51 protein-coding genes and 1 pseudogene (2 of these 52 cut by a window edge) are annotated in these 57023 nt (G+C 73.5%); 16 read left to right on the forward strand and 36 right to left on the reverse strand.

The annotated features are described in order from the left end of the window. The 17 genes and pseudogenes from I8N68_RS20055 to I8N68_RS20135 form a co-directional block, all read right to left on the reverse strand. On the reverse strand, window positions 1-628 hold the 5' portion of the coding sequence (locus I8N68_RS20055; protein ID WP_200212287.1) for an LCP family protein. Its footprint begins 614 nt before the window's first position; the window shows 628 of its 1242 coding nt (coding positions 1-628); its start codon is at window positions 626-628; its stop codon lies off the left edge, out of view. Between the two features lie 75 nt (window positions 629-703). Continuing rightward, window positions 704-1684 (reverse strand): NAD-dependent epimerase/dehydratase family protein, encoded by a 981-nt coding sequence (locus I8N68_RS20060; RefSeq protein WP_200212288.1) that lies wholly within the window; start codon window positions 1682-1684, stop codon window positions 704-706. 98 nt (window positions 1685-1782) lie between these two features. Beyond that, the gene (locus tag I8N68_RS20065; RefSeq protein ID WP_200212289.1) at window positions 1783-3456 is read right to left on the reverse strand and encodes a monocarboxylic acid transporter; all 1674 of its coding nucleotides are present in this window, start codon (window positions 3454-3456) and stop codon (window positions 1783-1785) included. Next, the gene (locus I8N68_RS20070; protein ID WP_200212290.1) at window positions 3434-3802 is read right to left on the reverse strand and encodes a DUF485 domain-containing protein; all 369 of its coding nucleotides are present in this window, start codon (window positions 3800-3802) and stop codon (window positions 3434-3436) included. The genes I8N68_RS20065 and I8N68_RS20070 overlap by 23 nt, the downstream gene beginning before the upstream one ends. A gap of 158 nt (window positions 3803-3960) precedes the next feature. Beyond that, window positions 3961-4577 (reverse strand): annotated as a pseudogene (locus tag I8N68_RS20075) (flavin reductase family protein). Window positions 4578-4697: 120 nt separating this feature from the next. Next, window positions 4698-6389 carry an ABC transporter permease gene (locus I8N68_RS20080; protein WP_200212291.1) on the reverse strand — a complete coding sequence of 564 codons (1692 nt, stop codon included), beginning with the start codon at window positions 6387-6389 and terminating at the stop codon, window positions 4698-4700. Further along, window positions 6374-7138, reverse strand: a complete 765-nt coding sequence (locus I8N68_RS20085) for an ABC transporter ATP-binding protein (protein ID WP_200212292.1) — start codon at window positions 7136-7138, stop codon at window positions 6374-6376. Before I8N68_RS20085 ends, I8N68_RS20080 begins: the two co-directional genes overlap by 16 nt. A gap of 55 nt (window positions 7139-7193) precedes the next feature. Then, window positions 7194-8834 (reverse strand): sodium/solute symporter, encoded by a 1641-nt coding sequence (locus I8N68_RS20090; protein ID WP_200212294.1) that lies wholly within the window; start codon window positions 8832-8834, stop codon window positions 7194-7196. A gap of 1 nt (window position 8835) precedes the next feature. After that, window positions 8836-9282: a DUF485 domain-containing protein gene (locus tag I8N68_RS20095; protein WP_234040192.1), complete on the reverse strand. Its 447-nt coding sequence runs from the start codon at window positions 9280-9282 to the stop codon at window positions 8836-8838. A gap of 31 nt (window positions 9283-9313) precedes the next feature. Then, a complete protein-coding gene (locus I8N68_RS20100; RefSeq protein ID WP_200212296.1) occupies window positions 9314-10969 on the reverse strand; it encodes a DUF4153 domain-containing protein in 1656 nt (551 codons plus the stop codon). Then, window positions 10966-12039: a HAMP domain-containing sensor histidine kinase gene (locus I8N68_RS20105; protein WP_372433772.1), complete on the reverse strand. Its 1074-nt coding sequence runs from the start codon at window positions 12037-12039 to the stop codon at window positions 10966-10968. The genes I8N68_RS20100 and I8N68_RS20105 overlap by 4 nt, the downstream gene beginning before the upstream one ends. Next, on the reverse strand, window positions 12036-12713 hold the full coding sequence (locus tag I8N68_RS20110; RefSeq protein ID WP_200212298.1) for a response regulator transcription factor: 678 nt from the start codon (window positions 12711-12713) through the stop codon (window positions 12036-12038). Before I8N68_RS20110 ends, I8N68_RS20105 begins: the two co-directional genes overlap by 4 nt. A gap of 132 nt (window positions 12714-12845) precedes the next feature. Beyond that, window positions 12846-13544: a DUF5701 family protein gene (locus I8N68_RS20115; protein ID WP_200212300.1), complete on the reverse strand. Its 699-nt coding sequence runs from the start codon at window positions 13542-13544 to the stop codon at window positions 12846-12848. 66 nt (window positions 13545-13610) lie between these two features. After that, on the reverse strand, window positions 13611-14372 hold the full coding sequence (locus I8N68_RS20120; protein ID WP_200212301.1) for a LytR/AlgR family response regulator transcription factor: 762 nt from the start codon (window positions 14370-14372) through the stop codon (window positions 13611-13613). Next, window positions 14369-15592, reverse strand: coding sequence for a sensor histidine kinase (locus I8N68_RS20125; protein ID WP_200212302.1), 1224 nt, complete (start codon window positions 15590-15592; stop codon window positions 14369-14371). Before I8N68_RS20125 ends, I8N68_RS20120 begins: the two co-directional genes overlap by 4 nt. A gap of 32 nt (window positions 15593-15624) precedes the next feature. Further along, window positions 15625-17136 carry a sugar transferase gene (locus I8N68_RS20130; protein ID WP_200212303.1) on the reverse strand — a complete coding sequence of 504 codons (1512 nt, stop codon included), beginning with the start codon at window positions 17134-17136 and terminating at the stop codon, window positions 15625-15627. Between the two features lie 327 nt (window positions 17137-17463). Further along, window positions 17464-18324 carry an Fpg/Nei family DNA glycosylase gene (locus I8N68_RS20135; RefSeq protein ID WP_200212304.1) on the reverse strand — a complete coding sequence of 287 codons (861 nt, stop codon included), beginning with the start codon at window positions 18322-18324 and terminating at the stop codon, window positions 17464-17466. Between the two features lie 24 nt (window positions 18325-18348). Here I8N68_RS20135 and I8N68_RS20140 point away from each other — a divergent pair, with 24 nt between their 5' ends. After that, window positions 18349-19617 (forward strand): glycosyltransferase family 4 protein, encoded by a 1269-nt coding sequence (locus I8N68_RS20140; RefSeq protein ID WP_200212306.1) that lies wholly within the window; start codon window positions 18349-18351, stop codon window positions 19615-19617. A gap of 10 nt (window positions 19618-19627) precedes the next feature. Here the strand turns inward: I8N68_RS20140 and I8N68_RS20145 are convergent, their stop codons facing one another. The 5 genes from I8N68_RS20145 to I8N68_RS20165 form a co-directional block, all read right to left on the reverse strand. Continuing rightward, window positions 19628-20353, reverse strand: a complete 726-nt coding sequence (locus I8N68_RS20145) for a CDP-alcohol phosphatidyltransferase family protein (RefSeq protein ID WP_200212308.1) — start codon at window positions 20351-20353, stop codon at window positions 19628-19630. Further along, window positions 20328-21395 (reverse strand): iron-containing alcohol dehydrogenase family protein, encoded by a 1068-nt coding sequence (locus I8N68_RS20150; RefSeq protein ID WP_200212310.1) that lies wholly within the window; start codon window positions 21393-21395, stop codon window positions 20328-20330. Before I8N68_RS20150 ends, I8N68_RS20145 begins: the two co-directional genes overlap by 26 nt. Continuing rightward, complete coding sequence (locus I8N68_RS20155; protein WP_200212427.1) at window positions 21383-22114, reverse strand: phosphocholine cytidylyltransferase family protein; 732 nt, start codon at window positions 22112-22114, stop codon at window positions 21383-21385. Before I8N68_RS20155 ends, I8N68_RS20150 begins: the two co-directional genes overlap by 13 nt. 81 nt (window positions 22115-22195) lie before the next feature. Then, window positions 22196-22966, reverse strand: a complete 771-nt coding sequence (locus I8N68_RS20160) for a hypothetical protein (RefSeq protein ID WP_200212312.1) — start codon at window positions 22964-22966, stop codon at window positions 22196-22198. Further along, window positions 22963-23412 carry an NUDIX hydrolase gene (locus I8N68_RS20165; protein WP_307812891.1) on the reverse strand — a complete coding sequence of 150 codons (450 nt, stop codon included), beginning with the start codon at window positions 23410-23412 and terminating at the stop codon, window positions 22963-22965. The genes I8N68_RS20160 and I8N68_RS20165 overlap by 4 nt, the downstream gene beginning before the upstream one ends. A 113-nt stretch (window positions 23413-23525) precedes the next feature. On the opposite strand from I8N68_RS20165, the gene I8N68_RS20170 reads away from it, so the two are divergent. Further along, on the forward strand, window positions 23526-23918 hold the full coding sequence (locus tag I8N68_RS20170) for a CBS domain-containing protein (protein ID WP_200212322.1): 393 nt from the start codon (window positions 23526-23528) through the stop codon (window positions 23916-23918). 61 nt (window positions 23919-23979) lie between these two features. On the opposite strand, the gene I8N68_RS20175 is transcribed toward I8N68_RS20170, so the two are convergent. The 9 genes from I8N68_RS20175 to I8N68_RS20215 all read right to left on the reverse strand — a co-directional run bounded on the left by I8N68_RS20175 (window position 23980) and on the right by I8N68_RS20215 (window position 37387). Further along, complete coding sequence (locus I8N68_RS20175; protein ID WP_307812892.1) at window positions 23980-27021, reverse strand: malectin domain-containing carbohydrate-binding protein; 3042 nt, start codon at window positions 27019-27021, stop codon at window positions 23980-23982. A 243-nt stretch (window positions 27022-27264) separates the two neighbouring features. After that, entirely contained in the window at window positions 27265-28299 is a 1035-nt protein-coding gene (locus tag I8N68_RS20180) for a glycoside hydrolase family 26 protein (protein WP_200212326.1), read from the reverse strand. A gap of 131 nt (window positions 28300-28430) precedes the next feature. Then, window positions 28431-29363 (reverse strand): sulfotransferase family protein, encoded by a 933-nt coding sequence (locus I8N68_RS20185; protein ID WP_200212328.1) that lies wholly within the window; start codon window positions 29361-29363, stop codon window positions 28431-28433. A gap of 28 nt (window positions 29364-29391) precedes the next feature. Further along, the gene (locus I8N68_RS20190) at window positions 29392-30987 is read right to left on the reverse strand and encodes a lipopolysaccharide biosynthesis protein (RefSeq protein WP_307812893.1); all 1596 of its coding nucleotides are present in this window, start codon (window positions 30985-30987) and stop codon (window positions 29392-29394) included. Then, window positions 30984-31847, reverse strand: coding sequence for a sulfotransferase family protein (locus tag I8N68_RS20195; protein WP_200212330.1), 864 nt, complete (start codon window positions 31845-31847; stop codon window positions 30984-30986). The genes I8N68_RS20190 and I8N68_RS20195 overlap by 4 nt, the downstream gene beginning before the upstream one ends. Window positions 31848-31864: 17 nt before the next feature. Continuing rightward, the gene (locus I8N68_RS20200) at window positions 31865-33082 is read right to left on the reverse strand and encodes a hypothetical protein (RefSeq protein ID WP_200212332.1); all 1218 of its coding nucleotides are present in this window, start codon (window positions 33080-33082) and stop codon (window positions 31865-31867) included. Next, entirely contained in the window at window positions 33082-34569 is a 1488-nt protein-coding gene (locus I8N68_RS20205; protein WP_200212334.1) for an O-antigen ligase family protein, read from the reverse strand. Before I8N68_RS20205 ends, I8N68_RS20200 begins: the two co-directional genes overlap by 1 nt. Continuing rightward, window positions 34566-35570, reverse strand: coding sequence for a DUF3048 domain-containing protein (locus tag I8N68_RS20210; RefSeq protein ID WP_200212337.1), 1005 nt, complete (start codon window positions 35568-35570; stop codon window positions 34566-34568). Before I8N68_RS20210 ends, I8N68_RS20205 begins: the two co-directional genes overlap by 4 nt. Continuing rightward, window positions 35567-37387, reverse strand: a complete 1821-nt coding sequence (locus I8N68_RS20215) for a Wzz/FepE/Etk N-terminal domain-containing protein (protein WP_200212339.1) — start codon at window positions 37385-37387, stop codon at window positions 35567-35569. Before I8N68_RS20215 ends, I8N68_RS20210 begins: the two co-directional genes overlap by 4 nt. A 499-nt stretch (window positions 37388-37886) precedes the next feature. Here I8N68_RS20215 and I8N68_RS20220 point away from each other — a divergent pair, with 499 nt between their 5' ends. From I8N68_RS20220 to I8N68_RS20235, 4 genes are read left to right on the forward strand one after another with little or no spacing between them, the layout of a single operon-like run. Further along, complete coding sequence (locus tag I8N68_RS20220; RefSeq protein ID WP_200212341.1) at window positions 37887-38363, forward strand: glycosyltransferase family protein; 477 nt, start codon at window positions 37887-37889, stop codon at window positions 38361-38363. After that, a complete protein-coding gene (locus I8N68_RS20225) occupies window positions 38360-38944 on the forward strand; it encodes a glycosyltransferase (protein ID WP_307812894.1) in 585 nt (194 codons plus the stop codon). The genes I8N68_RS20220 and I8N68_RS20225 overlap by 4 nt, the downstream gene beginning before the upstream one ends. After that, window positions 38941-39966: a sulfotransferase family protein gene (locus I8N68_RS20230; RefSeq protein ID WP_307812895.1), complete on the forward strand. Its 1026-nt coding sequence runs from the start codon at window positions 38941-38943 to the stop codon at window positions 39964-39966. Before I8N68_RS20225 ends, I8N68_RS20230 begins: the two co-directional genes overlap by 4 nt. After that, window positions 39963-40877: a glycosyltransferase family 2 protein gene (locus tag I8N68_RS20235; protein WP_200212345.1), complete on the forward strand. Its 915-nt coding sequence runs from the start codon at window positions 39963-39965 to the stop codon at window positions 40875-40877. Before I8N68_RS20230 ends, I8N68_RS20235 begins: the two co-directional genes overlap by 4 nt. Window positions 40878-40935: 58 nt before the next feature. On the opposite strand, the gene I8N68_RS20240 is transcribed toward I8N68_RS20235, so the two are convergent. Together I8N68_RS20240 and I8N68_RS20245 are read right to left on the reverse strand one after the other, a co-directional pair. Next, complete coding sequence (locus I8N68_RS20240; protein ID WP_200212346.1) at window positions 40936-42492, reverse strand: glycoside hydrolase family 26 protein; 1557 nt, start codon at window positions 42490-42492, stop codon at window positions 40936-40938. A gap of 101 nt (window positions 42493-42593) precedes the next feature. Continuing rightward, window positions 42594-43478 carry a 3'(2'),5'-bisphosphate nucleotidase CysQ gene (locus tag I8N68_RS20245; protein WP_200212347.1) on the reverse strand — a complete coding sequence of 295 codons (885 nt, stop codon included), beginning with the start codon at window positions 43476-43478 and terminating at the stop codon, window positions 42594-42596. Window positions 43479-43676: 198 nt separating this feature from the next. Between I8N68_RS20245 and I8N68_RS20250 the strand changes: the two genes are divergently transcribed. Together I8N68_RS20250 and corA are read left to right on the forward strand one after the other, a co-directional pair. Further along, complete coding sequence (locus I8N68_RS20250) at window positions 43677-44771, forward strand: aminotransferase-like domain-containing protein (RefSeq protein ID WP_200212348.1); 1095 nt, start codon at window positions 43677-43679, stop codon at window positions 44769-44771. A gap of 573 nt (window positions 44772-45344) precedes the next feature. Beyond that, on the forward strand, window positions 45345-46403 hold the full coding sequence (gene corA, locus I8N68_RS20255) for a magnesium/cobalt transporter CorA (RefSeq protein WP_372433776.1): 1059 nt from the start codon (window positions 45345-45347) through the stop codon (window positions 46401-46403). Window positions 46404-46482: 79 nt separating this feature from the next. On the opposite strand, the gene I8N68_RS20260 is transcribed toward corA, so the two are convergent. Beyond that, window positions 46483-47322: a hypothetical protein gene (locus I8N68_RS20260; protein WP_200212350.1), complete on the reverse strand. Its 840-nt coding sequence runs from the start codon at window positions 47320-47322 to the stop codon at window positions 46483-46485. Between the two features lie 84 nt (window positions 47323-47406). Here I8N68_RS20260 and I8N68_RS20265 point away from each other — a divergent pair, with 84 nt between their 5' ends. Further along, a complete protein-coding gene (locus tag I8N68_RS20265) occupies window positions 47407-47937 on the forward strand; it encodes a peptidylprolyl isomerase (RefSeq protein WP_200212352.1) in 531 nt (176 codons plus the stop codon). A 25-nt stretch (window positions 47938-47962) separates the two neighbouring features. After that, window positions 47963-48913 carry a rhomboid family intramembrane serine protease gene (locus I8N68_RS20270; RefSeq protein WP_200212354.1) on the forward strand — a complete coding sequence of 317 codons (951 nt, stop codon included), beginning with the start codon at window positions 47963-47965 and terminating at the stop codon, window positions 48911-48913. 39 nt (window positions 48914-48952) lie between these two features. On the opposite strand, the gene I8N68_RS20275 is transcribed toward I8N68_RS20270, so the two are convergent. Continuing rightward, complete coding sequence (locus tag I8N68_RS20275; protein WP_200212356.1) at window positions 48953-49387, reverse strand: PH domain-containing protein; 435 nt, start codon at window positions 49385-49387, stop codon at window positions 48953-48955. Window positions 49388-49503: 116 nt separating this feature from the next. Between I8N68_RS20275 and I8N68_RS20280 the strand changes: the two genes are divergently transcribed. From I8N68_RS20280 to I8N68_RS20300, 5 genes are all read left to right on the forward strand, one after another. After that, window positions 49504-50676: a thiolase family protein gene (locus I8N68_RS20280; protein WP_200212358.1), complete on the forward strand. Its 1173-nt coding sequence runs from the start codon at window positions 49504-49506 to the stop codon at window positions 50674-50676. A 228-nt stretch (window positions 50677-50904) separates the two neighbouring features. Then, on the forward strand, window positions 50905-51417 hold the full coding sequence (locus I8N68_RS20285; protein ID WP_200212360.1) for a hypothetical protein: 513 nt from the start codon (window positions 50905-50907) through the stop codon (window positions 51415-51417). A 69-nt stretch (window positions 51418-51486) separates the two neighbouring features. Then, window positions 51487-52179 carry a response regulator transcription factor gene (locus tag I8N68_RS20290; protein WP_200212362.1) on the forward strand — a complete coding sequence of 231 codons (693 nt, stop codon included), beginning with the start codon at window positions 51487-51489 and terminating at the stop codon, window positions 52177-52179. Then, window positions 52172-53716: a sensor histidine kinase gene (locus I8N68_RS20295; protein ID WP_200212364.1), complete on the forward strand. Its 1545-nt coding sequence runs from the start codon at window positions 52172-52174 to the stop codon at window positions 53714-53716. The genes I8N68_RS20290 and I8N68_RS20295 overlap by 8 nt, the downstream gene beginning before the upstream one ends. A 55-nt stretch (window positions 53717-53771) precedes the next feature. Continuing rightward, a complete protein-coding gene (locus I8N68_RS20300) occupies window positions 53772-54383 on the forward strand; it encodes a hypothetical protein (protein ID WP_200212366.1) in 612 nt (203 codons plus the stop codon). A gap of 45 nt (window positions 54384-54428) precedes the next feature. On the opposite strand, the gene I8N68_RS20305 is transcribed toward I8N68_RS20300, so the two are convergent. Continuing rightward, entirely contained in the window at window positions 54429-56027 is a 1599-nt protein-coding gene (locus I8N68_RS20305) for a ricin-type beta-trefoil lectin domain protein (RefSeq protein WP_200212368.1), read from the reverse strand. A gap of 418 nt (window positions 56028-56445) precedes the next feature. Here I8N68_RS20305 and I8N68_RS20310 point away from each other — a divergent pair, with 418 nt between their 5' ends. Beyond that, window positions 56446-57023, forward strand: the 5' portion of a protein-coding gene (locus I8N68_RS20310) for a glycosyltransferase family 2 protein (protein WP_200212370.1). Its footprint extends 130 nt past the window's final position; only the first 578 of its 708 coding nucleotides appear in the window; the start codon lies at window positions 56446-56448; its stop codon lies beyond the right edge, outside the window.

Consider the following 57023-nt stretch of genomic DNA (forward strand, 5'->3'; position numbering starts at 1 on the left):
ACGCCGCGTTGACCTTCGCGCGCTGGCCGGAGTCGCAGTCCGCCCCCGCGCTCTCCGGGATCCGCACGTAGAGGTCACGCGGGATGGAGACCAGGTAGGCCTGCTTGTGGTCGGCCGGGATGTGCATCACGATCAGCGTGTCCGCCCGCCATTTGCCGGCGCTCTCCAGCGGGGCGTCCGGATCCCGGGAGTCGCTGCCGACCAGCAGGATGTTCAGCGACCCGTCGACCGTCTTGGTGGGCCGCCCTCCGGTGATCTCCGAGAAGGGGTCGGTCCGGGCCAGGTCGTTGTTGAGGTTGCGGGCGTAGAACCACGCGCCGACGCCGCCGAGCAGCGCGAGCACCAGCACCGCCACGCCGGCCACCAGGCCGATCCGCCCCCAGCGCGGGCGCGGCCCGCGCCGTCCGGGCCCGCCGGCGCCGCCACCGCCCGGGCCATCCGGGCCGAGGGGGCCGCCGGGGCCGCCGGGGCCGCCCGGGCGCGGCTGATCGTCGTACGACGGGTACCACTGGGCCTCGGTCGCGCGGGCGCGCCCGGCGGCGCCCCGGCCGGGGCCGGGGACCTGGGCGCGACCCGAGCTGCGGAGCAGGTACGGAAGCGGGACGCCGACAGCGGTGGTCGCGGACATGTAACCGAGGGTAGGTCGGTCGAGCCAGTACCGCCGTGAGGTGACCGCTGGTGTCAGCGTCCTGTCCAGCTGAGATCAGTACCCTGAGCGCTCGCGGAAGTGCGCGATCGTGCGTCGCAGGCCGTCTTCGGGCGCCACGGTCGGCTGGTATCCGAGCAGCTCCCGGGCCAGCGTCAGATCCGGCCGGCGCATCTCGGGGTCGTCCGCGCTACGGGTGATGTAGCTCACCTCCGACGGGCTTTCGGAGAGTGACACGATCAGCTCGGCGAGTTGCCGCATGGACATCTCGTGCTCGGTGCCGCAGTTGATCGGGCCCGTCTCGGTGGAGTCGAGCAGCAGCAGGATGCCGCGGACCAGGTCGTCGACGTAGCAGATCGAGCGCGTCTGGTTACCGGTGCCGTGCACGGTGATCGGCTCGCCGCGCAGCGCCTGTGAGATGAAGGTGGGGATCGCCCGGCCGTCGTCCGGGCGCATCCGCGGGCCGTACGTGTTGAAGATCCGGACGATCGCGGTGTCCGTACCCCGGCTGCGGTGGTAGGCCATGGTGGCCGCCTCCGCGAAGCGCTTCGCCTCGTCGTAGACGCTGCGTACGCCGATCGGGTTGACGTTGCCCCAGTACGTCTCGCGCTGCGGGTGCTCCTTCGGATCCCCGTACGCCTCGCTGGTGGAGGCCAGCAGGAACCGGGCACCGTCGGCGGTGGCCCGCTCCAGCAGGTGCAGGGTGGCCACCGAGCCGACCCGGAGGATCTCCACCGGGAGCTTCTCGAAGTCGGTGGGGCTGGCCGGGGAGGCCATGTGCAGGATGGCGTCGAACGGCTCGGCCAGCGCCGGGTGGTCGGTCGGCAGCCCCGCCGAGACGTCCCCCTCGACCAGGGTGAAGGTCGGCTTCCCGAACAGGTGGGCGACGTTGTCCCTGCTGCCGGTGACGAAGTTGTCCAGCACCACCACCGTGCAGCCGCGGTCGATCAGGGCGTCGACCAGGTGGGACGGCACGAAGCCGGCGCCGCCCGTGACGAGGATTCGGTGTCCGGCTTTGAAGCGGGGCGCTACCTTCATGCCGGCCAGCCTACTCAGCGGGAGGTTGGCGTCGGCGCGGCGCGGGATGCGGCGAGGGGCCCCGCCGGGTGCGGCGGGGCCCCTCGTCAGGTCGAGCGTCAGTGGGCGCCCGCGCCGGTCAGCGCGCGCACCTCCAGCTCGGCGTACTTCTCCTCGTCCTGCTCCTTGGAGAGCACGGTGCCCAGCCAGCCGCACAGGAACCCGAACGGGATGGAGATGAGGCCCGGGTTGGACAGCGGGAACCAGTGCCAGTCGTGCTTGGGGAACATGGCCGTCGGCGCCCCGGAGACCACCGGGGAGAAGAAGACCAGCACCACGGCGGCGAGCAGGCCGCCGTAGATCGCCCACACCGCGCCGGAGGTGTTGAACCGGCGCCAGAACAGGCTGTAGAGGATCGCCGGCAGGTTGCCCGAGGCGGCGACCGCGAAGGCCAGGGCCACCAGGAACGCCACGTTCAGGCTCTGCGCGTAGATCGACAGCGCGATGGCGATGGCGCCGATGACCAGGGCGGAGATCCGCGCGACCGACACCTCCTGGCGTTCCGACGCCTGCCCGTTCTTGATGACGTTGGCGTAGAAGTCGTGCGCCAGGCTGGACGAGGAGGCCAGGGTGAGTCCGGCGACCACGGCCAGGATGGTGGCGAAGGCGACCGCCGCGATGATCGCCAGCAGGGTCGCGCCGCCCAGGCTGCCACCGAAGAAGTCCCGGCCCAGCGCCTCGGCGAGCTGTGGCGCGGCGGTGTTGCCGGCCTTGTCCTGCGCGGTGATCGCCTGGCCGCCGACCAGCGCCGCCGCGCCGAAGCCGAGGGCCAGGGTCAGCAGGTAGAACGTGCCGATGATGCCGATCGCCCAGAGCACACTCTTCCGGGCCGCCCTGGCGGTCGGCACGGTGTAGAAGCGGATCAGGATGTGCGGCAGACCGGCGGTGCCGAGCACCAGCGCGATGCCGAGCGAGAGCAGGTCCATTTTGCTGTAGAAGGTCTTCAACGCGTCGCCGGGCGTCTCCACGCCGTACCGCAGGCCGGGTTCGAGGAAGGCGGCACCCTTGCCCGAGGCGGACGCCGCGTCACCGAGCAGCGAGGACAGGTTGAACCGGTACTTCGCCAGGACCAGCAGGGTCATCACGATCGCGCCGGTCATCAGCAGGAACGCCTTGACGATCTGGACGTACGTGGTGCCCTTCATGCCACCCACGGTGACGTAGATGATCATCAGGGCGCCGACCATGACGATGGTGGCGACCTTCGCGGTGCCGGCGTCCATGCCGAGGAAGGTGGTGCCCGGCTTGATGCCGAGCAGGAGCGCGACCAGCGCGCCCGCACCGACCATCTGGGCCAGCAGGTAGAAGATCGACACGGTGATCGTGGAGACCGCGGCGGCCGTCCGGACCGGGCGCTGCCGCATCCGGAACGCCAGCACGTCGGCCATCGTGTAGCGGCCGGAGTTGCGCAGCAGTTCCGCGACCAGCAGCAGCGCCACCAGCCAGGCGACCAGGAAGCCGATCGAGTACAGGAAGCCGTCGTAGCCGTAGAGGGCGATGATGCCGGCGATGCCCAGGAAGGACGCCGCCGACATGTAGTCGCCGCCTATGGCCATGCCGTTCTGGAAGCCGGAGAACGAGCGGCCGCCGGCGTAGAAGTCGGTGGCGGTCTTGGTCTGCCGGCTGGCCCAGATGGTGATGGCCAGCGTGACCGCCACGAAGATCAGGAAGAGCGTGATGGTGAGGTTCCGGGCGGTGGTGCCGCCCGCCTCAGCCGCGAGGACCGCGTTCATGGGTCACCTCCCCGATCTCGGCGCGGATCCGGTCGGCGACCGGATCGATCTTCCGGTCCGCGAACCGGGCGTAGAGCCATGCGATCACGAACGTCGAGACGAACTGGAGCAGGCCGAAGACGAGGGCGACGTTGATGTTGCCGAAGAGCTTCGTGCCCATGAAGCCCCGCGCGTAGGCGGAGAGGATGACGTAGAGCGCGTACCACAGGAAGAACGCGACGGTCATCGGGAAGACGAAGCCGCGCAGCGCGCGCCGCAACCCGGCGAACTCGTCCGACCGCTGTACGGCGAGGTACCGCTCAGCCGCCGACTCGGCAGGCGCGGACGCGGGTGTGTCCGTGGACATCTGTGGATCACCACCTTCACAGGCGTGGGGAGTTTCGCGCACGGTAAGGAGTGCGCTCCCCGCCGGGGAAGGGCGAGATCGGTGTCGGTCGCGGGTTGCGCCGAACGGTGGGCCGGCTGCGCCGAGTGACGCAGGTCACTTCGCTGAGCGGTCGCCGCTCAGTCCGTCAACTCGCGGTACCGGCCCCGGTAGTGCAGCAGCGGAGGGGTCTCCTCGGCCAGGTCGACCGCCTCGATGGTGGCCTCGACGAGCAGGCCCCAGCCGTACTCCCGGGCGGTGTCGAGCCGGCAGCCGGCCCACCCCCCGGCGTCGGTCGGCACCGGGCCGTAGGGGGAGTCGGTCCACCTGCCGGTGGCGAAGAGGCCGCCGGGCGACGGGAAGAGGCCAGCGAAGCGGTCGGCGAGCTGCCGGTGTGCGGGCCCCAGCGGGCAGACCGCGAAGCGCCCCGCCTCCTCGATCGCCGCCCACAGATCCGACTCCGGGTCGATCAGCCCGAGCAACCGGTCCGGCTCACCCTCGGCGACCAGGGTGGACGAGACGGTGAGTCCGGCCGGCCCCGGCGCGGTCCAGAGGGTCACCGGGGCGGCGAGCCGCCCGCGCAGCCGGCGTACCGGAGAACGCTGCCCGGCCGGCACGGCGAACGGGTCGGTGTGGTGGATCTCGGCACCCGGCTCATGATTCACGTGAAACATTGTGCCGCCCGGGCCCGCGCCCCACCGAGGAAGCGGTCGTGCGGATTTGCGGCGCAGTGGCCCGCGCCGATCGGTTTGCGCAGGCGACTGTGCCGGTGAGCGACATACCTGAGCGTCATATCTATGCCTCCCGCTCATATCCACCGGAGGGATGTCCACCGTCCGGCGGCTAGAGGTGAACTGGACGCGGAGGGGCGGGATCGTCAGCGACGCGGGGTGACGGCCGCCAGCAGCTCCGGCTGGCGGCGGTCCAGCACGTCACCGGCCAGGTAGGAGCCGAGCAGCGCCGCGCCCAGCCCGTACGCCAGGCCGACCGGCAGCGCCAGCCAGAGCCACAGGTCCCCCAGCAGCGCCGCGGCCACCACCATCGGTGTCGCCGCGACCGCCGAGGCGATCATGGACAGCAGGGTGAGGAAGCTCTTCGCCACCCCGGCGCCGGTGTTCATCGCGAACGGATTGCTCGTCTCCGGCAGGGCGTACCCGCCGAGCACCGAGACGAAGCCGGTGACCGCCAGCCCGCTGCCGTACGCGGCGAGCAGCGCGCCGGCCATCACACCCAACCAGCCGGGGTGCCCGAGCAGCGTGGCGAGGACGACCGCGACCACGCCCAGGATCGGCACGACGTACAGGGAGAACGCGGTCATCCGGGCCCGCAGCTCCAGCCGCCCGGGCACGCCGGCCACCACGTTCGCCGCGTAGCCGCTGCCGTCGAAGCCGAACTGGTTGGCCAGCGTGAGCGACGCGAGCACGCCGACGAAGAGCATGGAGAGGCTGACCAGGACCGGCGAGGAGTCGGTGCTGGCCTCCCCGAACGCCTGCCCGCCATCGGTGGCGAGTCGGGAGCCGCCCAGGTTGACCATCACCGGCACGAAGACGCCGACCACCGCGACGGTGATCAGGTTGGCCCGGCGCCGGGCGTCCCGCCACCAGTACCGGCACTCCCGGGCGACCAGCGCGCCGAACCGGTCCCGTCGGGCCCGGCCGACGGCGCGCGGGAAGAGCTGGTCGACGGCCCCGCCGGTCGGGCCGCGTCGGTCCCGGACCGGGCCGGCGCTCGCCGCCCCGACCATCGCCGACTCCAGCGACCGGGACCACCACAGCAGCAGCGCCCCGATGGTCAGCGCGGTGATCAGCAGCTTGACCGGGGCGGCCCACACCCGCCCCTCGGCCACGTCGATGCCGGCGGTCCACGGCGCCCCGAACGGGGTCCAGCCGACCACCCGGGCCACGCCGGTCAGCCGCTCCCAGTCGGCCTGGCGGACCGCCGCCAGCACCACGATCTGCAACGGCCCGAGCAGGGCGGCGACCACCGCCAGCAGGACGGCGGCCAGGTCGCGTACCCGACGGGAGCGGAGCATGGTGGCGAAGGCGCTGGTCAGCGCGCGGGCGGCCGCCACGCAGAGCAGCAGCCCGGCGACCAGTCCGACGACCGCGACCAGAGCGGCCGACCAGCCGCCCAGCGCGCCGGCGGTGACCACCAGCCCGGCGACCGCGACCAGCGTCGTCAGCACCGGCACGCTGATCAGGGCGGCCGCGTACAGGCCGGTGACCAGGGTGCGGCGGGTCAGCGGCAGCAGCGCGAACCGGGCCGGGTCGAGGGTCTCGTCGACGCCGAAGAAGACCAGCGGCAGCAGCAGCCAGCCGAGCACCAGCAGGCCGCCGCCGAAGGCGGCGGTGAGCAGCGCGTACCGGGGCTCGCCGGCCAGACCGGGCGCCGCCAGCGCGAAGAAGCCGCCGGTGGCGAACCAGAGCCCGACCAGCACGCCGACCACGAAGAGCGCGATCCGCCAGCCCTGACCGCGGAAGTTGTTGCCCATCACCCGCAGCTTCAGCCGGACGAAGTGTCGGACGGGGACCCGGGCCGATCCGACGGGCGCGCTCACCGCGACAGCCACGACAGCTCCTGACCCGTCGCGGTCCGCCCGCCGACCACCTCGACGAAGACGTCCTCCAGCGAGCGGTCGCCGCGTACCTGGTCGAGGGTGCCGACCCGCTTGATGGTCCCCTCGGCGAGGATCGCCACGTGCGAGCAGAGCCGCTCGACGACCTCCATCACGTGGCTGGAGAAGACGACGGTCCCACCGCCGCCGACGTACCGCTGGAGGATGTCCCGGATCAGCGCGGCCGAGACCGGGTCGACCGCCTCGAACGGCTCGTCCAGCACCAGCAGCCGGGGGCCGTGCAGCAGCGCGCAGGCCAGGCCGATCTTCTTCTTCATGCCGGCCGAGTAGTCCACCACCAGGGTCCGGCCGGCGTCGGTGAGCGCCAGCACGTCGAGTAACTCCGCCGCCCGCTGGTCCACCACCGCCGGGTCCATCCCGCGCAGCAGACCGTGGTACGCCAGCAGCTCCGCCCCGCTGAGCCGGTCGAAGAGCCGCACGCCGTCCGGCAGCACGCCGAGCAGACCCTTGGCGCGGACCGGGTCGGCCCACACGTCGTACCCGAGCACCCGGGCCTGGCCGGCGTCGGGCCGCAGCAGGCCGACGGCCATGGAGAGGGTGGTGGTCTTGCCGGCGCCGTTCGGACCGAGCAACCCGTAGAACGAGCCGGCCGGCACGTCCAGGTCCACCCCGGCCACGGCCACCTTGGTCCCGAACCGTTTGGCCAGGCCGCGCAACGCGAGCGCGGGGTGCTCTTCGGTCATGTCCCGACGTTAGTCCGTGGGCGCCAGGGATCTCTCCCGCCACGGAACGCCCCGATCACAGCCGCAACGTCTCCGGAGCGTGCAGCCGCAGCATGGTGGCGCCCACGTCGGCGGGCAGCCGGCGGCGGGTCGCCATCGACACCGCCACCATCACGGTGAACGCCAGCGGCACCGTCCACGCCGCCGGCTGGGTGGTCAGCGTGGCCGGCCAGCCGCTCAGCGGCGGACCGAGCACAGTCAGCAGCACCGCGGCGATCGCCGCGCCGCCGCCCACCAGCACCCCGGCCGCGGCGCCCAGGTCGGTCAGCCCGCGCCACCAGATGCCCAGCACCAGCAGCGGGCAGAAGCTCGACGCGGCCACCGCGAAGGCCAGCCCGACCACCTGCGAGACGTCCAGCCCGGAGACGTTCAGCGCGAGCACCGCCGGCACCCCGCCGGCGAGCACCGTGGCCAGGCGGAAGCCGCGTACCGAGCCGCGCCCGAGCACATCGGTGGAGATCACCCCGGCCACGCTGGTGAGCAGTCCGGACGAGGTGGAGAGGAAGGCCGCGAACGCCCCGGCCGCGACCAGCGCGGCGAGCAGCCGCCCGGTCAGCCCGTCGCCGAGCGCCGCCCCGGGCAGCAGCACCACCACCGCGTCGGTCTGGCCGGTGACCAGGAGCTGCGGCGTGTAGATCCGGCCCAGCACCCCGTAGATCGTGGGCAGCAGGTAGAAGGCGCCGACCAGGGCGAGCACCACCAGCGTGGTGCGCCGGGCCGCCGCGCCGTCCGGGTTGGTGTAGAAGCGCACCAGCACGTGCGGCAACCCCATGGTGCCGAGGAAGGTGGCCAGGATCAGCGAGTAGGTGGCGAACAGCCCCCGGTCGTCGTTGCCGGCGGTGTCCGGCAGCAGCCAGTCGGTCGCCCGGGTGGCGGTGCCGGAGACCTCCGGCACCGGGTCGCCGGCCGCGAAGTCGAGGCGGTCGCCGGGGCGTACCTCCCGGATGTCGCCGTCGGGCAGGGTGAGGGTCGCGCGGTGCTCGACCACGACGGTGGTCGCGGTCCGGAACGCCGGCCCGTCGGGCGGCGCGACCGCCGGGCGGGCGTCGGCCTGCCACTGCAAGGCCAGGAAGATCGCCGGTACGGCCAGCGCGGTCAGCTTCAGCCAGTACTGGAAGGCCTGGACGAAGGTGATCGCCCGCATTCCGCCCAGCGCCACGTTCGCCGTCACCACCACGGCGACCAGCAGCGCCCCCACCGGGTAGGGCGAGCCGGCCACCGTGGCCAGCGTCAGCCCGGCGCCCTGCAACTGCGGCACCAGGTAGAGCCAGCCGATGAAGATCACGAAGACGGTGGCGAGCTTGCGCAGCCGCCGTGACCCGAGCCGTACCTCGCAGAAGTCGGGCAGGGTGAACGCGCCCGAGCGGCGCAGCGGCGCGGCCACGAAGAGCAGCAGCGCCAGGTAGCCGGCGGCGAAGCCGACCGGGTACCAGAGCACGTCCACGCCGTACTTGAGGATCAGCCCGGCCACGCCGAGGAAGCTCGCCGCGGACAGGTACTCCCCGCCGATCGCGGCGGCGTTCCAGGTCGGGCTGATCGCCCGGGAGGCGACCAGGAAGTCGGAGGTGGTGCGGGCCAGCCGCAGCCCGTAGAAGCCGATCCCGACGGTGACCAGGGTGACCGCCACGATCGCCGGGACGACGAAGCCGTTGCCCACCTCACCGCTCCGGCCGCTGGACCAGGTCGGTGAAGTCCTGCTCGTTGCGCTCCGCCAGCCGCACGTACGCCCAGCCCACCGTGATCAGGAACGGGAAGGAGGCCACCCCGAGCAGCAGCCACGGCAGGTTGACCCCGAGCACGGTGACCCGCCCGACCGCGGGCGCGATGGCGAAGAGCCAGGGGAGTCCGCCCAGCCCGATCAGCACCACCAGGCTCAACCGGAGCGCCAGCGCGAGCTGAGCCCGGACCAGGCCCCGGACCAGCGCCTCACCCACCCGGGTCTGCTCCGCCAGCTCGGCCCGGGTCCGTGCCGACCGGTCGTCCCGGCGGGACACCTCGGCCAGCACGATCCGGGTGCGCCGGATCGGCTCGGCGGCGCGCGGGGCCGGCACCGGGACGGCCGCGGCGGGCCGCCCCGGGCCGTCGCGCTTCGCCGGGCCGGTCATCCCCGGCAGTCTTGCCTGCTCAGCGGGAATGTCAAGGGCACTCCGTCGCGCCGACCTCGGCCGGATCCGGGCCGAGCATCGCGCGGGCCTGGGTTCGGCCGACGTTCGCGGCCCGCCATCCGTCCTCGGAGAGCTGCGCGGCGATCTCCCGCAGCGCGCAGGAGCGCAGCGGCTCGGGCAGCCGGTCCAGCGCCGGTACGGCATCCGCCGAGAGCCCGGACAGGTAGTCCACGTCCAGCCGGTCGATGCGCTGCCACCGGTCGACGTTCCAGTCCGCGATCAGCCGGTCCGGGTTGACCACCGCGAGCCCGAGCAGGGCGACCACGACCGCGCCCAGCGCCAGCCGGGGCAGCCATCCGCTCCGGAGCCGGACCGTGGCCACCCCGACCAGCACGAAGAGCAGCCCGAGGCAGAGCTCCGCGGTCGCCACCACCAGGCGCAGCCGGGTCGCCCCGTACGCGTCGGTGTAGACCCGCATCCGGTACAGCGCCGACGCCACGACCACCAGGCTCAGCGCGGTCAGCCCGCCGACCAGCAGCCGGATCAGCAACCGGTCCGCCCGGGTACGCCGGGGCGCCCAGCGCATCGCGCCGGCGATCACCAGGAGGGTCAGCGCGGAGACCGCGAGCAGTTGCCAGAAGCCGCCCCGGGCGTACTCGGCGTAGGTCAGCCCGGCCGTACGCAGCACGTGGGCGGAGCCGCCGAACAGCACGGCGAGCTGCACCAGGACGAACACGGCGAAGAGCGCGTCGAGCAGGGCCAGCGGCAACACCCACTCCAGCGGGCGGACCGCCCGGGCCGGCCCGACCCGCAGCTCCAGGTCGGGCGGTGCGGCCAGCAGGTACGCCCCACCGAGCAGCACCGCGCCCACCAGCAGCACGCGGAACACCCAGCCGAACACCCCCGGGGTCGAGACCTCCGGCAGCGCCTCGGCCACCAGGTCGGCGAAGACCGCGTCGGCCGAGGAGAAGAGCAGCCCGAACAGCAGGAGCAGCGCGATGGTGATCCCGATGCTGGCCAGGCTCCGTCCGACGCCCGGGCCGCCCGTCCGGGCTCGGGGCAGCCCCCGGGCCGCCCAGGGCAATGCCCGCAGGGTGGCGATCGGCGGCAGTACCCCGGCGGTCAGCAGGCCCAGCGGCGTACGCCCGCCCGCCACGGCGAGCGAGGCGGTGCCGAGCGCGGCCAGCAGGCAGAGCGCGAAGAGCCAGCCGGCGGCGCGTACCGTGCCGACCCCGACCAGGGCGACGGTGGCGACCGCCCAGACCAGCCGGACCGCCCGGCCCGGCGCCCCCGTGGCGTCGGGACGGGCGGCCGCGCCGGCCACCGCGGCGGTGCTGCTCTCCTCGGCCTCGCGGACCCCCGGCGATCCGGCCGCGGGTGCCCGCCGGGGCCGGCTCACGGCGGCCGTGCCGAGGGCGGCGGCTCCGGCGACGGTGGCCACCAGCCAACCCAGGCCGGGCCGGTCCAGCGGTACCACGGATGCGCTCACCCCGGCGGCCACCGCCACCGCCCCGAGCACCACCGGCCGGGCCGCTCCGGTGGCTCCCGGCCAGCGCCGCTCCCACGCGGACGGCTGTGGCGGGCCGGGCGTCGCGGGCGGCGGGGCGAGCTGCGAGCGCGCGTCCGCCGGGCGGGGCAGCACCAGTCGGGGGTCCACGGGCGGTCGCGGCGGGGGTGCGGTGGTCATGCGGCCTCTTCTCGGACGGGCTCGGTACGTGGCAGGGTGACCTCGATCCGGCAGCCGGGGCGAGTGTCGGGCGCGGCGGTGGGCGGATCGGCCACCCGGATGGAGCCGCCGTGCAGTTCGACCACCCAGCGGGCGATGGCCAGGCCCAGCCCGGTGCCGCCGCCGGCGGCCCGCTCGCCCCGGGTGAACCGTTCGAACACCCGGGAGCGTTCCCCCGCCGGGATACCCTCGCCCTCGTCGCTGACCTCGACGTGCAGCTGCCCGGACCGCTCCTCGGCGGCGACGAGCACGGTCCCGCCGGGCGGGCTGTGCCGGGCGGCGTTGTCGAGCAGATTGGCGAAGACCTGGTGCAGCCGCCACGGGTCGGCGTGCACGGTCAGCGGGGCGGCCGGCGGCCGGAGTCGGAACTGGACGTCCTGCCCGGTGCCGGCGGCCGTCGCGGCGGCGTGCTCCACCGCCTCGTCGAGGAAGTCGGCGACATCCATCCGGACCCGGCGCAGTGGCACCACGCCGGCGTCGAGCCGGGACAGGTCGAGCAGGTCGGCGACGAGGTGCCCGAGCCGTTCGGTCTGGGTGAGCGCGGCGCGCAGCGCCGCCGGCTCCGGGGTGGCGACCCCGTCGACCAGGTTCTCCAACACGCCCTGCAGGGCGCTGATCGGCGTACGCAACTCGTGCGAGACGTTCGCGATCAGCTCGCGCCGGCGCTGGTCGGCGGCGGCCAGGTCGGCGGCCATCTTGTTGAACGCCTGGGCCAGCTCGCCCACCTCGTCGCGGGAGGTGGCCCGCACCCGGCGGGTGTAGTCGCCCCGGGCCATCGCCCCGGCGGCGGCGGTCATCTCGCGCAGCGGGGAGGTCATGCCGTGGGCGAGCACCTGGGCGGTCAGCAGGGCGATGCCGATGGCGGTCAGCGCCGTGCCCGGCGGGAGCCAGCCGACGCCGTACCAGAAGTAGCCGACGGCGACCGCCCAGGAGGCGACCAGCAGGACGCCGAGCTTCATCTTGATCGAGCGGACCGGATCGAGCGGTCGGGGCAGCACGCGGTTCAACCAGTCCACCAGGCGGCTGGTCACGCCGGCACCTCCAGCGCGTATCCGACGCCGTGCACCGTCCGGATGAGGTCCGCGCCGAGCTTGCGGCGCAGCGCCTTGACGTGGCTGTCGACCGTACGGGTGCCCGCACCGTCGGCCCAGCCCCACACGTCGGCGAGCAGCCGCTCCCGGGGCAGCACCGTGCGCGGCCGGCCGGCCAGGTGCACCAGCAGGTCGAACTCAGTGGGGGTCAGGTGCACCTCGGCGCCGTCCTTGACCACCCGCCGCTCCGCCGGGCTGATCTCGATGTCGCCTAGTCGCAAGGTGGTCGGCGGGGCGGTCGTCGCCCGCTCCACCCGGCGCAGCAGCACGTGCACCCGGGCCGCCAGCTCGCGCATGGAGAACGGCTTGGTCAGGTAGTCGTCCGCACCGACCGCCAACCCGACCAGCAGGTCGGTCTCGTCGTCCCGGGCGGTGAGCATCAGCACCGGCACCGGGCGGTCGGCCTGGATCCGCCGGCACACCTCCAGCCCGTCGAAGCCGGGCAGCATCACGTCGAGGACGACGAGATCGTGCTGCCCGGCCCGGAACCGGTCGACGGCGCTCGGGCCGTCCCCGGCGATGTCCACCGTGAAGCCCTCGGCATGCAGGCGGGCGGCGACCGACTCGGCGATGGTTCGTTCGTCCTCGACCACCAGTACCCGGCGTTCCTTCATGGCGTCCGACTGTAGGGACCCGCCGTGGAGATCGGTGGCTCGCCTTGTGAACAACCTGTGGAGAACGCCTCACGCCTGTGGATAACCCGGTGGATGAGCGGGAGCTAGTTGTGGACGACTACCAGGACGCGCTCAATCCAGGCCGAGCCGGACCGGGTGGGCCGTCGCGGAGCCGAGCCAGGTGTGCGGGTTGCCGTACCAGCACCAGCCGAGCTTCGGCGCGCCCTGGCTGATCCAGAGCGCCGGCACCCGCTTGTCGCCGCACCGGGACCCGACCAGCGAGAAGCACCGGTTCGACGCGAGCGCGGCCGGGTGCTGGGTGACGAAAGCGATCCCCTCGTCGATGGTGAGCGGCAGCCGGCCCTGGGCGCTCATTCCCTCCATCGCGGCGGCGGGCGCCAGGTTGCGGAACTCCTCGCCCCGTTCCACGTCGAAGACCAGGTACGCCGGGCCGGCCGGTACCTCCAGCTCCTTGATCGGGTCGAACCTCGGCAGGTCGCCCGCGGGGAAGTTGCGGTCGAGGAAGCCGGGCTTGCGCTTGCCGGCCAGTGTGGTGAGCCCGAGCCGCGGCTCGACGGGCACCAGGTCGCGGGTGACCACCAGCAGGAACGGCACCCGGGCCTCGGTCGGCGGCCGGTGCCCGGCACTCCCGGGCGGGCCGGCGACGGCCGCCGCGCGGAGCGGGGTGACCAGCGCGGTGAAGTCCTCCTCGGTGCGCCCGGCCAGCTTCGGGTAGCCGAGCCGGAGCAGCGTCTGGACCTGGCGGTCGAACTCGGCTCCGGCGTCGAACGGGTCGGTGGTGACGGCGGTGGTGGACGGGGATTCGGACACGGCGACCTCCACGGGTATCGTACGGCCTACCGTACAGCGTACGTTGCCCGCGCGGTTATTCCCGGTTCAGCGATTCCAGTCCTGCTTCGCCGCCCGGACCAGCTTGTCCTTCAACTCCCGGGTGTGCCGGCGGCTCACCGGCAGCTCGGTCCCGTCGATCACCACCACGTATCCGGAGTTGACCAGCCGCAGCTCCGCGATCAGCTTCAACTGCACGAGATAGGACCGGTGGATTCGCACGAAACCGGCGTCCGCCCAGCGCTCGGCCAGGGTCGCCAGCGACACCCGGACCAGGTGCGAGCCGTCCGCGGTGTGCAGCCGGGCGTAGTCGCCCTGCGCCTCCACCCAGCGCACCGCCGACCGGGGCAGCATCCGGGTCGTTCCGGCCAGCTCGATCGGGATGGTCGGATCCTCCTCCGCCCGCGCCAGGGCCGCCGGATGCGACGGCACCACCCGGGAACCCATCACCCGGCGCAACGACTCGGCCAGCCGATCGGCGCGCACCGGCTTGCGCACGTAGTCCGTCGCGCCGAGGTCGAAGGCGTCCACCGCGCCGTCGTCGTACGCGGTGACGAAGACGATCGCCGGCGGCCGGGCGAACCGGCGCAGCACCCGGGCCAGCTCCATCCCGTCCAGGCCGGGCATCCGGATGTCCAGGAAGACCACGTCCACGTCGCCGTCGCGGAGCACCCGCAGCGCCTCGGTGGCGTCGCCCGCCGTGTGCAGCCGGGCCACCCGCGGGTCGGCCCGCAGGTGGTACGCCAACTCGTCCAGCGCCGGCGGCTCGTCGTCCACCGCCAGCACCCGGAGAAATCCGGTCTGGTTCATGAGCTCGCCCGTACGCCGGGGTGGAACTTCGGCACCCGCATGCTCACCTTCGTACCGGAGCCGAGCCCCGTCTCCACGACCAGGCCGAACCGGTCCCCGAAGGCCGACCGGAGCCGCTCGTCGACGTTCGAGAGGCCGACGTGCTGGCCCGGGTCGTCGGCCGGGTCGCTGCCGGCGCCGGCCAGCTCGGCGATGCCGGCGGTCAGCGTCGTCGGATCCATCCCCACCCCGTCGTCCTCCACCGTGATGTGACACTCGGCACCCGCGTCCCGGGCCTCGATGCTCACCATGCCGGTGCCCGGCTTGCGGGACAACCCGTGCCGGACGGCGTTCTCCACCAGCGGCTGGAGGCAGAGGAACGGCAGGGTGACCGGCAGCACCTCCGGGGCGATCTGCAGGCGCACCTGGAGCCGGTCACCGAACCGGGCCCGCTCGATGGTCAGGTAGCGGTCGATCGAGCGCAGCTCCTCGGCGAGGGTGGTGAACTCCCCGTGCGCCCGGAACGAGTAGCGGGTGAACTCGGCGAACTCCAGGATCAGCTCCCGGGCCCGCTCCGGGTCGGTCCGGACGAAGGAGCCGATCGCGGTCAGCGCGTTGTAGATGAAGTGCGGGCTGATCTGGGCGCGCAGCGCGCGTACCTCGGCCCGGGCCAGCCGCTCCCGGGACGAGTCCAGCTCGGCCAGGGCGAGCTGGTCACCGGCCCAGTGCGCGGTCTCCAGGGTGGCCTGCACCAGCCCGGGCGCCGGCTGGTCGTCGGCGATCGCCACCAGCGCCCCGACCACCCGGCCGTCGGCGCTCAGCGGCGCCACCACCGCCCCGCGCACCGGGCAGTCCACCAGGTCGCAGCGCAGTTCCGATTCCCGCAGCACGGTCGACCGGCCGGCGGTGGCCGCCCGCCGGGCCGCCGCGAGCAGTTGGTCGCCGTGGTGCGCGCCGCGCCCGTCGAGGGCGAGCAGCGCCTCCCGGTCCGTCAGGGCCAGCCCGGCCGCCCCCACCAGGGTCCGCAGATGCCGTACGGCCTTCGCGGCGCCCGCCGCGCTCAGCCCGCCGCGCAGCGGCTCGGCCGCCAGCCCGGCGGTGTGCAGCACCTCGTAGGTGGCCCGCTGGGTGGCCGTGGCGATGCCCCGGCGGGCGCGCAGCCGCAGCACCGCCCAGAGCGCCGCGGCCAGCGCGGTGACCAGCGAGACGACGCCGAACACGGCGGAGAGGTTGCCACCCACGCAGGCATCCTGACGGGTGGCGACCGTCAGCGCTAGTACGCGCCCTTGCGGGCGAGCACCACGCCCACCGTGCGCCACAGGATGCTCAGGTCGTACGCCAGCGACCAGTTGTCGACGTAGTAGAGGTCCAGCCGGACCGCCTCGTCCCAGGACAGATCGGAGCGGCCGGAGACCTGCCACAGCCCGGTCATGCCCGGCCGGACCAGCAACCGGCGGCGCACGTCACCGAGGAAGTCACCGTCGTCGGCGGGGAGCGGACGGGGCCCGACCAGGGACATCTCGCCCCAGAGCACGTTGATCAGCTGGGGCAGCTCGTCCAGCGAGGAGGCGCGCAGGAAGCGGCCCACCGGGAAGACCCGCGGGTCCTCCTTCATCTTGAACAGCATGCCGTCGGTCTCGTTCTGGTCGACCAGGCCGGCCAGCCGCTCCTCGGCGTCGACGTACATGGTGCGGAACTTCCAGACCCGGAAGGTCCGCCCCTCGTGGCCGACCCGGGGCTGGCGGAAGAAGACCGGACCGGGGTCGGAGATCCGGATGGCGATGGCGACGGCCAGGAAGAGCGGGGTCAGCAGCAGCAGGCCCAGCCCGGCGGCGACCCGGTCCAGCAGGTTCTTCACCAGCAGCGCCGGGCCCGAGAGGGTCGGCTCCTCGACGTACAGCAGCGGCAGGCCCTCGATGGGGCGGATGTGCACTCGGGGGCCGGCGATGTCGGTGAGCTGCGGGGCGACCACCAGGTCGACCCCGGAGCCCTCCAGTTGCCAGGCCAGCCGGCGCAGTTCGCCGGGCTCGGCGCTGGCCGAGCCGCAGACGGCGATGGTGTCCCCGCCGACCTCCCGGACCAGGGCGAGCACGTCCCGGCCGGCGTAGACCGGCACCGGGGTCTCCATGCCGCGGGCCGCGGCGTACCCGTCGGTGATGTGGATGGCCACCGGCACCAGCCCGGCGTCCGGGTTGCGGGTGACCGCGGTGTAGACCTCCAGCGTCTCCGGCAGGGTGCCCACCAGCACCATCCGGTGCCCGGCCTGTCCGGCCAGGCGGCGGACCAGGTGTAGCACGAACCGGGCCATGAAACGGCCGAACAGGATCAGCAGCAGCGCCCCGAGCAGGGCGGTGCCGACCGTCCACCGGGACAGCTCGGTCTTCGTCGCGAAGGCGATGAAGGAGACTGTGGCGGCGACCGCCACCCCACCCCGGACCACCCGCTTGAACTCGTCCGGGCCGAGCCCCAGGTAACGCCGGTCGTACGCCCGGTTGCCCCACAGGATGATCAGCCAACCGAGGGGCAGCAGCAGGAACGAGACGGTGTGGAACCAGGTGGGATCCTCCTTGGTGCCGGAGAAACCCGAGGCGGCCTGGTCGAAGGTCCGGATGGCGATGAAGCTCGCCAGTGCCGCCGAGCCGTAGTCGAGCAGCAGCAGCATCGCGATGTAGGGGCGGTGCCAGCGGGAGACGCGGCGGCGGGCACGGGCCCACGCCGACCGGGGTACGCCGTTGTGCGACGGCGGAGTCGGCGGCTGGATCTCGAAGCTGTCGACGTGCCGCACGCTCTTGCTCCGGCCTGTGTTGGTTACCGGGCGCTGGAGGCTTGTCGTCACCTCAACCCATGTCCTCCCGCATGACTCGCGCCCTCACTCGCCGTGAGGGCCCGGGTCGCCCACCGTTCCAGTCTCCCACGCGGGTTCCGGGTCGGACGGCGACCCGAAGGACAACCCGCCCGGTGGTGCCTGCTTGGGATCCGGCCGGCTCCGCACCAGTTTCGAAGCCGGGGACCGAGCCACTATACCGATGGATGGCGGCACCGGTAGAGCCGCGGACCGGGAGGTTCGGCGCGCCCGGGCCGATTCCTCTCCGTAATCGGAAAGTGTCGTTACTCACCGTACGAGTCGGGACAACCGACGGTCAGCCAGCGGCTTGCCGCCGGTCTGGCAGGTGGGGCAGTACTGGAGGCTGGAGTCGGCGAAGGAGACCTCCCGCACGGTGTCCCCGCAAACCGGGCAGGGCAGCCCCGTCCGGGCGTGCACCTTCAGCCCGGAGCGCTTCTCGCCCTTCAGCTCCGCGGCCCGCTGACCCATCGACCGCTGCACCGCGTCGCCGAGCACCGCCCGGGTCGCCGCGTGCAGGGTGGCCAGCTGGTCGTCGGTCAACCGGTCGGTGATCGCGAACGGCGACAGCTTCGCGGCATGCAGGATCTCGTCCGAGTACGCGTTGCCGACCCCGGCCAGCACCGACTGGTCGGTCAGCACCCCCTTGACCTGGCCGCGCCGGCTGCGCAGCCGTTCGGCGAAGGTGGGCAGGTCGGCCCGGAGCGCGTCCGGGCCCAGCTTCGCCACCCCGGGCACCTCGGCCGGATCCGTCACCAGGTAGGCGGCCAGCTTCTTCTGCGTGCCGGCCTCGGTCAGGTCGAAGCCGGAGCCGTCGTCGAGGCGTACCCGCAGGGCGACCGGGCCCTTGCCGGGGCGCAGCGGCGCCGTGGACGGGAACGCCTCCCGGTAGTGCAGCCAGCCGGCCCGGGCCAGGTGCACCACCAGGTGCAGGCCGCCGTCGAAGAGCACGTCGAGGAACTTGCCGTGCCGGCCGGCGTCCACCACCGGCCGGCCGGCCACCGCGCTCGGCGCCGGGTCGTACGTCTTCAGGGCGCTGATCGCGGCGACCTCGATCCGGTCGACCCGCCGGCCCACCGCGCGCTCACGCAGGTATCCGGCGAGCGCTTCCACCTCCGGAAGTTCGGGCATCACACAACGGTAGCCTTCTTTCTCGTGAGAATCGTGGTGGCACACAACCGGTACCGGGAAGCCCAACCCTCCGGCGAGAACACCATCGTCGACGCGGAGATCGCCCAGCTGACCGCGGCCGGGGTGGAGGTGCTGCCCTTCATCCGCAGCTCCGACGAGATCCCGACGATGCCGAAGACGGCGAAGGCGTTGCTGCCGATCTCGCCGATCTACGCGCCCCGCGCCCAGCAGGAGCTGAGCCGGCTGCTCACCGAGCACCGGCCGGACGTGCTGCACCTGCACAACCCGTACCCGCTGCTCTCGCCCTGGGTGGTGCGGACTGCGCACAAGCACGGCGTACCGGTGGTGCAGACGGTGCACAACTACCGGCAGGTCTGCTCCTCCGGGCTGTACTTCCGCGACGGCGTGATCTGCCAGGACTGCCGGGGCCGGGCGCTGGGCGTGCCGGCGATCGTGCACCGCTGCTACCGGGGCTCGCGGGCGCAGAGCGCGCTGATGGCCACCACCCTCGCCGTGCACCGGCCGACCTGGAAGTCGGTCGACCGGTTCATCGCGCTCACCACGGCGGTCGCCGACCACCTGCGCGACTACGGCATCCCGGACGAGCGCATCGTGGTCAAGCCGAATGCCATCCCCGACCCCGGGCAGCCCGCCCCGGTCGGCGAGGGTTTCCTCTTCCTCGGTCGGCTCTCCCCGGAGAAGGGCCTCGATCTGTTGCTGGACGCGTGGCGCCGGCACCCGGAGGGGGCGCTCGGCCAGCTGCGGATCGCCGGCGACGGGGAACTGCGCCCCCTGGTCGAGGCGGCGGCCGCCGAACGCGCCGACGTCACCTTCCTGGGCCCGCTGGACCGGGCCGGGGTGCGGGCCGCGCTGGACGACAGCGCCGTGGTGCTGGCGACCTCCACCTGGCACGACGTGCTGCCCACTGTGATCATCGAGGCGCTGGCCAGCGGGCGGCCGGTGCTCGGCACCGCGCTCGGCGGCATCCCGTACCTGGTCGGCGCGGACACCCCCCGCGAGCCCGCCGGCACCGGCCCGGCCGCCGTCGCCTCCGCCGTCCCCGGGGACGGCCGGGTCGCCCCGCCGGCCGGGATCGAGGCGGGCGAGGCCGGCTGGGTCGTGGCCCCGGAGCCGGCCGCGCTGGCCGCCGCCCTGCCCGTGGCCCGGGCCGGGGCCGCCGCGCTGGCGCCGGCCGCCCGGGCCCGCTACGAGCGCACCTTCCACCCCGACGTGGTCACCAAGCAGCTCATCGACATCTACGCGGGGGTGGCCCGCACTGCGCGCCCCACCTGACCCGTCCGGGTCAGCGGAGGGAGGCGCGGGCGGAGAAGGCGATGCTGGCGAGCAGGAAGCCGCCGTTGACGATCGTGAACGCGACGATCACCCATACCGTGAGCGCCGGGGCGACGGTCAGCACCAGGCCGGCCAGGAAGATCACCGCGCCGTAGTCGCGAACCAGCTTCACCAGGCGTACGGGCAGCGAGGTCGAGGTGACCATGCTGGCCGCGTTCGGGCCGGCCTGCATCACCGAGGTGACCAGGTTGACCATCCAGGTGCCGGCGAAGACCGCCACCAGCCAGGTCGGCGTCCCCGGGCGCTGCGCCACGGCGGTCGCGCCGAGGGCGGTGACCAGGGCGATCTGGGCCGCCACGTCGCAGAGCACGTCCACCCGGGCGCCCGCCGCGCTGCGCTGGTTGGTGACCCGGGCGAGCTGCCCGTCGGCGCAGTCCAGGGCGTACGCGACCTGCCAGCCGACCAGCGCGACCAGCCCGACCACCCAGGCCGGGACGGAACCCGCGGCGACCCGGTCGGCGAGCGCGACCACGGTGACCGAGGCGGCCAGGCCGAGCAGCAGGTTCGCGATGGTCAGCGCGGTGGGACGCAGCCCCAGCCGCTGGGCGACCAGCGCGAAGAATGCGCCGATCCACTGGCTGATCGACTCGCTGAACAGGCCGCCGCCCCGGTTGACCCGGTGGAAGTCGGCGACGGAGGGGCGGGACGGCTCAGCCAAGGTGGTCGCGGAGTGCATCGGCGTAGTCTGCCAGCCGCTCCCGCGTCTCGGTAGGCGACATCGCCAGGTGTTCGAGGATGGTGTAGCGGTCCGGTCGGGTGGCCGGCGCGAACTGCACCGCCTCGACGAACTGGTCGTCGGTCAAACCCACGTCGGCGGGGAGCCGGGGCAGCCCGTGTCGGCCCAGGCAGGCGGACATCTCCGCGAAGCGCCGCCGGTCCCCGCGCAGGAACGTGCAGAAGAGCGCCCCGAGGCCGGCCAGCTCGCCGTGCGAGGAGGTGCCCGGGAAGAGCGAGTCGACGGCGTGCATGATCTCGTGGCAGCCTCCGCTGGCCGGCCGGCTGCTGCCGCAGACCGCCATCGCCAGGCCGCTGGAGATCAACGCCTCCGCGAGCACCGTGACGAATGCGTCGTCAGTCATGTCGCCGAGGTGGGCGAGCACCGCCTCGGCGCCCATCCGGGCCAGCGAGGCGGCCAGTCCGTCCACCGGCTCGCCGCGGACCTGCCGGGCCAGCTCCCAGTCGGCCAGCGCGCTGATGTTGCTCACCACGTCGCCGATGCCCGCCCGGTTGTGCCGGTCCGGACCGGCCTCCACGAAGTCCAGGTCGACGATCACCGCGATCGGGATGTGCACCCCGTAGGAGCCCTTGATCCCGTCGGTGATCAGGCTCGCCACCGGGGAGGCGATCCCGTCGTTGGCCAGGCTGGTCGCCACGGTCACCATGGGCAGGCCGCGCCGGGTGGCCGCGTACTTCGCCACGTCGATGGTCTTGCCGCCGCCGATCCCCACCACCGCGTCGTACGACCGAGCCCGCAGCTTCGCCCCCAGGTCGTCGGCGGCGTCCAGGGTGCCCCCGGCCACGGTGAACACGTCCGCGGTACGCAGCGACGGCCGGATCAGCTCAGCAATCTGCTCGCCCTGCCCCGGCCCGACCACCACCGCCACGTCGCCGCCGGCCGAGATCCGCCCGTCGGCGAGGATCGCGGCCAGGTCGGCCACCGCGCCGCGGCGCACGTCGATGTGTAGCGGGGTGAGGATCGTCCGGGCTAGTAGCGGCATGCGATCTCCCGCGCCCGGGCCAGGTCGGCGTGGTTGTCGACCTCGACCCAGGAGACGTCGCCGATCGGCGCCGCCCGCACCTCACCGCCCCGGTCGGCGAACTCCTGGTAGCCGTCCTCGTAGTAGAGGTTCGGGTCGCGCCGCCAGGTCGCCTCCAGCGCGTCGGCGAGCGCGTCGGCCACCTGCGGCTCGATCAGCGTCGCGCCGATGTACTCCCCGTACGCCTCGAGCGGGTCCATGATCTTGGTGATCCGGGTGAGCTGGCCGGCCGCGTCGAAGGTGGTCTTCATCTCCTCCTCGGCCAGCGCCTTGATGTTGTCGATCGCCAGCAGGATGCCCGGGCCGCGCTCGGCCAGCAGGGTCTTCTCCACGCTCACCGGGTGCACGGTGTCGCCGTTGACCAGCAGTACGCCCCGGGCGAAGTGCTCCCGGGCCAGCCAGAGCGAGTAGGCGTTGTTCCACTCCTCGGCCTTGTCGTTGTGCACCAGCGTGATCGTCACGCCGTACTTCTGCTCCAGGGCCGCCTGCCGTTGGACGACCGCGTCCGCCGCGTAGCCGACCACGATCACCACCTCGGTCAGCCCGACCTCGGCGAGGTTGCGCAGCGCGATGTCCAGGATGGTGGTCTCACCGTCCACCGGCACCAACGCCTTGGGCAGGGTGTCGGTGTACGGGCGCAGTCGGCGCCCCGCACCGGCCGCGAGCACCATCCCGATCATGCCGGCATCCTCCTCCGTACGACTCCGGGTCACCGGTGGAGGATAGCCCCGGGTGACTTTGCCGCTGCCGCCAACCGTGGGTCAACCCGGCAGGGCCGCCAGGTCGGCGAGCATCGCCAGCCGCTCCTCCGCGGTCAGCACCAGGTACGGCCCGGCGGCCCGGCGGTCCGTCTCCAGCTCGATCGCCAGCCGCTCCGCCCCGGACGGCAGCTCCGCGATGCTCGCCGCGGTGTGCCCCGCCGCGGTCCACGCCGCCGCGTGCGCGTCCGCGCGGTGGTACCGCAGCGTGCCGAGCCGGTTGAGCAGCAGCACGCCCGGCGGTATGCCCTCCGGTTCGTACGGCGGGGCCATCGCGCCGAAGGCCGAGCCCGTCCCCGCCGGGTCGGCGTCGGCCAGCACCAGCGCGTACCCGAGCAGCCGGCCGAGCGCCTCCACCAGCCGGATCACCCGGTCGTCGTGGCCGGCCCAGAGCTCCTCGGTCACCTCGGCGTGCACCTGGTAGATCTCGGCGAGGAAGGCGAGCCCGCGTTCCGTGGCGCAGAAGCCGCCGTCCGGTGCCCGCTGGATCATCCCGTGGGCGACCTGCTTGTCCAGTGCCCGCCGGCAGGCGGCCGGATCCCGGTAGCGGGTCACCGCCGCGAAGCCCGGCCCGTCCACCGTCCCGCCCGGCGCGGCCAGGCGGGTGCGGAACTCGACCAGGAAGCCGGTCGCGGCCGGCCCGCCGTACCGTGAGCTGAGCTCCGCGCCGCCGCCGTCGCGGCCGGCGAGCATGCCGGCGACGAAGGCCCGGTCGACCGCCGGGGCGACCAGCCCGGCGAACCGGTGCGGCGCCAGCTCGACGCCGTCGCTCACAGACCGATCGACCGCAGCGCGGCGAAGCCGTTCTCGGCGACCCGCCGGATCAGCCCGTCGTTGACGTCGCGGTGCTCGTCCAGCAGCGCCACGTCCGCCTCGCCCAGCCAGCGGAACTCGGTGTGCTTGCCGGCCTCCAGCCGGGGCCGGGCCAGGTCGCCGTCGACCCGGACCAGGAAGTCGGTTTCCAGCCGCTCCCGGCCGTCGTCGCCGGTCCAGTGGTACTCACCGACCAGCCCGAGGACGTGCGAGACGCTCCAGCCGGTCTCCTCGGTGACCTCCCGGCGCAGCGCCTCCTCGACGCTCTCGCCCGGCTCGACGTGGCCGCCGACGATGTCCCAGCAGTTGGGCAGGAGGGCCCGGTCCGGAGACCGGCGCTGGATGAAGATGCGGCCGTCGTCGTCCACGATCAGCGCGCCGGCGCAACGGAGAGGCTCGGTGGGCACGTGAAGACAGTAGCGAGCCGGAGCCGTTTCCGGCGATGTCCGGCCTTGTCCCGAACGCATCGAGGGCCCACCATGTCCCTACCGGTGCCGCCGTCCCACAGGGGTGATGCGTGATGCAGGTTCGGGAAGCGATGTCCAGTGAGGTTCTCGTGGTCGGCCCGGAGCACACGCTCCGGCAGGCGGCCCGGATGATGTCGGCCCGCAGGGTGGGCTCGGCGGTGGTGATCGATCCCGACTCCGAGGGGATCGGGATCATGACGGAACGTGATGTGCTCAACGCGATCGGCGCGGGGTTGGACTGCGACGTCGAACGCACCGCGGCCCACCTGACCTGGGACGTGGTCTACGCCGGCCCGGACTGGACGGTGGAGGAGGCGGCGGCGGCGATGGCCCGTGGCGGCTTCCGGCACCTGGTGGTGCTCGACGGCCGGGAGGTGGCCGGGGTGATCTCGGTCCGCGACCTGATGCGGGTCTGGGCCCGGCAGCACGCGCCCACCGGGGTCTGATCCCGCAGACGACGATGGCCCGGCCGATACCGGCCGGGCCATCGCGGTGTCACGCCTCAGTTCACGGACCGACGAAGACCGCCGCGCCACGCCAGTCGGCACCGTCCAGGCCGGGGCCGCTGACCGTGGTGGAGAACTGCGGTTCCGACGGGTCGGTCGGCCAGATCATCTTCTCCAGGTTGCCGTTGCTCTGCCGGACCACGTACAGCGAGTTGTCGGCGGTGAAGACGCCGCCCGCCCCGGCGAAGAACGCCGAGGTCATGTACGTGAACCGGTCGGCGCCGACGGTGCCGCTGTCCGGGGTGAACCAGCGCCAGTAGAGGCTGCTCTGCCCGGCGAGCGTGTAGTACAGCCGGCCGTCCTTGAAGAACATGCCGGTCACGCTCGGGATCTCGGCGTAGAAGTTCGTCGTCGAGCCGGCGTACGTCTGCGACTCACCCTCCTTGGCGGAACCGGTCTCCACGGTGTCCCACGTGGCGTCGTGGTACGGGTCGACCTTGCTCGGCGTACCGAAGGCCGCGCCGTCGAAGGACCGCTTCCAGAGCGAGCCGTTCATCCCGTAGAACAACGTGCCGCCGACCCAGAAGCCGCCCTTGGCGGACGACCAGGCGGTGCCGTCGGGGTTGTTGACCGGGGTGGCCGAGCCGGCCGCCGAAACGCCGTCGTACGACCGCTTCGAGACGCTGTTCAGCTCGGCCGCGGTCGGCAGCGGCGCCACCTTGACCAGCTCGATGGCCTGCACCAGCGGGTTCTCCACGACCCGACCGAAGTCGATGTCGACGTTGCCGTCACTGGTGATGGTGACGGCGCGCATCGTGCCCCGGTCGGTGCCACCGGCCTCGACCACCGGGTCGAAGTCGTTCAGCCGGACCAGGCCGTCGATGCTGACGTCGAAGATCCGCTTGCCCGGGGTGGCGGTGCCGGAGTACCGGTTGGCCAGGTAGATCCGCACCTGCACCTGCTGACCGGCCGGCACCGGGAAGTCCCACTGCATGTCCGGCGCGGTGCTCGGGTCCCACCGCTCGTCGCTGTAGATGGCGGCCGGGGTGCCGGCCGGAACCGTGGCGTCGAGGGTGGCCAGGGTGGTGTAGCCCTTGGTGGTGCTGCCCACGTTGTGGTACTGGCTGGGGGCGTCGATGGTGTCGGTCGCCCAGGCCGGGCCGCTGGCCGCGGTGACCGCGGGACCGCCCGCGTTGATCCGGTACAGCACGTCGTTCGCGGTGGGCGCCGGCGCCGACTGCACGATCTCGATCGCCTGGACCAGCGGGTTCTCCAGGACGTGACCGAAGTCGATGTCCACGTTGCCGTCACTGATCATCGGGAACGACCGCATGGTGCCCCGGTCCGTGCCGCCGGCGGCGGCGACCGGGTCGAAGCGGTCCAGCTTCAGCGTGCCGTCGATGCTCACGTTGAAGATGCGCTTACCGACCGTGCCGGTCGTCGGGTACCGGTTGGCCAGGTAGAGCCGCACCTGGATCTGGGCGCCGGCCGGCACCGGGAAGTCCCACTGCATCTCCGGCGCGGTGGCCGGGTCCCAGCGCTCGCTGCTGAACACGTCCACCGGGGTGCTGGACGGCACCGTGGAGTCCAGGGTGGCCGGGGTGGTGTACGTGTTGACGTTGCTGCCGGTGTTGTGGTTCTTGCTCGGGGTCGCCACCGTGTCGGCCGCCCACGCCGGGCCACCGTCGACCGCGGCGATCTGCGGCCCGCCGGCGTTGACCCGGTAGAGCACCTGGGTCGGCGTGGCCTTGCCCGCCTGGTAGACGTCGCCGGGCAGGTCCTTGACCGCGGTGGAGTGCGGGGCGTCGCCGCCGGTCAGCGGGAAGAAGGCGATCTTCTGGCGCTTGTACTGGAAGTTGCCGATCCAGTCCTGGTCGCTGCCGAGCCAGAGGCCCCCGGGGGTCACCAGCATCTCGGTGACGCCGTACCCGCGCGGGTGCCGGCCCGGGTTCCAGGCCAGCGGCAGGCCGCTCGCCGGGTCGAGCGCGGCGATGCTGGGCCGGCCGACGGCACCCGGCGCGGCCTTGTCCGTGCCCGAGGAGTTGTTGGACCAGCGGAAGTGGCCGCCGACGTAGACGGCCTGCTCGCTGATGCCGACGGAGAGGAAGGTGTCACCGCCGCTGTAGTTGACCCAGGTCGGCTGCTGTCCGCCGCCGGTCGCCGCGGTTTCCCACCGCGCCGCCGAGTCACAGAGCCCCGGGTACGCCCCGCCGGTGGTGGCCACCACGAAGTACTTGCCGTCCGGCGAGAACTGCACGTCGCGGACGTACGAGTCGAAGGAGAGGGCCCGGCAGGTCGGGGTGTAGCGGTCGGTGTTCCAGTCCATCACGGTGGCCGAGGTGTCACCGAGGCTGATCCGCACGATCTGGTCGTGCAGCACCCCGTCGGCCTTCTTGAAGTTGCCGATGACGACGAGCTGGTTGCCGTCCGGCGAGAGGGCGAGCTTCTCCGGCCCGACGCCGGCCTTCGCGCCCGTGCTGCCCTCGGTCCAGTTGTGGTTCTCAGTCAGGGGAATGTTCAGGTAGCTGTCCAGCGCGCCGGTGGCGGCGTCCAACGAGGCGAGACCGTTGCGGGTGCTCGCGTCGGCGGTGGTGAAGATGCCGCCGACCAGCAGCCGGTCACCCACCTTGGCGATGTCGTTGATGGTGCCGTTGAACGCCGGCCCCTTGAAGGTGGTGACCAGCGAGCCGTCGGCGATGTTGACCAACGCCAGCTTGCGCCGGTTGACGCCGTTGGCAATGGTGAACTCACCGGCGAGGTAGACCGTGCCGGCGGTCGGCCCGGGGAGCACCGCGTTCACCGGACGGTCGAGCACGGGCTTGAAGGCGGGGTCGATGTCACCGGTGGCCTTGTCGAAGGCCAGCACGTACTTCTGGGTGACGGTGGTGGCCGAGCCGCGGTCCTGCGCCTGGGTGAACGACCCGGCGGCGATCACCTTCGTGCCGGCGTCGTAGATGGCCACCACGCTGCCGTCGAGGATGTTCGGCGTCTGGGCGGACGGCACGTCCGCGACCACGGTGTCGTGGTTCGGCGCGGCGGCGAGGGCAGGGCTGGCCGTGAATAGGCTGGCGACGCCGAGGACGGCGGCACCGAACAGGGACACCGTGCGGTGTCTCAGTAACGAGGAAGGCACAGGCAACTCCGGAGGCGCGTCGGAGAGCTGTGATCGGGGCCGGGGATCGGAGCGGTGTGAGGCGTCCGACCGGCGCGATCGACCACAGACGTGAAAGCAACACCTTCTCGCATCGAGGTGCGCCGCGTCCACCCGGGATCGTGATATTGGCCGAGCAATCCGTCGGGCCGACCCGCCGAGCCAGTGCGGATCACACGAAAAGACGAGCCCCGATCACCGGGCCGGGGTCGCGGTGGCGGTCAGGTCGGGTGGCGGCGGCGAGAAGTACGGGTCGGTGGCCATCTCCCGGAACACGGCCTCGCTCTCCGGATCGTTGCCGAACGTGCTGTCGTACAACGGCTTGGTGGTCTGCCTCGCGGCGAAGTAGAGCGCGCCCTTGATCTGCGGGTGCTTCTTCAGGTACGGGCCCACCTCACGCAGCCAGTCGGCGCGCTGCCCGGGCCGGCCCTCCTGGGTCAGGCCGAACTCGCCGATCACCACCGGCCGGGGGTGCTGCTGGGCGAAGGCCATGAAGTGGTCCATCCGGTTGCTGAAGCTGGCCCACTCCGGGCCCGGGTAGACGTCGGCGCAGAGCCAGTCCACCTGGTCGTCACCCGGGTAGTACGCCGCCGCGGCCCGCTCGTCCTCGGCGAACCCGTCCGCGTGCGGACACCACACCCAGCCCGCGTTGGTGACCCCGACCTCGGTGAAGATGGCCCGGATGTGCTTCCAGGCGGCGACGTAGTCCTCCGGCGAGTGGATGCTGGCGGCCAGGTTGGGCCGGTCCATCTCCCAGCGGTACCGCAGCAGCACCGGCAGCCCGAACGCCTTCACGTCCTCGGCCCGCTGCCGGATCAGCGAGTCGTAGGTGCCGCTGACCGTCGACCGGGTGTCCGTGCCCTGCCAGGAGATCATCTGGAGCTTCCCCATGGCCTGGAACGCCTGCTCCGTGGCGCCCGGGAAGGACTCGTTCCACTGGTGGAACATGTGCGCCATGGTGAGCTTCCCGCCCGCGGCCCGGTTGAACTGGTCGAGCGCGGCGGCCCGCCCGGTGGCGTTGTGCCACTGTGGCTTGACCCAGGCACCGAGCCAGGCGCCCTCCTCCGGCGGCTCCGGGCCGAGCCCGGTGGTCCGCACCGGGCCGGTCCGCGGCTCCACCGTGGGCGGTGACGCCACCGTCGTCGCCGGCCCCGCCGGCCGTCCGGCGGGCCCCGACTCGCAGGCCGCCACCGCCGGTGCCAGGCAGGCCAGAGCGAGCACGGCCGCCATCGTCCGTCGTAGTCGTCGTACCACCGCAACCTCTCCCCAGGAAGGTCGCCGGCCCCCGTGACCCCGGGCTCCGCGTCAGCGGAGCCCGGGGTGGCCGGACGACCTGAAGCACTCTACCGGTGCGACGGCCCTCACCTGGGGTAGCCGAGTTCGGTCAGCAGCGGCTCCGCCTGGGCCAGGACGTCGGCGAGGTCGGTCTCGCTCAGCCGGGCCTGCCACCGGCCGACCGAGCCGGGGCGGGCCTGGCCGAACCGGGCGTGCAGGGCCTCCCGGCCCGCCGGGTCGCCGACCTCCAGGAAGTCGGCGACCACCTCGGCCGCCTCGGCGGGCCGGGTGACGATGTCCTCGTAGCGCAGGTGACGCACCCGCTCGGCGGGCAGCTCGGCGAGCTGGGCCAGGGCGCTGCTGGTGAACCGGCGCCACATCCAGGCCGACCGGGCCAGGTCGGAGACCCGGCTGAACTCCTCCCGCCGCTCCGGCTCGACCCAGAACCGCGGTGCCGCGCCCCACGGGGTGCCTCCCCGGCCGCTCTGCCCGCTGCCGGTCGACGCGGCGTTGAGCCACGGCTGCTCGGCGTGCGACACCGCAACGTCCCGGCCGTCCCGGTAGACGTGCAGGAACACCGCGTCGGGAAAGACCTCGGTCAGGAACGGCACGATGAAGCAGTTCTCCGGGTCCTTCTCGGCGAACCGCAGCCCGCCGTGGCCGGAGGCGGCGAGCAGCGCGCCGTAGTAGCCACGGAAGTAGCGGGCCGCCCGCTGCGGGGTCCAGCTGCCCTCGTACACGCAGCGGGCCACCGCCTTGGTCAGCCGCGGCTCGAAGTGGTACGACACCTCCGGCAGCGCCCCCACGCAACTGCCCAGGAAGGTGGTGCCGGAGCGCGGCGCGCCGAGGATGAAGATCGGCCGCTCGACCTTGAGGCTCAGCTTCCGGCCGGCGGCCGGCACCGGACGCTCCAACTCCCGGCGTTCCTTCCGGTCCGCCACCAGACCGACGGCGGCGAGTTTCGCGGCCTTCACGGCGGAGAGGCCGGTGTGCGGGGCGAGGGGCGTGCTGCTGGTCATCGGTGTCCCATCGGTGCGCAGGGGCAGGTCACGACTGTGCGGCGGGCGCCGGACCGGAGCGGTTCCGGCTCCGGCGCAGCGCGCGGAGCGCGTCGAGGTGCAGGGTGGCCCGCCAGTGCCAGGCGCCGGCCAGGTACGCGGCCGCGCCGACCGCCGTCACCAGGGCGAGCACCGGCGCCGCCGCGCCGAGCAGGCTGGCCAGCCCGAGCGGCAGTCCGAACGCGGCCGTGGCGAGGGCCATCGCGGCGCGGGTGCCCCGCCCGAACGGGTGCAGCCGCAGCGACCACCAGAGCTGGGCCAGCGGTATCAGGTTGGTGAGCAGGATGGACGCGGTCCAGGCCAGGGCGGCGCCGACGATGCCGTACACCGGGATGAGCGCGACGTTGGCGACCACGTTGACCGCGGTGCCGGCCATCGCGTTGTAGAAGGTCCAGGCGGTCCGGCCGGCCATGTTGAGCACCATGTCGACCATGCCGCAGCCGGTCGCCACCAGCATGGTCAGCGCGAGCAGCACCACCACCCGCCGGCCGGCGCCGTAGCCGGCGCCGAACAGCGCCAGCATCGGCCCCGCGAACGCGGCGAAGACCAGGTACGCCGGCCAGGACAGCAGCACCAGCCAGCCGGTCGCGGCCTGGTAGAGCTGCCGCGCCTCGGCCTTGTCGTCGCGGGCGAAGGCGGCGGCCATCCGGTGCTGCACCGAGCCGGCCAGCGCCACGCTGGAGAGCTGGCCCAGCGCGAGGAACCGCGTCGCCGCCGTGTAGACCGCCGCGTCGGCCGGCCCGCGCAGCGCGCTGAGCAGCACGATGTCGAGCCGCTGCACGATGATGGCGGCCAGGCTGCTCAGCGCCCGCGGCCCGGTGAACCGCCAGAACGGTCCGGCCAGCTCGCCCGCCGGCACCGGCCGGGCGACCTCGCGTTCGGCGCGGCGGACCAGCCGGCCGAGCCAGGCCAGCGCGACGGCGGCGGCCAGCAGGTAGGGAACCGCCCAGGCCAGCGGCAGCGCGCTGGTGGCGGAGAGGCCGAGCCAGGCGGCCACGGCGACCGCGACGAACTGGACCAGGGTGCGGCCGAGCCGTTCCACGGTGAGCAGCGGGCGCATCTGGCCGAAGCCCCGGCAGGCGGCGAGCGCGTAGTCGGTGAGCGCCGCCAGCGGCACGAAGGCCAGCAGGATGCGCAGCGCGGTGACCGCGCCCGGGCCCGCCTCCGGCATGGTCAGCCGGGCCAGTGCCGGCGCGGCCAGCCAGCCGACCAGGGCGAGCAGCGCCCCGACGGCCAGCACCGGGAGCAGCCCGGCCAGGATCGTGCCGCGGATCCGGTCACGCTGGTCGAGGGCCCGGTACCGGCTGACGAAGTAGACCGTGCCCACGTCGGTGCCGAGCCGGGCCGCCGACGACGCGATCATGAAGGCGCTGGCGGCGGCGAAGAACATGCCGGCCTCGCGGACCGACCAGCCCCGGGTGATGACGATGTTCAGGCCGAAGCCGGCCACCGCCGCGACGCCGACCCCGACCAGGTTGGCAAAGCCCTGCCGGGCCGCGCCCCCCAGGCCGGCGCCCGCCGCCGGGGCCGGGCCGACCGCGGGAACCGTCGCCGTCGCCCCGTCGCCCGGGTCCGTCCGGGTCACCGCCGCCACGACGGCACGCGTCCCCACCAGGAGGCCAGCCGTTCGTCGTACGGGGCGAAGTGCTCCTCCAGCCGGGCCCGCAGCTCCGCCGACATGGGCGAGCGGGAGCGCGAGTTGTGCTTGCCGAAGGCGATGTCCGCCCAGTGCGGCAGGCCGAGGAAGTCGCAGACCGCGTCGAACGCCGGCCGCGGGTCGGCGAAGAAGTCGTCGCTGTCGATCACGTGCAGCCGATCCCGGCCGACCAGCGACTCCAGCCGCTCCAGCTGCTCGATGTACCGCCCCCGGGCCAGGTACGCGTTGTGCTGGAGGTGGTGGCTCAGGTACGCCGGGTCGGCGGTCATCCGCTCCCGCTCGCCGGCGGTCCGCTCCTCCTCCAGCTCCAGTGCCCGTTCGAACGACGACTCGGTCTCGTAGCCCCGGGCCAGCTCGTGCGAGTGCGCCGAGTACGCCCGCTCCACCGGGTCGCGCAGCAGCACCAGCAGCCGCACCCCGGGCAGGTCCTTGGCGATCCGTGCCCCGGCCAGCGGGTGGAACATGTAGAACGGGCTCGACTCGCCGGTGATCCCCCGGACGCCGACCTGCCCCCGGACCGCCGCCGCCTTCGCGGTGGTGGGGAAGTGCCCGAGGTACCAGTTCATCCCCCGGTGGTAGTCGGTGTCGAAGTAGTGCACGCCCTTGTGGTACGCCGGCGGCAGCACCGCGGGGTGCTGGGAGAGCGTCTTGAACAGCGAGGTGGTGCCGCAGCGCTGCGCCCCCACGATCAGGAATCCGGGCGTCATCCGGGATCCGGCGGTCAGCCGACCGACCGTCCGGCTCACCGACTTCACCGCGCGGAGCGCCTGCTCCTTGGCCACCGTCACGTCCCCACTCCTCACTCTCACCGGGCCCGACGGGCCAGGTGCTCCTCGACGGCCGGCAGCAGCCAGGCGTCGACGTGCCCCAGTCGGGCACCCGCCTCCGCCTGCCGGTCCCGCAGATAGCGCGCGGCCAGCTCCACCAGGTACAGCACGGCGACCAGGTCGGCGTCCCGGCCGTCCTGGTTGAACGGCGCCAGCGTGCCCGCCGCGCCCTCGATCAACGCCCGGGCCGCCGCCGTCGGTTCCACGCCGTCGTGGCCGATGGCGGTCTGCACCGCGCGGTGCAGCGCGTCGTAGCCCGCCGGCACGTCGCCTTCGAACCGTTCCCAGTCCCACACCAGCACCCGGCCGTCGGCGAGCGCGGCGCTGTTGCCGCCGTTCCAGTCGCCGTGCCAGGCGCCGAAGGCCACCGTCGGGTCGGCGTCCGCGACGCTCTTCAGCACCGCGTGCAGCCGTCCGGCCTCCGGCCGCGCGCCCAGGTCGTCGATCGCCTCGGCCAGCCGGGCCGCGTGCCCGCTCCCGGCGTACGACCGCCGCCGTACCCCGAGACAGCCGGCCACCGCCACCATCGCCGCCCGCTCCGCCGCCTCGGCGGCGGCCGGATCGGCCCGGGGCAGCCGCACCGGCAGTGCCTCCTGCACCAGCAGCGCGTGCCCGTGCCAGTCGCCGTGGTGCAGCACGCCGGCCACGGTCACCGGGCCCAGCGGCAGGTCGGCGAGCCGGCGCAGCGCGGCGGCCTCGACGTCGACCAGGGTCCGGGTGAGCGGGTCGACGCCCAGCTTCGCGTACCCGAGCGCCCGGCCGTCCGGGTCGAGCAGTTGCAGCACCGGCTTGCGGTTCGCCCGGGCCGGCCCGATGTGCATGCTGACCAGCGCCGGGGCGGCCAGCACCTCGGCCAGGTGCGCGTCGAGCGTGCCGCCGGCCGCGTCCTCCACCACCAACCGGTCGCGGAACACCAGCGGCCCCAGCCCGAGCCGGAACGCGGTGGCCAGCCCCTGCCGGACCAGCTTCGCCTTCCGGCCGACCGCCTCGGTGGAGTGCCGGACGGCGCTCGCCGCGGCCCGGGGCGACCCGGTGGGCACCAGCAGCCGCGGCCGGGCCGCCGACGGCACCACCACCCAGCCGCCCCGCCCGCCCCGGCTCAGCGCCGGTTCGGCCGGCGCGGGCCAGATCAGCCCGGCCAGCTCACCGAGGTACGCGGACCGGCCGTCGCCGTCCGGGGGAACACGGAACACCATCAGCGGTCACCGGCTGCTTCGATTCGGGCCCGCAACCCGCCCACGGTGCTCCTGGGCGGCGCCGGCGCGACGGCCCGGCGCAGCCGGTCGTTGCGGGCGAGCAGGGCGACCGAGATCAGGCCGTAGGCGAGGGTGGCTTCCATTGCCCCGTAGGTGAACTGGAAGAAGAGCATCAGGATCAACACCAGGCTGCCAGCGATGCCGATCGCGCTGTGGTCGTGCCGGAACCGCCAGAGGCTGTAGAGGAAGAAGGCGCTGTAGCAGAACGCGCCGACGTACCCCTGGCCGACGAGCAGGGCCCAGAGCTGGCCGTTGCTGCCCAGCTCCCGGTTGCCGCACTGCTTGCAGTCGTCGGACTTGCCGATCGCGATCGACCGGTTGCTGCCGATCAGCGCCCGGTTGCCGCCGTACCCGAGGACGGGCGAGTGGTTCGCCGCGCTGACCGCGCCCTCCGAGAGGGTGGTCCGGATGTCGTCGCTGTGGCCGTTCTGCAGGCGTTCGTCGAAGGTCTTGCCGAGCGGGGTGGCGATGATCAGGATGCCGATCATCCCGACCGCGAGGGCCAGCCCGCCGAGCACCGCCATCCGGCCGCGCAGCGCCAGCCGGATCGCCACGTAGACGGCGGAGATGCCCAGGCCGATCCAGAGCCCTCGGTTGAGCGAGTAGATGATCGGGAAGATCGCCGCCAGCGCGATCGCGATGCCCAGCAACCGGCGCACCGGCCGGCCCAGCACCACCCAGCCGACCAGCAGCCAGATCAGCAGGATCGCGGTGTTCTCGCCCCACGAGTTGGTGTATTCGAACGGGGCCGAGGGCCGCGGCGAGCTGGCCTCGCCCTCCAGCACCTGCTGGACCTGGGCGAACTCCACGTCCATCAGCGAGGCGACGAAGGGCTGGCTGGCGATGGAGTCCGGCAGCACGAAGCGCAGCGGCGCGACGAAGCTGAAGGTGGGGAAGAGCGAGCCGAGGTACCCGCCGATCACCACGACGACGGCCATGAAGCCGAAGAGCCGGACCACTCGCCGCTGGGGCAGCTCCCGTTCGCGCAGGTTGAGCACGTAGAGCATGACCACGGTCATGGCGAGGAAGTTGGCGAGCCGGATGGCCCAGCCGATGTAGCGGCCGCCGCCCGTCGGGGCCAGCGTGTTGGGCGCGGCGAGGTCGAGCATCAGCGCCGAGAGCAGCACCCAGAGCAGCAGCACGAGCCAGATCCCGAACCCGGGCGGCACCCGTACCGGGCCGCGGCGGCGCAGCTGCACCACCATCGGCACCGCCAGGATCACGAAGATGAACGTGGACACCCCGAGCGCCCACCACAGTGGGTAGAGCACGAAGAGCGCCGTCAACGGCCACCCCGCCGGCAGCCGCAACGACCGGCCCCGAGGCCGGATCGGCGCCGGCGCGAGCCGGGTGGTGCCGGGCCGGGGAAGATCCCCGCCGACGGGAGCGGAGCCGCGGGCGGTGCGGTGCGGGGTGGCCGTACTCATTTAACGGTGACCTTGGCGCTGGTCGGCGCGTAGATCACCCAGGCGTTGCCGGGCTGCGGGTGCAGCAGGTCGCCGCCCAGGTCGGCGACGTTGCAGACCAGCTGCTGGCCGGGCTTGCGCCACGTCCCCCGCGCGCTGGACGGGCCGGACACGGCAAGGACGGCGCCCTCGCCGAAGACGGTGGCCGACGGCAGGGAGCGCGGCGACGGATTGCGGACGTCCAGCGTCCGGTACTCCATGGTCAGCACGATCACCGAGGCGGCGGTGACCGTCGCCGTGCCGACCTTGCCGACCCAGACCGACTTCTGCTCGTCGTACCGCCAGACCATCGGCGGGCCGCCGGAGACCGCGACGGTCAGCTCCCGGGCCGGGACGAGGTCCCGCCCGGCCAGCGCGGCGCCGGCGGTGGCGTAGTCGAGGACCGGCGTGGGCGGCTGGCCACCCTTCGGCGCGGCCTTCCAGAGCGCGGCGGTCGAGGTGTAGTCGGAGGCGAAGACCTTGTCGCCGTCGTCGGCCGGGGTGATCCCGGCGAGCCCGGACTTCTCGAACTGGCTGAGGAAGCCGGTCGGGCCGCCGTCGTAGCCGACGAAGGGCCGCAGCACGCCCGCCGAGCGGAAGTCCACCGGGCGAATCTCGGTGACCGGACCGATCTTGGTGGCGTCCCGGGACTGGAACACCGCCGTCAGGTGCAGGGAGTCGGACTCGGCGAACTCGACGTACACCAGATCGGCCGAGCCCAGGCCGGCCGGTGCGGTCGACGGGGTGACCCGGATCGGCACGGCGAGCGCCTGCCGGGTCGCCACCGGCGCGGCGCTGACCGGCAGGCCGGTCAGGGGCGCCGCAGGCTGACTCGGGGTCGGGCTCGGGGCGGGGGTCGCCGCCGCGGCGCCCGGGTCGACCACGTCGGTGCCGCCGGCGGGCTGGGGTTCGCTGCACGCCGTGCCGAAGCCGACCACGAGGGCCGGGGCGAGGGCGGCGCGCAGCATCTGCCGGCGGTTCACCCCAGGTCCTCGCCGGAGTCGAGGGCGTAGCTGCTCCGGGTCGGGCCGTCGGTGCCCGCGCCGTCGCCCCGCGACCGGTAGGTGCTGCCGAGCCCGGTGCCGGTCATCGGCAGCGGACCGGCCGGCTTGGCCGAACCGGAGGCGCCCCCCGGGGTCGCGGTGCCGGCGGAGGCGCCCGACGGCGACGGCTTCATCCGGGGCAGCACCATGGTCGACTCCACCGACGGTGCACCGGCGGTCGGGCCGAGGGGCGGCCGGGGCTTGGGCCGGTTGGCCGGGGCGGCCGGCTTGCTCGGCGCGGCGCCGCCCGCCGGGGCGGGCAGCCGGGGGACGAGCACGGCACCGATCACCGGGGCGTCGACCTGCTCGAACTGGCGCAGCGCGGCGGTCAGCTCGCCGCTGTGGGTCCGGCCGGCCTCGGCCACCATGATCACCGCGTCGACGTACCGGCCCAGCGCCTGCGCCTCGACCGCGAGGGTCGGCTGGGCCGTCTCGATCAGCACGTGGTCGAAGCGGGCGGACAGCTCGTTGAGGATCTCCAGCAGCGCGGCCACCGGCAGCTCGATGTCCGCGTCGAGGTCGCCGGGGACCAGCACCCGGAGCTGGCCCAGCCCCGGGACCGGGGCCAGCGCCTTCAGCGCCGGGACGTCCCGGCGGAGAACCGCGGCCAGGCTGTGCCGGCCCTCGGCGACCCCGGTGATCGCGGTCAGGGCCGAGTCCGGCTTGGTGGTGATCAGGGCGACCTGCTGGCCGGTGCGGGCGTACGCGGCGGCCAGGTTCGCGGCGACGAACCCGGCGGCGGTGCCGGCCGAGCCGTCGCAGAGCAGGAGCTGACGGCCCCGGCCGGCCTCGGCGGGTTGGGGCACGGCGGAGAGCAGCACGTTGCGCAGCCGGCCCAGCTCGCGGGAGACCTTGTGGGTCGCCGGCAGCAACGCCAGCGTGGAGATCCGCGGCGCAACCTCCAGCAGCAGCGGCAGCCCGACCCGGTCGGTGATGTCCCGGCCCCGGCGGACCCGGGTGTCGAGCCGGTCCAGCAGCAGCGCGAGCACGATGCCCAGCAGCAGGCCGGCACCCATCCCGCTGGCCAGGTTCAGGGTCCGGTTCGGCGAGCTGGGGCTGCTCGGCAGCCGGGCGTCGGAGATGATCTCGCCCGGGTCGGTGTCGGTGGAGAGCAGCGGGCTGAGCCGGTTGTTCAGCGAGGCGAGCTGGTTGGTCAGCACGCTCCGGTCGGCCTCGGCCCGCTCCCGGTCGACCGAGTTGGCCGGCGCCGCCGCGATCCGCCCGGCGACCGCGGTCAGCTGCTTGGTGACGTCCGCCTTCTGCTGATTCAGCGAGGCGATCTCGTTGTCCAGGGTCTTCTGAGCGGTGGCCTTGCGCAGGTCGAGGTACGCCTGCGCGAAGGCGTGCGACCCGGCCTGGGCCTGGGCGGGGCTGTCCGCCTCGTACGCCACCTGGAGGACCTGGCTGTTCGGCGGCACGGTGACCGTCGCCGACTGGAGCAGCTGGTCCGGCGCCGTGGTGCTCTTCATCAGGGTGCGCGCCTTGTCGGCGACGACGAGCGAGCGGACCACCTGCGCCTCGGTGTCGAGGTTCACCTTGGCGTTCGGGTTGCTGTCCGAGCCGGTTCCCATCGGGCGTACCAGCAGTGACGTGGTCGACGTGTACCGCGCGTGCTGGAGCTGGCTCACCGCCAGCCCGCCGGCCGTGCCCAGGACCGCCGCCAGGAGCAGGATCCACCAGCGGCGGCGGAGCCAGCCCAGGTAGGCCATCAGGACGGGTCCGTCCGAGTCGCTCTCGGCCAGGTGGGGTGAGGGCATCAGAGTCTGTCGCTCCCTTTCGACCGAGCCGGGCAGTCCACGGCGCAGCTGGACCGGACCGTGGCTTTGAGTGTCCCCGATCCGAACGATGAGGGAAAGTCTGCTCCCGTTCCGGTAAGCATGCCCAGGTGTAGGCGACCCGCGTAGATGTGGCCGACCCCGCCTGACCATTCGGCGGGGTTCCGCTCTCCCCGCCGCCCTGCCCCGGTCCCGGCGTCCACGTCGACACCTCGGCCCGGGGCCGGTGACCGAATCCTGACACACTCCCGACCCGTTTGGGTGCGGCGGCCCCGAGCCCTGCCGACCTCGCCTGCCGCCGGGCCGGTCAGCGGCGGTCGGAGCCGGCGGGCCTGGTCCGGTGGACGCGGGCCGACCGGTGGCGGCGGATCGGTCCAACGGCCACTTCAGTTGTCCACCCCCGCGCCGATAGGTTGTCATGGCGCGGCCGGGGGTCATTCACGAAAATCCGGGCGCGATCGCACCGGACGGGGGAGGAACGTTGGTAGGCGGGTCAACCGAGGGCTCGGGTCAGGTTCTGCTGGTCGGTTCCAGCGGCGGGCATCTCGCGCAGCTGCTGGCGCTCGAACCGTGGTACCGGGAGCGGGATCGGGCGTGGGTCACGTTCGACACCCCGGACGCCCGCTCGCTGCTCGACGGCGAGGACGTGGTGTGGGCCCACCACCCCACCACCCGGAACCTGCGCAACCTGGTCCGCAACGCCTTCCTGGCGCTGCGCGTGATGCGCCGCCGCCGGGTGGCCGCGGTGGTCACCACCGGCGCGGGGGTGGCCCTGCCGTTCGTCGTCGCGGCCCGGCTCCGCCGGGTCCCGACCGTCTACATCGAGGTGTACGACCGGATCGACAGCGCGACGCTGACCGCCCGGCTGTGCCGCCCGTTCCTCTCCGCGATGCTCGTGCAGTGGGAGGAGCAGCGCCGGATGTACCCGGAGGCGACCGTCGTGGGGAACCTGCTGTGACCGCCAACATCCCCCGGCAGTACGACCGCCGGACTCCGGCGCCGTACGTGCTGGCCGTCGTCGGCACCGACGTGCACCACTTCGACCGCCTGGTGGAGTGGCTGGAACGCTGGCACGCCGACCGGTCTCACGTCCGCCTCGTCCTCCAGTACGGCCACAGTCGCGCCCCGCGCCTGCCCGAGGCCGCCCCGTTCCTCGGTCACGAGGAGCTCCAGCGGGCGATGGCCGAGGCCACGCTGGTGATCAGCCACGGTGGCCCGGCCACCATCACCGAGGCGCGCCGCACGGGTCACCTGCCGATCGTGGTGCCCCGCGACCCGACCCGCCAGGAGCACGTCGACAACCACCAGCAGCTCTTCGCCCGGCGGCTCGGCGCGGCCGGACTGGTCCGGCTCTGCGAGTCCGAGGCCGAGCTGGTCGCCGCCCTCGACGAGGGGCTGGCCGAGCCGAGCCGGTTCGTGCTCGCGGCGGACCCGGACCGGCCGGACCCGCGCGCCGAGGCGGTGGCCCGGGTCGGTCAGGTCGTCGACGACCTGGTGGCCCGGCGGGTACGCCAGCGCACCGGCGGGTGGCGCCGGTGACCGCCGAGAAGCCCCGGGTGCTGTTCGTCGGCGGCCTGGGGCGCAGCGGCTCCACCCTGCTCGAACTGCTCCTCGCGCAGAGCCCGGACGTCTGCGCGGTGGGCGAGGTGGTCCACCTCTGGGAGCGGGCGCTCGGCGCCGACGAGCGGTGCGGCTGCGGCGAACGCTTCACCGCCTGCCCGTTCTGGCAGCAGGTCGGTGAGCGCGCCTTCGGCGGCTGGTCGGCGGTGGACCGGGACGACGTGCTCGCGCTCAAGGACCGGGTCGACCGGACCCGGCACATCCCCCGGCTGGCCAAGGGCTCGCTCGACGGGGCGGAGCTCGCCGACGTCCGCCGGTACGCCGACCTCTACACCCGCATCTACCAGGCGGCCACCGCGGTGACCGGGGCCAGCGTGGTGGTGGATTCCAGCAAGCACGCCTCGCTGGCGTTCGCCCTGCGCTGGGCCGAGGGGCTCGACCTGCGGGTGCTGCACCTGGTCCGGGACAGCCGTGCGGTGGCGTACTCCTGGGGCAAGCAGGTCAGGCGGCCCGAGGTGGTCGACGGCGAGGACTTCATGCCGACGTTCTCCCCGTTCGAGGTGAGCAAGCTGTGGACCGCGCAGAACGCCGCGTTCCACCTGCTGGCGTCCCGGGCGGCGGTGCTCCGGCTGCGCTACGAGGACTTCACCGCCGACCCCGCCGGCACCGTGCGCCGGCTCCGCGAGTTCGCCGGCCTGCCGGACGACCCGGCGGCGCTGCGCATCCTCACCGGCGACGACTCCAGCTCGGCACGTCTCACGCCGCGCGGGGACCTGGAGCCGGCCGCGCCGGTCCGGGTGCACAGCGTCGCCGGCAATCCGCTGCGGTTCAGCGGTGGCCCGCTGCGGGTGCGCCGGGACGAGGCGTGGCGTACCCGGCTGCCCCGGCGCAGCCGGGCCGTGGTCAGCCTGGCCACGCTGCCGTTGCGGGTCCGGTACGGCTACCTGGGCCAGGCGGAACCCGATTCCGTGGAGCAGTCGAGAACTGGAGACACGCAGTGACCGGTCCGAGCATTTCCGTCGTCGTGCCGACGCGGGACCGTCCGGAGCTGCTGCGCGCGGCGCTCGACGCGATCCTCAGCCAGGCGCACCCCGGTCCGATCGAGGCCATCGTGGTCTACGACCAGTCGGAGCCGGACCGGTCGCTGGAGACCGACCACGGCGACCGTCGGGTCCGGGTCATCACCAACACCCGCTCGCCCGGGCTGGCCGGGGCGCGGAACACCGGCATCGAGGCGGCCACCGGCGACCTGGTCGCGTTCTGCGACGACGACGATGAGTGGCTGCCGGGCAAGCTCGCCGCCCAACTGGGCGCGCTCGACGTGCACCCGGACGGGGCGCTGGTGAGCTGCGGCATCCGGGTCAGCTACGACGACCGGACGGTGGACCGGTCGCTGGACCGTTCCCGGGTTTCGCTGGAGGCGCTGCTGCGGGACCGGCTCACCGAACTGCACCCGTCGACCTTCCTGATCCGGCGGGCCGCGCTGGTCGACGGGATCGGGCTGGTTGACGAGCAGATCCCGGGCAGCTACGCGGAGGACTACGAGTTCCTGCTCCGGGCCGCCCGGTACGCCCCGCTGGTCAACGTGGACAGCCCGTACGTGCTGGTCCGGTGGCACAAGCGGTCGTACTTCGCGCAGCGCTGGGAGACCATCTCGACCGCGTTGCAGTGGCTGCTGCGGCGCTACCCGGAGTTCGCCACGGTGCCGCACGGCGAGGCCCGGGTGGCCGGCCAGATCGCCTTCGCGCAGGCCGCGATGGGCAACCGGCGGGACGCCGTCCGGTGGGCGCGGCGCACCCTGGCCCGCAATCCGAAGGAGCCGCGCGCCTACCTGGCGCTCGCGGTGGCGAGCCGCGCGGTGCAGGCCGACCGGGTGCTGCGCACGCTGCACAAGCGCGGCCGGGGCATCTGAGCGAACGGAGACGGGCGGGTGACCCGCAGGGCGCCCGCCCGTCTGCCGTGCTGTCCGGTCAGGCCACGCAGAACGACCGCCAGGCCTGGATGCTCGGCGCGTCCTGCAGGCGGAAGTCACCCTGACTGACCACCTGGTTGTAGTACGCCACGAATTCCGGTCGCTGGCCGTTGAGGTAGCTGGCCATCGCGCGGATCCACGTGGCCCGCCCGGTGCCGGAGTCGCCGGGTACCAGGTCGCTGCCGGTCTCGGCCACGCCCCAGGGCTTGCCCAGCGCCCGGGACTTGCTGATCATGCGGCCGTAGATCTCCTGCGGGGACGCGTACCGCTTCCACTTGACGCCCCAGTTGTAGCAGTCCCAGCCGAGCGTCTCGACCAGGTCGCCGCCGGGGTAGAAGGCGTCGAAGTTCCGGCCGGACTTCGGGTCGAGCGTCCAGCACATCAGGATGACCGTGTTGATCAGGTTGGGGTTGCCCGTCCGGTTGGCCAGGCCGGCGATCCGGCGCCAGGCCGACTTGTACGCGGCGGCCGTGAAGGCGCCCCGCTCGACGTCGTCCTCCGGCTCGTGGAAGTACGACCAGTACACGTTGTGGTCGCGGGGGATCGAGGCGAACCAGGACGCCAGCCGCGAGTCGTACTTGCCGGAGTTGACCTCCTGCGGCGACGCCTTGAAGGAGACCACGACGGTCCGGTCCACGACGTCGGCCCGGCTGCCGTTCCAGGCCGGCGGGAGCCCGGGGTAGAAGACCCGGGCCATCCGCAGCTTGCCGAAGGTCCGGTCCGAGCGGGCCAGCGCCTGGGTGAACGTCTCACCACTCTGCACGGCGATGGAGGCGCCGGGCAGCGTCTGCCGGGTGCCGGTGAACGCCGGGCCCCGCGCCGCGGAGGCGGAGGCGGAGGGCGTGGCGCTGGCCGGCCGGCCGCCGAGCCCGGCCACCCCGCTCGGGTCGGCCGAGGGCGCGCCCGTTCCCGGGGCGGGCGCCCCGGTCGGGGCGGGAGCGGGCTGCGTCGCGCCGGCCTGCGGTGGCGCCGGATCGGGCTCGCGCAGCGTGGCCACGGCCACCCCGCCGCTGGCCACGGCGATGGTCACGGCCGCCGCCACGGCCAGCCGCCAGCGGCGCCGGGGGCTGGCCGGTGGTGCGGGCGGCGGCGTGGCGCCGGGCCACCGCTGGTCCGGGCCACCCGCCACCGGCGGGACCGACCCGGCGTCGCCGGGCCACGGCTGCGTCGGCTCCGGCGGCGTCGCCCGGGTGTCGCCGGGCCACGGCTGCGCCGGGCCGGGAACCGTCCGGTGGCCGGCGTCCGGCCAGCCCTGCTCCGGGTCGGCGACGTCCGGGTACCCGGGGTCCGCGTGTCCGGCGTCCGCCCAGCCCTGCTCGGGGCGGACGTCCGTGGCGACGGGACCGGTCGGCTCCCCGCCCCGGGGCCAGGGCAGCGCCGACCCGGCGGCCTCCGTCCGTACGGCGTCGGGGTGCGCCGGGTGGCGGGCGTCCGGCCACGGCAGGGCCGGCGCGGCGGCCGGGTCGCCCTGCTGGCGGGGAATGTCCTGCCCCGGCCAGAGGCCGGTCGGCTGTGACGATCCGACGACGCTGTGCTGGTCTCGCTCGGCCGGCATGACCCTCCCTGGCTGGCGGCGGCCCGTCTGGGGCGGTAGGTCGGAGATGTTTCCCGCCCGACACTATCCCCCGGTCACCTGGGCCATGGGTACCGTGACACTCAGCCGAACGCCTCACCGGTGCTGCCGGTGACGGTCGAAGCGGGCATCTCGACCCCGGTCCGGCCGATCGCGTCGAGCAGCCGCCCGGCGTGTTCGGGGCGGCAGACCAGCAGGTCGGGCAGGCGCGGGTCGGCCCGGTTGTAGCGCAGTGGCGAGCCGTCGATCCGGGAGGCGTGCATCCCGGCGCCGAGAGCGACGGCGACCGGCGCGGCCGAGTCCCACTCGTACTGGCCGCCCGCGTGGACGTACGCGTCGACCTCGCCGGTCACCACCGCGCAGACCTTGACGCCGGCGGAGCCCATCGGCACGGCGCGGGCGTCGAGCAGCTCGACGAGTTCGCCGACGAAGGCGGGTGGTCGGCTGCGACTCACCGCGATGCGCAGCGGGCCGTCCACCGGGTTCGGAGTCGGGCAGCGGGTGCCGAGGATCAGCGGCGCACCGTCCAGGGTGGTCCGTGCCGGCATGCCGACCGCGCCGGCGACCAGCCGGCCGTCGGGACCGGCCGACCGCTGCCAGAGCGCCACGTGCACCGCCCAGTCGGTCCGCCCGGCCTCGGAGAACTCCCGGGTGCCGTCGAGCGGGTCGATGATCCAGACCCGGTCGGCGTTGAGCCGGGCGGGGGCGTCGCCCTCCCCGGCGGCCCAGGCCCGCCGGGCGTCGGCCTCTTCCTCGGAGAGCACCGCGTCCGCGGGCCGCCACCGGGCCAGCGCGGTGGTCATCAGCTCGTGTGAGGCCCGGTCACCGGCGTCCTTCAGGGCGGCCGGGTCCGCGAAGCCGTGCTGGGCCCGCAGGGCGGTCAGCGCCTCACCCGCCCGCCCGGCCAGCCACTCCGCGAAGGCCTGGTCGTCGAGCTGACCGGTTCCGTCCTGGGTCACGTGCGCCACCACCTCGTCCTGGTCCGACAGCGACCTGCAATCCTCGGGTCGCCTGCGATCTTCCGGCCAGCGTACGGTCCGACCGGCGACCGGTCGCGAGCCCGTCTCGGATCTCGGCCGGCCCAGGTGGACGGTTCGACTGCCCGCATGTTGAACTTCGCGTGTATGCCGGCCGGACCGGCAGGACCAGGCCCTAGGCTCGTGCGCATGACCGCCGAGCAGCTGATCTCCTTCGCCCGTGGCGCTCCCTCGCTGGACATCGTGGATGTCGAGGGGCTCAAGGCCGCCGCCGTCCGCGCCTTCGACGCCGACCCCGCCGGGATCACGGCGTACGGCACCTCCGTCGGCTACCCGCCCCTGCGCAAGTGGATCGCGGAGAAGCACGGCGTCGACATCGACCAGGTGCTGATCACCAACGGCTCGCTCCAGGCCGACGCCTTCCTCTTCGACCACCTGGTCCGGCGCGGCGACGCGGTCGTCGTGGAGCGCCCGACGTACGACCGGACGCTGCTCAACCTGCAGAAGATGGGCAGCGAGATCCACAGCGTCTCGGTCCAGCCGGACGGCCTGGACACCGCGGAGCTGCGCAAGCTGCTCGAGTCGGGGGTGCGGCCGCGGCTGGCGCACGTCATCCCGAACTACCAGAATCCGGCCGGCGTGACGCTCTCCCTGGAGAAGCGCCGGGAGCTGCTCGAACTGGCCGCCGAGTACGAGTTCACCGTCTTCGAGGACGACCCGTACGCGGACATCCGGTTCCGGGGTGAGCCGCTGCCGTCGATGCTCTCCATGGACAGCCGGGGCGTGGTGGTGCACGCCTCCAGCTTCACCAAGACGGTCTGCCCGGGCGTCCGGGTCGGTTACCTGATCGGCCCGACCGACCTGATCGCCAACATCGCGAAGAAGGCCACCAGCCTGTACATCTCGCCCGGCATGGTCTCCGAGGCGATCGTGCACCAGTTCTGCGTCTCGGGGGACATCGAGCGCTCGATCCGCAACGTGTCGACCGCGCTGGGTGAGCGTGCCCGGGTGCTCGCCGAGTCGCTGCGCCGGCACATCCCCGAGGCCCGGTTCGTCGAGCCGGACGGCGGCTACTTTCTCTGGGTGGAGCTGCCGGAGGACGTCGAGGTCGACCGGTTGGCTCCGGCCGCGGCCGAGCGGGGCGTGGCGGTGGTCAAGGGAAGCGACTTCGTGCTCGAGGGGGGCCGGCACGCGCTGCGACTGGCCTTCTCCGCGGTGACCGCGGACCGAATCGATGAGGGTGTGGGCCGGCTGGCGGAGGCGATGGCGGCCGTCCGGGGCTGATTTTCTGTCGGGTTTCCGACAGTTGGCCGACGTCTGCCGGCTCGGGTCTCGCCCTGGGCCGGCCGGCGGCCCACAATGCTGCGAGCGTCATTCGCCTTCTCTGGCGGATGGTCCGACGGCCGGGAAGCGGCACCTCCGCCCCGCCCGGACCGCCGACGCGGACAGCATCACTCCCGCCCCCACGGTGCCGGGTGGGCCGTGTCGCCCCTCACCCCCCTGACGCGGCCGGCCCACCCGGCGCCCCCACCGACCCCGGTCGGTGGCCGGCCGGGTGTGCGACCGGGGCAGGCCCCGGCCCCGCCTCGCCGGCGTACCGGCATCCGCCCCGTGATCGATCTTCCGCACCCGACCCGGCATCGATCCGCCCGCCGCACCCGGCCAGTGACCCACGTCGCGGCGGGCCCGGGGCCCGCGCTGGCCGGCGCGGCGGATCGCCCTCGGCGGCGTAACCTGCAAGCCGCAGCACCGAGGGGAGGGGGCGAGATGACGGACGGGATGGAGCGCGGCCAGTCGGCGGCGCCGAACGGCGGCCGGGCGCCCAGGCCGCGTGCCTGGGCCGCGCCGGTACGCGCCATGACCCGCATCCTCAACGCCGACGGCTCCCCCCGGACGGCCGCGCCGGCCGGACCCGGGCGCAGCGGGATCGTGGACTGCGGTCTCTACGTCGACGGGAAGCGCCAGTCCGGCGAGTGGCACTACGCCGACGCGCTGGAGGCGGCCCGCCGGGAGCGCAACGGCTTCGTCTGGCTCGGCCTGCACGAGCCGGAGCTGGACGAGATGACCGCGATCGCGGCGACCTTCGGGCTGCACGAGCTGGCGGTCGAGGACGCGGTCAAGGCCCAGCAGCGCCCCAAGCTGGAGCGCTTCGGGGAGGTCGCCTTCCTGGTGCTGCGGACCGCCCGCTACTGCGAGCACACCGAGCTGACCGAGAACTCAGAGGTGGTCGAGACCGGCCAGGTGATGCTCTTCATCGGGCCGAACTTCCTGATCAGCGTCCGGCACGGCGACGCCTGCCGGCTCGCCCCGGTCCGGGCCGGCCTGGAGGAGAAGCGGGAGCTGCTGCTGCACGGGCCGTGGGCGGTCGCCTACGCGGTCACCGACCGGGTGGTCGACCTCTACCTGGAGGTGGCCGACCAGCTGGAGGACGACCTGGACGTGCTGGAGGCGGACGTCTTCGACCGGCAGGGCACCGGGCGGATCCAGCGGATCTACCAGATGAAGCGGGAGCTGGTGGAGTTCAAGCGGGCGGTGATGCCGCTGCAGCGTCCGCTGCTGACGCTCACCTCGCAGGTCAACCGGGAGGTGCCGCAGGAGGTGCGGCGCTACTTCCGGGACGTGCAGGACCACCTCAGCCGCACCGTCGAGCAGGTCAACTCCTACGACGACCTGCTCAACTCGATCCTCCAGGCGCGGCTGGCCCAGGTCACCGTCGACCAGAACAACGACATGCGGAAGATCGCCGCGTGGGCCGCGATCGGCGCGGTCTGGACGGCGATCGCCGGCATCTACGGCATGAACTTCAAGTACATGCCCGAGCTGGACTGGACGTACGGCTATCCGGGCGTGTGGGCGCTGATGCTGGCCTCGTCGTTCACGCTGTACCGGCTGTTCCGCCGCAACGGCTGGCTCTGACGGGCCCGCCGCCCGGCACGCGGAAGCGCCGGCGGCGCGGGGCTGACCCCGCACGCCGGCGCTTTCCCGTGGTCCTCGGTCAGCGGCGACCGCTGGCCTTGGCGCCGGTCTTGCCGTTCTCCATCGCCCTGCTGATGTCGTCGGCCGGCCGGCCGGAGACGTCCCGGGCACCCTCGGCGACCGAGGGGACCTGGTCGTTCGGCTTGACCATCGGCTGGACGCCCGGGGTGGTGGTGGAGGCGCTGCCCCCGCCGGCCACCGCCGAGCTGCCGGCGCCGGTCGGGCCGCCGGCCAGGCCGGATCCGCTCGACATGGTCGAGGCGTCGGTCACCTTCGCGCTCGGGTCCGGCGTCTCCACCATGATGGTGTCCACGTCCTCCCGCATCGGGTCCAGCTTGCCGGCCGGGTCGTACTCGGCCCACTCCTGCTGTTCCCGGCGGCGGCGCATGGCCATCGCGCCGGCCAGGCCGGCGACGGTGCCCGCGGCCAGCAGCCCGGTCATCATCCCGCCCCGCGACTTCTTCTGCTTCTTCTTCGCGGCCTTCATGTTCTTCGCCTTCACCTTCTTGCTCATGGCGGTCTGCTTGGCGGCAGCCGCCCTCCGACCGGTGACGGCCTTCCCCGCGGTCTCGGCCTGCGCGTTGCGCACGGCCAGGACCAGCGGCGCGAGGGCCGCCACCGTCGAGGCCATCCCGCTCGACGCCCGGTCCCGCACGATGACCGCGGTGGGCGCGACGGCACCCCGGGCTGCCTGGACCCGCGGGCCGACCGAGGCGCCGGCACCCTTCGCCGCGTACGTGGCGGCCTGCCTCAGGTGACCGATGCCCTGGTTCAGCTCGGCCTTGGCCAGCTGCCCCTGGGTCTTTCGCCGCCCGATTCCAAACACGGTCCCACCTCCTGGGAGTTGTTCCTCCGTCATCCTCCACCTTCGGATGCCTCCGCACTGCCAGATCGGGCACATGGGAGGATCCGCATGGAACTGACCAACGAGTGAGGAGTACCCGTGGCCGAGGCTGTCTACGCCACCTTGCACACCAACGCTGGCCCGATCCGGCTGGAGCTCTTCCCGAACCACGCGCCGAAGACCGTCCGCAACTTCGTCGACCTGGCCGAGGGCAACCGCGAATACACCGACCCGCGCACCGGTCAGCCGGGCAGTGGGCCGTACTACAACGGCACCATCTCGCACCGGGTGATCAGCGGCTTCATGGTCCAGATGGGTGACCCGACCGGCACCGGTCGCGGTGGCCCGGGCTACACCTTCGCCGACGAGTTCCACCCGGAGCTGCGCTTCGACCGGCCGTACCTGCTGGCGATGGCGAACGCCGGGCCGGGCACCAACGGCTCGCAGTTCTTCATCACGGTCTCGCCGACGCCGCACCTGAACAACCGGCACACCATCTTCGGCCAGGTGGCCGACGAGCAGTCGGCGAAGGTCGTCGACTCGATCGCGAACACCCCGACCGGCCCGAGCGACCGGCCGCTGCAGGACGTGGTCATCGAGCGCGTCGAGATCGAGCGCAAGCCGGTCTGAGCGTCGCCCAGGTACCTTTGCCTGCATGACTGAGCGCACCGGGCAGGCGGGTGACGGGACCGGCGGGTCGGTGCCGACCACCCCGGTCTGCTATCGCCACCGCGACCGGGAGACGTACGTCCGGTGCAGCCGCTGCGACCGGCCGATTTGTCCGGAGTGCATGCGGGAGGCCGCGGTCGGGCACCAGTGCCCGGACTGCGTCAGCGAGGGACGCCGTAGCGTGCGGCCGGCGCGTACCGCCTTCGGTGGCGGTGCCGCCGGCCGCCACGGCTACGTCACGAAGGCGCTGATCGCGCTGAACGTGCTGGTCATGCTGCTCTCCATCGCCTCGGACCGGGGCGGGGACGCGGCGGCCGGCGGCTCCGGCTTCGGCGGCCTGATGGGCGGCGCCACCCCGCTGACCCAGTGGGGTGGGGTGCTCGGCTACGCCTCGTACGTCGACTTCGGCGCGGCCCACGGCATCGCCGCCGGCGAGTGGTACCGGCTGGTCACCGCGATGTTCCTGCACTACGGCCTGGTGCACCTGCTGCTGAACATGTGGGCGCTGTGGGTGCTCGGCCGGACGCTGGAGGCGGTGCTCGGCCCGCTGCGCTTCCTGGCGCTCTACCTGATCGCCGGGCTCGGCGGCAACGTGGCGGTCTATCTCTTCAGCGCGCCCAACAGCACGGCGGTCGGCGCGTCCACCGCCATCTTCGGTCTCTTCGCGGCGATCTTCGTGATCATGCGGCGGCTCGGCCGGGACACCTCGGCCATCGTGCCGATCCTGGTGATCAACCTGATCTTCACGTTCACCGTGCCGGGCATCTCCATCGCCGGCCACCTGGGCGGTCTGGTCGCCGGCGCGCTGATGGCGCTGGTCCTGGCGTACGCGCCGCGGATGCGGCGGACCGTCTTCCAGGCCGCCGGCGGCGCGATCCTGCTGGTGGCGCTCCTCGGGCTGACCCTGGTCCGCACCGGGCTGCTGACCGGCGGCTGACCCGCCGCTCAGGGCGCGGCGACCGGCGGCGCGAACCGCTCAGCGGGCGGCGTCCTGCGCGGCCCGGAGCGCCTCGGCCACCTCGGCCGGTGCCGCGTCCAGGTCGTACCGGCCGAAGAGGTGCAGCGTCTCCCCCGCGTCGATCTCCAGCGTCTCCGCGGTGAGCCCCCGGCGGGTCCGCCGCTCCACCGTGATCGCCTCGACCTCGGACCAGGAGAGCCGACGGTGCCCGGCGAAGCCGTGGGCCACCGTGATGCCGTCCGGGTCGACGGCCAGCCGGACCGGCGCCAGCAGGTCGCGCAGCCCCCAGCCGGCCAGTGCGGCGGCGACCAGCCCGGCGAGCACCGGCTGGACCCGGTCGGGGCCGGCGAAGAGCAGCCCGAGCCCGAGCACGACGACCGCGCCGACCAGCTTGGCCACCGGCAGGATCGGCGGTACCCGCCACTTCTGCGCGGGGGACGACGGTGGTTGCACCGCCCCAGCATGCCAGCCGCCCGAGGGATCGGCCCGGACCGCGGCGGGACCGGGGGAGGACGAGCCGGCCGGTGAGGACGTAGGATCGGGAGCAGCCAGGTTACCGGGGAGTAAACATGAGTGACGCGGTCATCGTCGGTGCGGTTCGGACCCCGGTCGGTCGGCGCAAGGGCAGCCTCGCCGGCGTGCACCCGGTCGACCTGTCGGCGCACGTGCTCCGGGCCCTCGCCGAGCGGACCGGCATCGAGCCGGGTCAGGTCGACGACGTGGTCTGGGGCTGCGTCTCCCAGGTCGGCGAGCAGTCGTGGAACGTCGCCCGCAACGCGGTGCTCGCCGCCGGCTGGCCGGAGTCGGTGCCCGGCACCACGGTCGACCGGCAGTGCGGGTCGAGCCAGCAGGCGCTGCACTTCGCCGCCGCCACCGTCGTGTCGGGTCAGGCCGACCTGGTGGTCGCCGGTGGCGTGGAGTCGATGACCCGGGTGCCGATGGGTTCCAGCGTGGCCGGCGGGATGCCGTTCAGCGACCAGATCCTGGAGCGCTACCGGGGCGTCGAGGGGGTGGCCGCGGATTCCACGCTCCCGTTCAACCAGGGCGTCGGCGCCGAGTTGATCGCCGAGCGCTGGCGCCTCTCCCGGGCCCAGCTCGACGAGTTCGCGCTGGCCAGCCACGAGAAGGCCGCCGCCGCGCAGGACGCCGGCGCGTTCGACCCGGAGCTCGCCCCGGTGGCGCTGGCGGACGGTGGGAAGTTCGCCGCCGACGAGGGCATCCGCAGGGACACCTCGCTGGCCAAGCTCGGCGAGCTGGCCACCCCGTTCCGGGCCGACGGCGTGGTCACCGCCGGGTCCGCCTCCCAGATCTCCGACGGCGCCGCGGCGCTCGCCGTCACCACCAGCGAGTGGGCCAGCCGGCACGGCCTGCGCCCGCTGGCCCGGATCCACACCGCCGTGGTCGCCGCCGACGACCCGGTCGCCATGCTCACCGCGCCCATCCCGGCCACCGCGAAGGCGCTGCGTCGCGCGGGGCTGGGCATCGAGGAGATCGGGGTGTACGAGGTGAACGAGGCGTTCGCCCCGGTCCCGCTGGCCTGGCTGGCGGAGACCGAGGCGGACCCGGAGCGGCTCAACCCGCGCGGCGGGGCGATCGCCCTCGGCCACCCGCTCGGCGGCTCCGGCGCCCGGATCATGACCACCATGCTTCAGCACATGCGGGACAACGGGATCCGCTACGGCCTCCAGACCATGTGCGAGGGCGGCGGCATGGCCAACGCCACCATCGTCGAGCTCCTCTGACCGGTCCCCATCCGGCCCCGGGTGACCGGCCCGGTCGAGTCCCGGGTCCGGCCCTGGTCGCTGGTCTGGCTGGGTGAGCTCTTCGCCGACCTGCCGGTCTGACCCGGCCGGCGCGCCCCGGGCGGCGGCGGTCCCGATGTCGGACACCGCGTGCGATTTGCACGGATGGAAGTTCCAGAAATTTGCTGTGACCCATGTCACGCCTGCTCAGCGGTCGTTGCACATTGCATGGACGTCTTCTCCCGAACGTTCCTTCCGGCCGCCGCCGAGACCGGTCTGGCGACCCAGACGGTCAGCCGGCACATGCCGATCTTCCGCCGGTGCGTCGGCTCCGGCGACGCCACCATCCTGGTCACCCGGTGCAGCCGCCCGGACCAGCCGGTCGGTGGCGACTACCTGATGCTCCTCACCCACCGCCGCCTGGTGGTCACCCAGCAGACCCGGGTGCTGCACCGGCTGCGGCTGCACCTCAACACCGAGCTGCGCGAGCTGAGCAACGTCACCTGGAGCCCCGACCCCCGCCTGCACAGCGTCGAGCTGGCCGCCACCGCGATCGACGGCGCCCGCGAGCGGTTCCTCATCCGGACCCACCACCCGAAGCAGGTGTGGCAGCTCGACACGTTGCTCAACCACGCCTTCCGTACCCGTCTCCGGACGCCCGCGGAGCGGCTGGTGGCCACCATCGGTGAGCCGCCGCTCGGCGCCCGGCCGGCCGCGTTCCGCCCGGCGCCGGTGCGCTGACCGGCTCCTTACCGAACCCGAACGTTCCCCGGACGTCCCGGGCGGCCGCCGGTCGGTAATCATGGGCCGGTGACCGCCGACGCCGCGCAGCGCGGGCTCGTCCTCGTGGTGGAGGACGAGCCGGCCATCGCCGACCTGGTCCGGCTCTACCTGACCCGGGACGGCTTCGGCGTACACGTCGAACGCGACGGTGCCGCGGGCCTCGCCGCCGCGCGACGGCTGCGCCCGGTGGCCTGCGTGCTGGACATCGCGCTGCCCGGCCTGGCCGGGACGGAGATCTGCCGGCGGCTCCGCGAGGCCGGCGACTGGACGCCGGTCATCTTCCTCACCGCCCGCGACGACGAGGTCGACCGGGTCGTCGGCCTGGAGTTGGGCGCGGACGACTACGTGACCAAGCCGTTCAGCCCTCGCGAACTGGTCGCCCGGCTCCGGGCGGTGCTGCGCCGCTCCGCCGGGGCGCCGGCCGGGGCGGAGCAGCCCCGGGTGGTCGGCCCGGTCGTCCTCGACCCGGTCCGCCGGACCGTCACCGCGGCCGGCGCCCCGGTCCAGCTCACGTCCACCGAGTTCGACCTGCTCGCCCACCTGATGGCCCGGCCCGGCCGGGTGTTCAGCCGGGAGGAACTGCTGGCCGGCGTCTGGGGGTACGCCGCGCACGCCGGCACCCGGACCGTGGACGTGCACGTGGCCCAGGTCCGCGCCAAGCTCGGACCGGCCAGCGTGATCCGCACCCACCGCGGCGTCGGGTACGCGGCAGATGCCTGACCCCACCGCCGGGCAACCGCCCCCCGGCCCGCCACCGCCGGCCGGCCCCTGGCCACCCCCCGGCCCGCCGCCACCGGTCGACCCGGGGCGGCCGCACCAGCCGACCGTCACCCTGCCGGTGATCGGGCCACGGGCCGCGCCGACCCCCCCGCGCCTTCGGTTCGCCAGCACGCTGACCACCCGGGCGGTGCTGGTCACCTGCGCGGTGGCACTGGTGTCGGTGCTGGTGACCGCGCTGGTCGCGGTCCCCCTCGCGGTCCGTGGCGCGGAGCGGCGCGACCAGGCGGCGCTCGCCGCCCAGGCCCGGCTCGCCGCCGACGTGCTGCGCGTCCGCGCTCCCCGGCAACGGGACACCGCGGGCGAGCGGCTGATCCGTCAGCTCCGCCAGCAGCAGATCGACGTGTACGTCGTCCGGGCCGGCCAGGTGGACCGCCCGGGGCTGCCCCGGCAGGTGGTGACCCGGGTGTCGACCGGTCGGGAGGTCTCCGGCCGGCGGCTGGTGAACGGCGAGCGGGCCCTGGTCGAGGGGCGGCCGCTGCCCGGCGGCGACGGGGTGGTGCTGACCCGGGCCACCACCAGCGGACCCTGGCGGCAGGTACTGCGCGGCCTGTGGCTGCCGCTGCTGGCCGGGCTCGCCGCCGGGTTGGCGGCCGGGCTGCTGCTCGCCCGGAGACTCGCCCGGCCGATCCGGACCGCGGCCACCGCCGCCGCCCGGCTGCGCGCCGGGGACCGGGCGGTACGCGTACCGGTCGAGCCGCCCGACGAGGTGGCCGACCTGGCGTACGCGCTGAACGGGCTGGCCGCCGCGCTCGCCACCAGCGAGGGGCGGCAACGCGAGTTCCTGCTCTCGGTCTCGCACGAGCTGCGTACCCCGCTGACCGCGATCCGCGGTTACGCCGAGGCGCTCGCCGACGGGGTGATCGAGGCGGACGGGGTGCCGGCCACCGGCCGGACGATGCTCGCCGAGGCCGAGCACCTGGACCGGCTGGTCACCGACCTGTTGTCGCTGGCCCGGCTGGAGGCCGCCGACTTCCCCCTCGAACCGGTCCCGGTGGACCTGGCCCGGCTGGCCGCCGAGGCGGAACGCACCTGGTCCGACCGGTGCGCGGCGCTCGGGGTGCCGTTCCGGGTGGAAATGCCGGCCGGGCCGGTGCCGGCGTACACCGATCCGGGGCGGATCCGGCAGGTGCTCGACGGGCTGCTGGAGAACGCGCTGCGGGTCGTACCCCCGGGGGCGCCGGTGGTGCTCGCGGCCCGGCCGGCCGGCGCGGACCCGGCCGCGGGCGGCATCGTCGAGGTCCGGGACGGCGGACCCGGCTTCACCGACGACGACCTGGCGGTGGCCTTCGAGCGCGGGGCGCTGCACCAGCGGTACCGGGGGGTGCGCAAGGTGGGCAGCGGGCTCGGGCTGGCGCTCGCCGCCGGGCTGGTCCGTCGGCTCGGCGGCGACATCACCGCCGGGCACGCCGCGGAGGGCGGGGCGGCCTTCACCGTCCGGCTGCCCGCTGATCCTTACCTGACCCGAACACGGGGCTGACGGTCCGCTCGTCCGCGCGCGGGACGCTGGTGCTCCACGGACGAGAGGAACACTGATGGCACGTCAGGGAATCGTCACCGGCGTCACCGCGCTGCTCGCGGCGGCCGCGCTCGGTCTCGCCGGCTGCGGCCCGGCCGGGCTGGCCCAGGACTCGGCCCGGGAGACCGCGGTCGAGGTCGCCGCCGCCATGGGTGCGGAGGGTCAGGCGCTCACCGCGCTGGGCTTCGACGCCGCCGACCTGGACGTGGACCCGGTCGCCGCCCCGGCGTCGGCGTCGGCGGAGCCGGGCGCCGCCACCGAGGCCGGCCCGAAGGACAGGCCGGGTGCGCGCGGGCAGGAGTGGCGCAAGCGGCACCGGGCCCGGGTGCTGCTGCGCAGGAACACCCTGCACGGCGAGGTCGTCGTGCAGACCAGGGACGGCGGTACGAAGACCGTCGCCGTCCAGCGCGGCCAGGTGACCGCGATCGACGACAAGTCGATGACCGTCAAGTCCACCGACGGCTTCACCATGACCTGGACCTTCGGCGACAACCTCCGGGTGGTCGAGCGGCGGACCACGATCCAGTCGACGGACCTCAAGGTCGGCACCACGGTCGGCGTGGCCGGCGTCAAGGACGGCGACGGCGGCGTGGCCCGGCTGGTCGTGGTCCCGGTCAAGCAGAACTGACGGTGGACCGGGTCCCCTCCGCGTGGAGGGGACCCGGTCGTCGGGTCAGTAGACCCGGGAGCCGATGAAGTCGTCGTGGCCGTAGCCCACCGGGTTGGCGAACGACCGCGACTCGAAGGACCACTGCTGGCGGGTGCTGGTGGAGCAGCTGGCCAGCCGCAGCCGCGGGGTGCCCAGCCACGGGTTGTCGAACGCCACGCACAGGTTCGTCGCGCCGGCCGGCTTGAGCTGGCTGCCGGCGAAGACGAACCGCTGGTTGGCGCCGCCGTGGCAGTCGTAGATGTTGATCGCCGTGCCCGCGGTCAGCGAGCCGCCGGAGACGTCCAGGCAGCGGTCGTGGGAGAGCTCGGAGTGCAGCGACTGCCGGGCCGGGTCGTACCAGAAGCCCTGGTTACGCCCGCCGTGGCAGGCGTACGACTGCTGCATGGTGCTGTTGCGGGAGTCGTAGCCCCGGCCGTCCACACAGGTGCCGGTGGCGGCGTTGCGGAGCTGCCTGAACTCCATCAGCCCCGGCTGGAGCACGCCCTGGCCGGTGCTGGCCGGGTCGACGCAGGTGGCCCGGTCCTGCCCCGAGTTCCAGAACTGGGTGATGCACTGGGCGAACATGCCGTGCCCCCGGTAGTTGGGGTGGAACGACTGCCGGGCGGCGTTCTCGTCCCAGATGCCGACCTCGATGTAGAGGCCGCGGACCGAGGTGTTGTCGGTGCACACCTCGTGGCCGTGGAAGAGCCGGCTGGCGTCGAGGTAGCGGGTGCCGGTGTTCGTCGCCGCCGCGCGCAGCGCCGACTCGAAGAGCGGCACCGCCTTGTTTCGGGCGAACGCGGCGTCGGCCAGGTAGAGCAGGCAGCCGCCGGCGTACCAGCCGGGGAAGTTCGGGTTGTCCTCGACGTCCGGGCTGCCCGGGCTCGGGTACGACATCAGCACCAGCTCGTAGTCCGAGCCCAGGTAGCCGGCCCCGGTCATGGTCTGCCGGATCGAGGTGATCGCCTCCTCGACGGCGCGCCGGCTGCCGTCGGTGCGGATCGTCCACTGGTCGGTGTAGGTCGGGTAGCAGGCGCCCTGGAAGAAGACCCGGCGGATGGCGCAGTCGGTGGCGACCGGTCCGAACTGGATGGTGCCGTCACCGTTCGCGCCGGCCACCACCCAGATCAGCTTGACGTGCGTGTTGCGCGCCTTGACGGCCAGATAGTCGCCCTGGTTGAGCTCGTTGTGCTGGGTCGGCCCGCCGGCGACCAGGTTCCACGGGGTGGCCCCGGAGCAGGCCAGGTTGTACCTCTCGTCGGCGGGAATGCCGGTGCGGAAGACGGCCTGGTCGTACGACCGGTCGCACCAGTTGCCGTCCTGATGGGTGCCGGGGACGTAGTTGCCGACCCCCTCACCGGAGATCTCGCTGTCGCCCATGGTGACCAGCGCGGTGCGCCGGTCCGCCATCGGGCGGATGTCGGGGGAGCCGTAGAGGACGGTGGCCTCGGCGGCGCGGATGGTTTCCAGGGCGGGCGGCAGCGGCTGGATCGCGGGTCGGTCGGCGGCGGCCGCGGGGGACGCCGGTCCGACGAGCATCGGCAGGGCGAGGGCGGCGGCGGACAGGACGGCCAGAACATGCCGTCGGGGGGTCCGTGCGCGCCTGGTGGGGGTACCAAGCATCGACGCACTCCTTTCAGCTCAATCGGGGGACGTCGATCGAGTTACCAGAAGGTAACCGCCCGGAGGCGAGATGTGAATGCGTCTCGGAAACCTTGCGGCCCGGTGCGGAACGGAACTCTTCCGGCAGATCGGGCGGCACGGGAGTCCGACCCGGCACCCGGGGCCGGCCGGGGCTGACCGGACGGGCGGCCCCGGCAGGGCCGAGCGGTCCGCCTCGGGCCACCGAAACGGGGTGGGCCGGCCCCGGCCAACACCCGGGGGATCCGACCCGCCGGGTGCGTGAGCTGGGCGGTTCCGGCGGGTCCCGGGACGGTCATCGACGTCGGCTCGGAGAGCGCCGGGAGGTGGCGGGCTACACCGCGCCGAGGAGCCAGGCTACGCTAGGGCCGATTTGCCGTCCCCACCGTGGAGATCTCCCGTGAAGCTCTCGATCCTCATGCCGGTCTACAACGAGGAAGAACGAATCGCGGATGCCCTGAAGCAGGCATTGGCGGTCGACTACCCGTGTGAGATCGAGCTCGTCGTCGTCGATGACGGCAGCCGGGACGGCACCTCCGAGGTCCTCGGCCGGATGGATGACGCGCGGCTGCGGGTGATCACCCACCAGCGCAACGCCGGCAAGGGCGCGGCCATCAAGACGGCCGTCGACAACGCCGAGGGTGAGTACATGGTCATCCTCGACGCCGACCTGGAGTACGACCCGCAGGACATCCCCCGGCTGCTCGAGCCGGTGCTGGACGGGCACGCCACGGTCGTCTACGGCAATCGGACCTTCGGCAGCCACAGCTCCTACAGCTTCTGGTACGTGGTGGGCAACAAGGGCGTCACCCTGGCCGCCAACGTGCTCTACAACTCCTACATCGGCGATCTGGAGACCTGCTTCAAGCTGATGCCGGTCGAGCTGTACCGCTCGCTCCAGATCCGCTCCCGGGGCTTCGGCATGGAGGCCGAGGTCACCGGCAAGCTGCTGCGCCAGCGGATCCGCCCCTACGAGGT

Source organism: Micromonospora coerulea, from assembly GCF_016598485.1.
Classification (GTDB): Bacteria; Actinomycetota; Actinomycetes; order Mycobacteriales; family Micromonosporaceae; genus Micromonospora; species Micromonospora coerulea.

Bases quoted from the DNA above. Each gene is read 5' to 3' on its own strand.
- I8N68_RS20185 (WP_200212328.1), bottom strand. From the start codon at position 29,363: ATGACCAGCAGCACGCCCCTCGCCCCGCACACCGGCCTCTCCGCCGTG.
- I8N68_RS20100 (WP_200212296.1), bottom strand. From the start codon at position 10,969: ATGACCACCGCACCCCCGCCGCGACCGCCCGTGGACCCCCGACTGGTG.
- I8N68_RS20285 (WP_200212360.1), top strand. From the start codon at position 50,905: ATGGACGTCTTCTCCCGAACGTTCCTTCCGGCCGCCGCCGAGACCGGT.
- I8N68_RS20205 (WP_200212334.1), bottom strand. From the start codon at position 34,569: ATGAGTACGGCCACCCCGCACCGCACCGCCCGCGGCTCCGCTCCCGTC.
- I8N68_RS20070 (WP_200212290.1), bottom strand. From the start codon at position 3,802: ATGTCCACGGACACACCCGCGTCCGCGCCTGCCGAGTCGGCGGCTGAG.
- I8N68_RS20110 (WP_200212298.1), bottom strand. From the start codon at position 12,713: ATGAAGGAACGCCGGGTACTGGTGGTCGAGGACGAACGAACCATCGCC.
- I8N68_RS20120 (WP_200212301.1), bottom strand. From the start codon at position 14,372: ATGAACCAGACCGGATTTCTCCGGGTGCTGGCGGTGGACGACGAGCCG.
- I8N68_RS20295 (WP_200212364.1), top strand. From the start codon at position 52,172: ATGCCTGACCCCACCGCCGGGCAACCGCCCCCCGGCCCGCCACCGCCG.
- I8N68_RS20305 (WP_200212368.1), bottom strand. From the start codon at position 56,027: ATGCTTGGTACCCCCACCAGGCGCGCACGGACCCCCCGACGGCATGTT.
- I8N68_RS20180 (WP_200212326.1), bottom strand. From the start codon at position 28,299: ATGGCGGCCGTGCTCGCTCTGGCCTGCCTGGCACCGGCGGTGGCGGCC.
- I8N68_RS20095 (WP_234040192.1), bottom strand. From the start codon at position 9,282: ATGACCGGCCCGGCGAAGCGCGACGGCCCGGGGCGGCCCGCCGCGGCC.
- corA (WP_372433776.1), top strand. From the start codon at position 45,345: ATGACCCGCATCCTCAACGCCGACGGCTCCCCCCGGACGGCCGCGCCG.
- I8N68_RS20155 (WP_200212427.1), bottom strand. From the start codon at position 22,114: ATGATCGGGATGGTGCTCGCGGCCGGTGCGGGGCGCCGACTGCGCCCG.
- I8N68_RS20215 (WP_200212339.1), bottom strand. From the start codon at position 37,387: ATGCCCTCACCCCACCTGGCCGAGAGCGACTCGGACGGACCCGTCCTG.
- I8N68_RS20085 (WP_200212292.1), bottom strand. From the start codon at position 7,138: ATGACCGAAGAGCACCCCGCGCTCGCGTTGCGCGGCCTGGCCAAACGG.
- I8N68_RS20200 (WP_200212332.1), bottom strand. From the start codon at position 33,082: ATGGTGTTCCGTGTTCCCCCGGACGGCGACGGCCGGTCCGCGTACCTC.
- I8N68_RS20280 (WP_200212358.1), top strand. From the start codon at position 49,504: ATGAGTGACGCGGTCATCGTCGGTGCGGTTCGGACCCCGGTCGGTCGG.
- I8N68_RS20150 (WP_200212310.1), bottom strand. From the start codon at position 21,395: ATGCCGCTACTAGCCCGGACGATCCTCACCCCGCTACACATCGACGTG.
- I8N68_RS20250 (WP_200212348.1), top strand. From the start codon at position 43,677: ATGACCGCCGAGCAGCTGATCTCCTTCGCCCGTGGCGCTCCCTCGCTG.
- I8N68_RS20060 (WP_200212288.1), bottom strand. From the start codon at position 1,684: ATGAAGGTAGCGCCCCGCTTCAAAGCCGGACACCGAATCCTCGTCACG.
- I8N68_RS20145 (WP_200212308.1), bottom strand. From the start codon at position 20,353: ATGCACTCCGCGACCACCTTGGCTGAGCCGTCCCGCCCCTCCGTCGCC.
- I8N68_RS20260 (WP_200212350.1), bottom strand. From the start codon at position 47,322: ATGACGGAGGAACAACTCCCAGGAGGTGGGACCGTGTTTGGAATCGGG.
- I8N68_RS20240 (WP_200212346.1), bottom strand. From the start codon at position 42,492: ATGCCGGCCGAGCGAGACCAGCACAGCGTCGTCGGATCGTCACAGCCG.
- I8N68_RS20135 (WP_200212304.1), bottom strand. From the start codon at position 18,324: ATGCCCGAACTTCCGGAGGTGGAAGCGCTCGCCGGATACCTGCGTGAG.
- I8N68_RS20065 (WP_200212289.1), bottom strand. From the start codon at position 3,456: ATGAACGCGGTCCTCGCGGCTGAGGCGGGCGGCACCACCGCCCGGAAC.
- I8N68_RS20170 (WP_200212322.1), top strand. From the start codon at position 23,526: ATGCAGGTTCGGGAAGCGATGTCCAGTGAGGTTCTCGTGGTCGGCCCG.
- I8N68_RS20300 (WP_200212366.1), top strand. From the start codon at position 53,772: ATGGCACGTCAGGGAATCGTCACCGGCGTCACCGCGCTGCTCGCGGCG.
- I8N68_RS20270 (WP_200212354.1), top strand. From the start codon at position 47,963: ATGACTGAGCGCACCGGGCAGGCGGGTGACGGGACCGGCGGGTCGGTG.